Source organism: Acinetobacter sp. ANC 4218 (genome assembly GCF_002135245.1).
Lineage (GTDB): Bacteria > Pseudomonadota > Gammaproteobacteria > Pseudomonadales > Moraxellaceae > Acinetobacter.
Genome location: NZ_NEGD01000002.1, coordinates 230,687 through 288,357, shown reverse-complemented (window position 1 = coordinate 288,357; position 57,671 = coordinate 230,687). Strand labels below are relative to the sequence as shown.

Sequence of the window (57,671 nt, the reverse complement as noted above, 5' to 3'; positions counted from 1 at the left end):
TGCTTTTTTAGGCGGGGCACGAAAAGTGGCCACCTCGACCAGTTCTCGACCGGCATAGACATGAGCAAGCTCAAAACGTCGTCCGATAATACGGCAACGTCGTCCGAATACTTCTTTGACCTGAGCCGGAGTTGCGTTGGTGACCGCATCAAAATCTTTAGGATTCAGCCCTAAAATTAAGTCACGGACGCCGCCACCGACGATATAAGCTTCATAGCCTGCCTTGGTTAAGGCATCAATAACATCTAATATGTAAGAAGGTAATTGAGCGGTTGATAAACCACATTTTGACGCGCGCAAAGTTTGCAAAAGACGCTGTCTCCTACGTCTGAACGTAAAATATCTAAGATGACGCTAATCATATCTCTAACACAATCAAAGGGCAATTTGATTATCTTAATGCATCATACTTTGTTCGATATTCTAAGCGGCTATTGCCATTCCTCTACAAGCCTAAACGGTCTTTATTCTTGCTAAATAGCGCAGGTCCGATCCCCTTGACCTGTTGCAATTCTTCAATATTTTTAAATTTTCCATTTTTTTGTCGATAGGAAATAATGGCTTCAGCTTTCTTCTGTCCTACCCCTGACAGTTCTTGTAGCTGTTCCGCATTGGCCTGATTTAAATTGATCTTGTTGGTCGCTGAAGTAGCAGAGTTTAAAGCAGGCCTAGCCAAATAATAATTCCGTGTTGAGACGCGTGGTATTTTTAACCGTGCATCCTGGGCCTCCTGTTCAACCTTCCATTTTAAATACTGCTGGTCAAACTGTTGAGCATAACTACTGGATACACTCAACAAAGACAGCAGACTAAAAATATAAAAAATCCCCTTCAGGATAGATATTATTTTTTTCATTGGGAAACCTATTATTTTAATTGTTGTTTCGCTTGCTCCCACAGTTGATCCATTTCTTCTAATGATAGGGCTTCAATATTTTTATGTTGTTGCTGAGCCTGATCTTCAATGAAAGCAAAACGTGTTCTAAATTTATGAATGGTACTTAACAGTGCCATTTCACTAGAAAGTCCTAGTTTACGTCCAACATTGATCAGTGAAAATAAACAATCGCCAAATTCGTCGAATATTTCGTCGGAATTTTGCCTTTGCATGGCGTGTTGTAATTCGCCTAATTCCTCGTTCAGTTTGCCATAAGCACCTGCCACATCAGGAAAATCAAAGCCTATTTGGGCAGCATTTTTTTGAATGTCGTGTGCTTGCTGAATGGCAGGTCCATGTTTGATATCATCTAAACGTGATTTTACCTTACCCTGCTTTTCCTGCTGTTTAATTTGCTTCCACAGTACGGATACATCTTCTACACTCAATTGCGAATATTGTTCTGCCTGAAAGACATGAGGATGACGGCGAATCAGTTTTTCACTAATGGCATTGACCACATCATTAAAATCAAAAGCGCCTTGTTCACTGTACATCTGTGACTGAAATACTACTTGTAACAGCAAGTCGCCCAGTTCATCGCGCACTTCATTTGCATTTCCTGCTCTGACTGCCGCTTCGACTTCATAAGCCTCTTCTATAACATATCGGGTTAGGCTTTGCGGTGTTTGCTGCTGATCCCATGGACATTTTTCACGTAGCTCACGCATGACTGCCAATAATTTATCCATGTTTTAAGTACTCCCCGACATGTTCAGATACAAGCATTTTCCTGCTCCATTGTAGTGATATTGAACCCCATTGCACTCAAAAATAAAGTACCCCAATCATAAAAGTGAAAAGAGAACACATACGGGCACTCGATCGGTATGGGTGAGACAACACAAGATAAGATGCGAGGAATTATGCGACTTGCTGTTAATAGGCAGTGGCCTGCGCATAAAAATGGGGAGAGAATAAAGAAAATACCAGCAAAAGAGCCTGATGATCAGGCTCTTCTTTAGTGTTAAATATATTTAATGAACGGTACGAGATTTTAATCAGTCTAAAATCTATATCCCAATCAATATGTTAAATATCATTAAGCACTCTTGGTTTTTCTGCAGAGCTGGTTGGCAGTTTAAATTCAATACCGGCTTTTTTAAACAGCTTGGGATATTCTACCAAAGCCAAGGTTGAGTTTTTTGCAATACCGGTAATATCACCCACTACATTTTTAGCATCAACCAATGACATTCCAGTATTGGTCAAGCTGGCTGGATTTGTGATCAAACTGGTACTCACCTGTTTTGCCCCTACCGCCAATTCACGAGCGGTTAAACTTGCAATCACAAAGTTTGTTGCAGAATCCAACAAGTGTTTCTTTTGGTCTGCATTCAATGATGCAAGTTTTGCGACTGTTGCTGCCTCATCCTTTTGAGAAGCTTCTAAAACAGCATTAGACATCGCCACAATTTCTTTTTGAATAGCTTCTTTTTCTTTCAGATCAGAAGTTGTTTTCAGGCTTTTCTGTTTTGCTTTTAATTCATCCGAATCCTTTTTGCTTGCAAGCAATGAAGCTAAAGCAGTACGGCTCTGAAGAAACATCGCATTCGCGGCTTTGGCTTGAGTAAAGAAACCATTCAGATCCATATTTGACGAAGATACCCCGGTAGCCGATTCAGTGAGTGTCGAAGCCAGGCTACTGAGTGAACCAAAACCAGCATAAACACTTGATGCTCCCATTGATGCACTGATGGCTAAAACAATCGAAATTTTTTTCATACCCTATTACCCTTATTGTGAAGAATCGGCTTTTTGCACGATTTGATTTAAAATTTTTGGCAAAGCATCAAACATCTGAATGTTATACATTTCATGACGATGCTGATGAACAATGCCTTTGAGTTGAATTTCCTGCTGCAAACCATATGCACCGATTTTTTCAGCGTTCTGGTTGAATCTGCGCGCACCACTCGTCATGACCAATGTCGCATCACAACTGGATTGATCACTATTACATTTCACCGAGTTTTCTTTCACCTCGATCTTAAAGACAGGCTGCAAACATTCATCTTTTGGAAGATAGAAATTCACATCCATATTCTTTTTAAAACCGGCATTTTCGGTCATACGAATAACAGCATCTTTTAATAAGGTTTGCCCTTTAAAACCTGCACCAGTGGCATAAAACGGTCGCTTCGACTGGCTGGTAAAAGCGCTATAAAGCAATGGACCAAAACCGTAAAACGGAATTTCCCCCACTTGTTCGGTATGTAAGCCCGGACATAAAACCCGTGCCTGCTTGGAATCACCGATGGGTGCAGAACTGTCCAGCAAAATACTGTCACCAGAACGCACAGGCAAACGATCATTACTGCTGACCGGGAAGTCGAGTTGCGCGGTGACTTTCTTGTCTTGACGTTCCAATATGGTCGCTTCCCATGTAGGAATCAGGATATTGCGTCCTGCTGCCCGATCGGAGTGATAGACATGAACTTTCATGCCTCGACTTAAGCGCTCACCGGCATCATCAATGGTGATGCTTTGCCCGCTTGAACCCGAAACCTTTAAATCAGAGCGGGTGAATTGAATACCCTTCTGAAATTGTTGACCCAGTTTCAACAGCGCATTTTTCAGCACCACCTCTTTACGAGCTTCCAAAGAAAAGCCCATTCCTTCAGAAATCACGTCTTTAATTTCATCTGTTGCATGAGCTGAATAAATCACCCGACCGGAACGATCAATCATTTCGGCAAAGACTTCACTATGAAAGATCTGCTGTTGGGTCATTTTGCCAATCCGCTGCTGATAGGCAATCACAGGAATGACATTAACCCGAATAAAGAATTCTGGCAGCTCGCGCTGATTAATATCGGCACTTTGTGCCAAAGCCGTCTGCTCACTGATACTTTGTGCCATCGCACTATAACGGCGATTGACTGGTGTCAGGGTAAAAGATGCCTGCTCACCGATCGCATCCGAAAAAATCTGTTCAATCAGGTCTTTGGACTCACCTTGATAGGTCAATACATCCACCACCAAGGCTTTAGGCTTATTCATGGCCTGACGTGTATTGGTCGATACTTTGCTAAAGTGCTTGCTATTGCCTTGCATCAGCACCGGTACAGCAACAGCATAATCGCTGTCTGCATGTACCACACGAATCAGGTCACCTTCAGCAGAACTGAGTTCATCCTGTATGGCAATTCCCTGCTTAAATCCTTTATCGAGCACCAGATAGGATTTCCACTGGTCAATCACCTGCGTATCAATTTCAGTCACCTGGAACTTGGTTTTCAAGTCTTGAGTGAGTTGCTGTGTCAAGCTCAACAAGGTACTTTGAAATTTCTGTTTAATCGCTGCTTTGGTTGCTGCCGACTCAAGCTCACTGCTCAGCACTTGGATTGGCTGAGACAAGGTCGCACTGTCGCTATAAATCACTTCGCCCGACAAGACATTCGTGAGCTTCAAACTCAGGGTCACTGGCAGAAAAATTTCAGCCGTTGACTCTTTTTGAACGATATATTCACTGGCACGTAATACGTCCAAGGATGCGACATAGGTGCGGTGCTTGGTCTTTTGCGAAATGCTGTCGACAATTTGTTCGCCCAAGCTCTGCTTTAAACCTTGTACAAACAATTGCTCTGCTTGCTTACGAATCACATCATTATCAATGGCCTGGCTAAAGTCACAGACTATGGATGCACCATTGGCTTCATATTTATTCGGGTCGGCACGACACCCTTGCTCGAGGCCAAAAATCCCTTTTGAGGGATAAATCTGGATATCTGCATGTGCCACTGCCGAAAATAGCATTGGCATCGCCAGACACAGGGCTTTGAATTTTACTTGCATTGTGTACCGCCAATACACAGTGTGATGGTATTGCCCGCCTGTAAGCGTTCAGCATTTGACAGGGTTGGATTGACTTTGCGCAATGCTTTGGCCAACTCTGCACTCATCGGCTTTTCCCCTTTATAGGTCATGGTCATTTCAACCAATTTTCCATCTTGCGTACGAATATCGATATTCTCCGCACCGTCCATTTCATCAAGTGCAATATATAAGTCATCACCTAAACGGCTCGATACATTGCCAGAAATGCTTTTCACAAAAATGGTAATTTCTTTACCATACATAGAACGGTTTTTTGCATAACCCAAAATCTGCGGGCCAATTTGGCTAATCGCCAGCTCGCCTAGTTTGGCCGCTACATTGGTTCGGCAGGTGCCTGTCGTCGCGCCAGTTGATGATTCAGTACGGGTTTGGCCGCCCATTAAGGTCGAGTCATCCACTGAATAAATTTTAAAGCTCACCGCACCATCACAAACGAACTGGCCCGTTACAGGAGAACGGCCACGGTCATAAATATACGAACTGCCAGCCATAAACCAGTCAGCTTTTTCCTTACGTGCAGCGGCCACCAGTTTATTCAGTTCAGCATCACTCGTCAGCTGCTGAATCGTCATACTACGGCCATTCAAATACTGGCTTCTGAAACGGTCAGAATCGAGTAAGCGCAGGTCATAACGAACCGCTGACTCAGCAATTGCATTCAAGGTCTGGTTATCGCGTTCGGCCTTGGTGCTTGGCGTTTGATATTCCACATATTTCACAAAGCTTTGAATATCATTTTGCCGTTCAGACTGGCTATATTTTGCCGATTCACTGGCATTGTAACTGCTTGAAGATGATGATTTACCCGAATTATTGTGGCTCGCCGAGCGCGCAGAACCGCCTGCACCAGCACCATAATAATTACCATAGGCATAGCCTGATGCAGCAGATGAACGGCCTTTAGATGAATAAGAGTCTGAAGCACTGGCTTTAGCACTTTCACTGGCTTTGTAGCTGGCATTTTCGTCATAGCTGTAACTACGATCGGAAAAATAAGAGGTAAATTCTTTGACGGGTTTGGAATTATCTTTGGGAACACCAAAGTATTCATCCATGACAATCATGATCGGGCTGGTTCGGCTATTTTTTTTTGCTAGCCCCAGATCATTTAAAATAGAACGGAACTCTTGATCATCCATTTCAAGACTGACCTGGGTCAGCAATTCATTATTGCCTTGAGTTGAACTGCCACGGTTAATGAGGTAGCTGGAATCGACTTGCTTCACAATTTCATCCAGATACTGCTGAGCCTCTTGCATTGCTTGTGGACCGTTTATTTTTTTAATCATTGCAATGACAGCATCAGTTTTCGCATTCTGGAAAGCCTGGTTACGCGTAGCATTCGGATCTTTTTTGATAATCGGCGCGGTGCCTTCCCCATTCACTTTAATAATTTCTGCATTAACCGCCTGAATACTACCCAGACACAAAAGTGCCAATATGGTCTTTTTCATGATTTACACCCTTTTTCACTAAATTTTTCTGATTTACTAATAAAGAAATTTAGATATTTTTAACGTGATTTTTAAAATACAAAAAACATACAAATCATAACAAAAATTAAGATTAACTCCATCACTAAATTTTACTTTTTATTGATTTTTATACCATTCAATCAACAATATAATTTTATATGTAAAATTAATATTCCCTTAGACACAAATTCATTAATCTATTTTGATGGTTCATTTTGAATAAATATTTCAGCATATTTCAATCAATCTAAAACACAAAAAGAGACATTTAAAACACCATTGTTAAAATTATTTCGTACAGCAGCTCAACAGCCCCAAATCACGGACTACAATCCCCTGCACAGACATAGCCTGAACAGTAAATTCACGTTCATCCATCAACAGCCCAATCACAACATACGGGTCACTTAGGAAACATCTTGAGCAGGATAAATGGAGGACATCCCCCATAAAAAATGGGCAAATACTCATGCATACGCCTGAGAAACCACCGCCAGTGGCAAGGGCTGGATCAAAAGAATACAGACTCCTTTCCTAACAATTGGTAAAACTTTAGCTAAAAAATAGCTGTTGGCAATATCACAACCGGGATTAAAATTATCCCTAGAATCCTTCAACATGAATAAGGCGATAATAATGAAAATGAAAAATGCTCTTGTTATTTTAATCAGCAGCTTAAGTTTAATGGCCTGTTCGACTATGCCTTCCGATAAACAGACTCAAAATAACTCATTAAATTCGGAGCCGAATAGCAATGCCACCAAAGAGGTTTCGATTGATGGCGGCTATACGGGTGAAATTGTTGGCGATTACCAGAATTCTAAATTTTCCCAGTTAAAAATTGGTATGTCTAAAGGTCAGGTAGAAGATTTAGTTGGTGCTTCAACAGATCAAAGAAGCTATCAGACAGCGAAAGCCTGGATTCCAGTCGCAGGTGCTTTTTCCAAGGATCAATTTCGGATTGAAACCTACTATAAAGAGGCTGGACGCTTAATCTACGCCAATAATGGAACCAAATTATATCGAATCGAAGTGGATCAAAGCGAAGATGGCCTTCAATAATCCGTGGATCTTTTCACACACTCGCTAAACATTCATCACTATCGATCATTGAAATAAAAATGCCTGTTTTAATTTTAAAACAGGCTATACAGGTCGCTGTTTTTTATCCTATCGATTTTTATTGATCTGTGTTTATCCAGATGAATCTTGGACTTTAAAGCTGTTATGACCTTATAGGGGCATGAATAAGAACCACATATTTTAAGATGACAAAATTATTTTTATTTCAGGAAAGCTAAACCCCTTACAGGAGGCTTCTGAACGCCAGGCAACCGTAAGCATGACATGCCCCAAATGAAAGTTTTGATAAGCAAATGTTCCAATTAAAGGATGACTACACAATCCGCCATTATGTACTGGATGAACAAAAGTATTTAACTCATTTAAATTTAAGCGCACGCCCAGTCCGGCAGCTTTCAATACTGCTTCTTTGGTGGTCCAGACTTTAAACCAATATTCTGACTCATGTTGCAATTCGTTCCAGTATTTTAATTCATCAGGATGAAATGCATGATTCGCCAATGCTTCAAATCTAACCTTGCGATCTAGATCTTCAATATCCACCCCGATATCAGGCATAGTATGACTGGTGGCTAAAGCATAATTTTTTTGGCTATGACTATGATTAAAATAAAATTCAGGAAAATTAATCAAATATGGTTTTCCATATTCAGTAGTCGTCAACTGCTCATGTTGAATTGTGACCTGCAATTGCTCGGAAAGTAATTGATTACGAAAGTGATGGATTTGCTGTTTTTGCAACTGGATTTTGCTCTTGCGATCAAGTGCATGATCCACATGAACGATCTGCTCCAGTGCATTTACTTCTACCCTTATCCGTCTGCTCACCAAGATCACCTGTCAAAAATAGAAGTATATTTTAAAAGAAAAAAGCCCAAAGATCACTTTGGGCTTTTTGAATACTATTTAAAGCTGGTCTTTAACCACGTTTAAATTTCTTCTCGGCTTTCTTAAACTTCTGAACATAACGACGCTTACGTGCTGCCGTGCGCTCATCAATTTGTGACTTACGCCCTTCAAACGGGTTTTCAGACGTTCTAAATTCGATTTTTACTGGCGTGCCTTCAAGCTTATACACTTTACGGAATACGTTTTCCAAATAACGACGGTAGTCTGCAGGGGTTTTATCCACCTTGTTACCATGAATGACAATCGTTGGTGGATTTTGACCACCAATATGGGCATAACGCATTTTAATACGACGACCTTGTACCATCGGTGGATGGTGCGCATCGGTTGCATCATTCAAAATTTGCGTGATTTTTGCCGGAGATACTTTCAAGTGTGAAGAATCATAGGCACGGTGAATTGACGGATAGAGATCACCTACCCCTGTACCATGTAGTGCAGAGATTAAGTGAATCTTCGCCCAAGGAATAAAGTCAAAGCGACGATCAACATCCAGCTTGCATTGCTTACGATCATACTCAGACATGTTGTCCCATTTGTTGATCGCGATCACCATGGCACGTCCCGCTTCAAGTGCATAGCCAATCAAGTGCAAGTCTTGCTCAACAATCCCGTCACGTGCATCAACCACAATCACCACAACATGAGCATCTTTCATCGCTTGTAAAGTTTTCACGATTGAGAATTTCTCGATCATTTCATCCACTTTACCTTTACGACGTACACCAGCAGTGTCAATCAAGGTGTATTTACGGCCATCACGTTCAAATGGAATATATACTGAATCGCGGGTGGTACCTGGTTGGTCAAATGCTACAACACGGTCTTCACCCAGCAGACGATTGACCAATGTCGATTTACCCACATTGGGACGACCAATAATCGCTAAACGTAAACCAGTGTCTTTATCGTGCTGATCTGGGTTTTCATCTTCAGGAACATCAGCAAGCACATCTTCAAGCATTTGCTGTACGCCACGACCATGGCTGGCAGCAACTTGTAATGGTTCACCCATCCCCAGTTTGTAGAATTCAACTAGTGCGGCTTCAGCATGTACGCCATCTACTTTGTTGGCAACAAGGAATACTTTTTTGCCGAGGGTACGCAGGTCACGTGCAATCTGCTCATCAGATGCCAGTAATCCGGCACGTGCGTCTACCACAAAGATGATCATGTCGGCTTCATGAATGGCTGTTTTGGACTGTTCAGCCATGTAGGAGTCGATTCCACCTTCAGTTTCGCCAATACCGCCAGTATCGACAACGATGAATGATTTATTTTGATATGTCGCATCGCCATACTTGCGGTCACGGGTCAGACCGGCAAAGTCAGCAACAAGCGCATCACGGCTCTTGGTGATCTGGTTAAACAACGTTGATTTTCCGACGTTCGGACGACCAATGAGCGCAATTACGGGTTTCATAGATTAACCTTTATTCAAGATCAGCCAGTAGGTCTGGTCTGAACAATCAGAAACAATAGAAGAAATAATTAGCCAAGAATAAATAAAACACGGGGCATTGAATACTCAATCCCCCGTGTAAAAAAATACGGTTAGCTTAGTTTAACATAAGGCTGAAAAAAATTAACGGTTCTGCCAGATGCTTAAAGCACCCTTACGGGTCGCCACATAAAGTTGGTTATCAATCACACGCAGGGTACGCACTTCACCACTGGTCTTTGAACGACCAATCAGCTGGCCTGTAGCCGGATCAATGAGATGCAATACGCCATCCAGATCACCCACCACCAGATCCTGACCTAGAATTACCGGATTGCTGAGCTGGCGATTCAGTAAACTGTCATTTTGCCATAATTGTTCACCGGTGGTCAGTGAATAAGCGGTAATTTTTCCATCGGCTTGAGCCACATAAACAGTGTTATTAAAGACTTCCGGACGTTGGATACTGCTGGCATCTTCGCTCCACACCACTTGTTGGCTCGCCAGATCCATCACCGTTACCTGGCCCTGGTAGCTGGTTGTTACTAGGAATTGTCCAGCCACAACAGGATCGCCATCCAGATCATTCAGACGCTGAATATCCGAACGTCCATCACTGACAGCAACACGACGCTGCATACGCGGCACACCGCTAATAATATCCAGCGCATAAATATAGGCATTGGATGAAGCAATCAGTACAGTACGCGGATCAAGCGCAACCGGTGTCGCAACACCACGCAAGCTAAACTGTACATTCGGCAGATTATAAGTCCAGACTTGCTGACCAGTAGCCAGATCATGCGCATAGACCGTGTCATCATTGCTAACCGTAATGACACGACCGGACTGAATAAGTGATGCAGATAAAATGGCACCCGATAGCTGGGCTGTCCACTTTTGCTCACCTGTAGCCTGATCCAGAGCAAACAGTTGACCTTTTTTATTACCGACCACCACCAGGCCTTCGGCTGCTTCTATACCCGAGCTTAAGCCCAGCTTAGAGACCTTTTTCTGCCACAAGCGTTGTTTGCCCTGATAGGCAGTCACTTCACCATTTGGATCGACAGCAAAAATCACGCCGTTATCGGCATCCAAGCGTAAACGTAACGGGTCTGCTTTACTGGTCGAAGAAACACTTTGAGAAAATACAGGAACAAGAGTCTTTGCTTGCACCAATTTAGGCAATGGATTCGGTTTAACCTCTTCTACCTTGATTTTATTGGTAGAACAACCAGCAAGTGCAAATGTTAAAATTGTTAGTGCAAACGGTATTTTGTATTTTCTATCCATTACGACTCATCCACTTGTGTTTCTAAAATTGGGCGTTCAACATCAGGATCATCAACTAAAACGCCAACACTTTCGAGTTTAATTTGTAAAATTTGACGTTCTTGCTTACGTTCAAGCAACGCATCCCATGCGCTCATATACGATTTTTTAGCATTTTCGATATCATTTTTAGCCACATAGACATCACCGCGTGCTTCATCAGCAGTTGCCTTAAAGGCAGGATCGGTCACTGCAGCCAATGTTTTAATGGCATCGTCATATTTTTTTTGTGCCAGCTGGGCATAAGCCAAACGCAGCTTAACCACCTGTACCAGACCGACATCATCCAGTTTGGAATTTTCAACTTTTTTCAAGGCACTTTCTGCATGTGCATAATCAGCTTTGTCATAAGCCAGCTTGGCCATTAACAATTGAGTTTGAATGGCCTGCACAGAATCCGGAGCTTCTTTAACAATCTTGTCCGCAGTTGCAGATAAGGCATTAAATGCATTAGCGTCGCCTGAGACACTTTTTGCATCGTCCATCAACTGTTGAACCTTGGCTGTTTCCATTTGTGATTCAGCCAGGTTCTTCTTCTGCCAATATTCCCAGCCGAAAAAGGCAATCAACGCAATTAAAATTCCGCTCATCATGGCAGAACCATATTTTTTAGCGAAAGATTTTAAGCTATCAAGTTGTTCTGCATCACTCAATGCGTTCATGGGATTACCTTTTCCTTATGTTATTCGGCTTATTTTGAAGAAAATTTTTCAATGATAAATGGCACAAAGTCAGTCACTGCAATTTCAGTCTGTTCTGCTGTTGCCAGTTCCTTGACCAGAATATGCTGCGCTTCAGCTTCACGCCCACCAAAGATTAAAGCATAAACAGCACCCGCCTGATCGGCTTTTTTCATCTGACTCTTCATTGAACCTTGTGAACCGGTTTTTAAGCGGATACGGCTCTTGGCTGCTTCAAGCTGGTCACGGATCTGTTCAGCAAGCACCAAGGCTTGACCTTGAGTTGCAGGGTCTGAAACCAGGAACATTTCACAGTCACGGATTGGCGTATTGTCTTCCACCTGTTCAAGTAGCAGCAACAAACGCTCCATACCCATGGCAAAGCCCACCGCAGGCACCGACTGATCAGGCTTGCCTTTAAGCTGACCGACCAGACCGTCATAACGGCCACCGGCACATACGGTACCTTGTGAACCTAAATGCGTGGTGGTCCATTCAAAGACTGTTTTGTTGTAGTAGTCTAGACCACGCACCAGCTTCTGGTTAATGACAAAACTTACGCCAGCATCAGTCAAATATTGCTGAAGCTGAGCAAAATGAGCCAAGGTTTCTTCACCCATAAAGTCATGCAGCTTAGGCGCATTTTCCAGAATCGACTGTGTTTTCGCATCTTTAGAATCAAGAATACGGAGCGGATTCGTGGTTAAACGGCGCTGAGAATCCTCATCCAGATCGGCTTTATGCGATTCCAGGAATTCAACCAGCGCTGCACGATATGCCGCGCGTTCATCCGACTCACCTAAGGTGTTGAGTTCAAGTTGAACTTTGTCCGCCACACCCATACGTTTCCACAAACGTGCCGTCATCAGAATCAATTCAGCATCCTGATCTGGCGTTGCCACACCAAACGTTTCCACACCAAACTGGTGAAACTGGCGGTAACGGCCTTTTTGCGGTTTTTCATAACGGAACATTGGCCCGATATACCACACACGAGGGGTCGCACCGCGAAGCAAGTTATGCTCAAGCATGGCACGTACACAGCCTGCCGTTCCTTCCGGACGCAGCGTCAAAGACTCGGGTGGATTACCTTTGTCCAGAAAAGTGTACATTTCTTTTTCGACGATATCGGTTGCATCACCAATTGAACGCTTGAACAGATTGGTCTGCTCAACCATCGGCAAACGGATTTGCTGGTAACCATAAGCATCCATAAGTGATGCTAAATGTTGCTCAAGACGTCTCCACGCGGGGGTTTGCGTTGGAAGAATGTCATTAAAACCTTTGATTGCGACAATTGAACTCATGATCTACTCAGAAAAACCTGTGCGAATAATCTCTTTAGATTTAGCTTCTTCAAGCTCGGAAACACGTTGACGAACCATAGATTCGATTTCATCAACCAGTTGATTGGTATCGATTAAATGGCTTTTCTCGCCATTACGATACACCAGTGAACGCGGACTTGCACCTACCACGCCAATATCGGCTTCTTTGGCTTCACCCGGACCATTCACTTTACAGCCAATCACAGACACATCCATGGGGGTACGAATATCTTCTAAACGCTCTTCCAGTGCCTGCATCACTTTAATCACGTTAAATTCCTGACGTGAACAGCTTGGGCAGGCAATGAAGTTAATGCCGTTGGAACGAAGACCCAGTGATTTTAAAATATCAAAACCGATCTTGATTTCTTCTTCAGGCTCGGCCGCCAGCGAAATACGCATGGTATCGCCAATGCCTTCCATGAGCAGACCGCCAAGCGCAATCGCCGACTTCACTGAACCTGTACGGTAGATACCTGCTTCGGTCACGCCTAAATGCAGTGGATTATCAATTTGTTGAGATAAAAGACGATATGCATCCATAGTCAGGAATACGTTCGAAGCTTTCACTGACACTTTAAACTCATGGAAGTCTAAGCGGTCTAAAATATCGATATGACGCATGGCCGATTCAAGCAATGCCTGACCAGTTGGTTCGCCATATTTTTTCTGGATATCTTTTTCCAGTGAACCGGCATTCACCCCGATCCGCATAGAAATGTCATGATGTTTCGCCGCAGCCACCACTTCACGAATTTTTGCTTCCGAGCCAATATTGCCCGGATTAATCCGTAAACAGTCTGCACCCGCATCCGCCACCGCTAAAGCAATTTTATAGTCGAAGTGAATGTCAGCCACCAGCGGAACATTCACCTGCTTGCGAATTTCACCGAATGCGGCCGCTGCTTCCATACTGGGTACGGAAACACGCATGATATCGGCACCGGCATCTACACAACGCTGAATTTGTGCAACAGTTGCAGCAACATCACAGGTTTCGGTATTGGTCATACTCTGGATGCTGATCGGGGCATCACCACCTACATACACAGAACCGACACGAATTTTACGAGTGGGACGGCGCTTAATCGGATTTTCAATCATTGCTATCGCTCTATTCTTGACTCATTAACGTGACAAACGGAAATCTGCTTTTCCGTTGACGGTATAAGGTGACAATGCAATATTTTCATTGTTTAACTTCAACGTTACCGATGCTGCATCATCCAGACGAATCTGGAAAGGGGTTTCACCATTCAGCTTCAAGGTAGATGCCTGACGGCCTGTTGCCAACACTTTACCCGTTGAATCTACAATATGCACAGAAGTTGGCTGGCTAAACTCTAACTCAAGCTGGTCGCCCGAAACTACAGTCGAGTTATCCAGATTCAGCACCTGCACATCGGATTCGGCAGGTGCTGCTTCAGGGCTCTGGGCATCTTTGCTGGATGACCAGTTTTGTATCCCCATCACAACAGCAGCGATGACAATCAGTGCCACCAAAGCAAGCAGAATACGTTTTAACCATTTCTTGTTACGATCACGATTAGAACCCGGTAGCTTACCCATGATTTTAATTGGTGAATTGTTTAAGGCATGATTGGGCAACAATCCTGTATCATTTTGATAAATTTCATCAAAACGTTGAATGATAGAACTTGCATCCACCTTCAGGTACTTCGCATAGGTACGATAATAACCCTTAATAAAGGTAGCTTCCGGCAAAGACTTATAATCATCTTGTTCTAAAGCAGTCAAAGTCTTTATAGGGATATTTAAATCTTTGACCACTTCACTTAATTCACGCTTTTGTGCAATTCGAACTTGACGTAAGTACTCGCCTGGACGCTGAACATTTCCTAACGCAGTGGGTACTACGCTTGAACCATTCGATTGCGGTGAATTAGGATTTACTTCCATACGGCCTCAGTACTGTACTGTAATTGCAGATAACGTTGGTATTCCGGACTCTCGGGAAAAAGCGCGCGCAACTGATTGACAAGCACCTGCGTTCCCATTGGGTCGCTATTTGCCCGCGCAATTCGGATACCAATCCAAAGCGCACGCGCACCTTGATTCTTTTGACCAACACTGCGCACAAACTGTTCATACAATTGTGTTGCAGCGGCGGTCTGCTGTTTGAGATAAAAAATTTCTGACAACTCTAACATTGAAACATAAGAGTCACGATTTACTTGCAGAGCCTGTTTGAATGTTTTTTCAGCATTCACCATATCGCCTTGCTTTAAATAAATCCGTCCCGCATTTTCCAATGCTCTGTAGCGTTGTTCATAGCCCAACGTAGTTCCGGCCACATTGAGTTGTTCAAGCGCGTCATTATAACGCTCAATTTGATACAAATAAGTACCGTAGTTGTTACGCGCTTGTGCATTTTTCGGATCAGCAGAAATTGCGCGCTTAAAATAGCTCTCTGCTTTGTCCATGCTGATTTTACTGCCCTCTTGTTGCAGTAAAACCCCCATCATCATATTTGCTGTTGAATCACGTGAATCTACTTCCAGTGCCTGATCCAGAGTACGTTTTGCTGAATCCAGATCACCAGACTTAATATATTCTGCCGCCAATTGAGTGCGAACTTTTACTGCCTTCTCAGGATCTTTTTTCCCGATTGTTGCTGGTGCTTGGCACCCGGCAACAAAAATCGCGGACATACAAATTGTTGTAATAAAAGCTAATTTATATGTGGGCTTTCTCAATTGACATCCCCTTTATTATCCTTGAGTGCGCAGAATCTCATTCTGCTGCGCCACTTTCTTTTTCCACTGTTCCGCACGACGGGTACGGTCAGCAACTTGTCCAACTAACTGTCCACACGCGGCATCAATATCATCACCACGCGTCTGACGAATCGTACACACAAAACCGGCATCAGACAAAGTTTTTTGGAAAGAAATAATCCGGTTACGGCTGGAACGCCCATAGGGTGCATGCGGGAACGGATTAAATGGAATCAGGTTAATTTTACTTGGCAAGTTCTTTAACAGCTTAATCATTTGCTGTGCATGTTCAGGATGGTCATTCACGCCATCCAGCATCACATATTCAATGGTCACGTGCTTACGTGAGCTTTCATTGCCATCTTTGCCAATATAGCGCTGACAAGCCGCAATCAACTGCTCTAAAGGATATTTTTTATTGATCGGCACCAGCTCGTTACGCAGCTCATCATTGGTGGCATGCAATGAAATCGCCAAGGCGACATCAATATCTTGCGCCAACTGGTCAATTTTTGGCACCACGCCCGAAGTCGACAAGGTCACACGGCGTTTAGACATGCCATATGCAAAATCATCGAGCATGATACGCATTGAATTCAGCACGGCATCGTAGTTCAACAATGGCTCACCCATGCCCATCATCACCACATTGGTCACAGAACGCTCACGCTCTGCCACAGGCACATCTTCCATATAGGAATAATTTGCCATCCACAGCTGACCGATAATTTCAGCCTGGCTTAAATCACGCTGGAAACCCTGTTTGCCCGTAGAACAAAATGAACAGTCCAGTGCACAGCCGACCTGTGAAGAAATACACAGGGTTTTACGAGAACCGGTTTTGTCTTCTGCCGGAATCAGCACGGTTTCAACCAGAGAACCATCACCATCGCCGACACGGAACACCCACTTACGGGTACCATCTTTGGAATAGTTTTTATGCACCACTTCCGGGGCTTTAATTTCACAAATCTTTTCTAATTTTTCACGCAGTTTGCCGGAAATATTGGTCATTTCAGCAAAGTCGGTCACGAAGAATTGGTGAATCCATTTCATCACCTGCCCGGCACGAAATTTCTTCTCACCCATATCTTCGAAGAATTTTTCCATTTGCGGACGTGACATGCCAAGTAAGTTCACTTTTTCCACAGAATTTTGCTGCGTCGGAGCGGATGGAGATGGTTGCTGTGCATCAGAAATTGCTGATGTAGCGACTACTTCAGTACTCATGTGTATTACCTAAACCATGCCTAAAGATGAAAGGAGAAGCTCAATATCTGAGCAGAGGATTATTCAGAGAATAAAAAAACCAGATAAGTATAATAACACTTATCTGGCTTGAATACTGCGTATTAACGAGTACGTGGAGCAATCTCAGTTTGCGCGAAGAAATAGTTAATTTCGCGGTCAGCAGATGCTACAGAGTCAGAACCGTGAGCAGCATTTTCGTCGATGCTTACAGCAAAGTCTGCACGGATAGTACCAGGAGCAGCTTCTTTAGGGTTAGTTGCGCCAAGGATTTCACGGTGAGCAAGAACTGCGTTTTCGCCTTCAAGAACTGAAACTACAACTGGACCAGAAGTCATGAACGCAACTAAATCACCAAAGAAACCACGTTCTTTGTGCTCAGCATAGAAGCCTTCAGCTTCAGCTTGAGTCAAGTGTTTCATTTTAGTTGCAACGATTTGAAGACCAGCTTTTTCGAAACGAGCAAAGATGTCGCCGATGTGGTTTTTAGCAACTGCGTCTGGTTTAACGATAGATAAAGTACGTTCAATAGCCATTGATTGGCTCCTTAAATCAATTGTTGACATGAAAATTTGCCGCATTATACCGAATAATGGGCTTTTTTCTGCTTTTGATATGTAAAAAAATTGCTTTTTTCGATGTAGCGCTTAACGCACTTCATCAATCCAAGCCATTTGAATTCCTTCCAGCAAACCTTCAGTCGATTTGGTTGGGTCATCATTAAAGTCTGGTAATGCACATACCCAAGCGTGTAAATCGGTAAAACGAATCCATTGCGGATCTACATCTGGATGTGCTTCAGAAAGCTCAATCGCAATATCAATAGTATCTGTCCAACGCAAACCCATGGCTATTCCTAATATGTTCAAATCAGTGGCAATACTTTAGCAAATTTTGGAAAAATCGCGTGATTTTCCTGATTGATCAGCTGCATTTTTACAACATGATATTAAAAAAAGGCGCACTCTCAATAATGCCACCAGCAATCACGACACCAATCAATGCGCCTACCAGCACGTCACTCGGATAATGTAGCCCCAATACCATCCGTGATATCGCCACCAGAATGGTAAAAGGTAACATCAGAATCAATAGCATGGGCTGAATATAACCCATGACCGTACTGGCCATGACAGCATGCAGGGTATGACCAGAAGGAAAACTGAAATGGTCGAGCGGCGGTTCTTGCAATCGAATCACCTGATGTACTTGATAAGGTCGAGGACGTACCGTTTTTTGTTTTAAGATTTTATAAATTACGGTACCTACCGATCCGCTAACCAGTAGATATAACACTTGTACAATATAAAATACCCCTTCCAGCACCCATAGACTGGCGAGCATAATGAACCAGAACAAACCATTGCCAAAACGGCTGATTATTTTAAAAAAGTGGGCTACCGTATGTGAATGTGAAAAATTATTCAAATACAAGCACCCTTTTAAATCCAGATCCAACATCGTTATTTTTGCTTTTTTTAAATCCATGATGATGCTCCTTTAAGCTGTCGCTTAAAATTTAGGATGTCATTGCTGTCTCCATCGCTACCGTATACAGTGCTTGCTCAAATTGTTGCACTGGATATTGCCAACCTATATGTTGCACGGCCTTTCGAGCTTCCAGTCCCATATGTTTCAATTGCTGATTGCTCGGCAACTGATACATTGACTGCATAAAACCTGTCTTATCACCCAAAGAACTCAGCCAACCTGTCAAGCCGTGTTTAATATGCAAATGTGCACAGGCATAATTATAGGCAATCACTGGCAAACCGCTTGCCATGGCCTCCAGCACCACATTGCCAAAGGTTTCAACCTGACTGGCAAATACAAAAACATTTGCACTTGCATAAGCTTGGGCAAGTTTCTGACCTGATAAATTTCCTGTAAAAATGACATCATGTCCTTGGCATAATGTTTCGAGACGACCACGCTCCGGACCATCACCCACAATCACCAGTTTGATATCCGGGTTATTTTTCTTCATGGAGAGATAGGCTTGAACCAGAACATCTATTTCCTTTTCAGGTGACAACCGTCCCACATAAAGCATGACCTGAGTACTCGGTGTTGCCTGCCATTGCTGACGTAAAACGCTGGAGTAATGTTGGGGTGAAAAATGCGTAACATCCACGCCACGCCCCACCACAACCAAAGGACAACAAATGCCAAATTCTCTTAAAATATATTCAGTATCTTTACTGGGAATACAGGTCAGTTGTGTATTGTTATGAAACCAACGTAAATAACGCTGAATGGGCTTAATTAAAAAGGCTAAATCGAAATAGCGACTAAATTCTTGAAAAGGTGAATGGAAGGCACTTGAAACAGGTATGCCCTTTGTCTTCGCTGCCTGCAAAACGCTTAATCCCAATGGTCCTTCTGTAACAATATGCACAACATTTGGTGCAAACTGATCCAATGCCTGAGAAACTTTTAAAAATTGTGGCCAGCCAAATTGCAAGCTTGGATATTGAGGAATAGCCTGAGCTTTGACTAAACACTGCTGATTTGGCAAAAATTGATCACACAGCTGCTTTTGTTCCGGCCGAATCAGTAAAATTTTATGGCCCTGTTTCTGCAAACCCTTGCAGAGTTGCAATAGAGACAGTGCCACGCCATTAATTTCTGGAGACCAGGTTTCTGTCACAATGGCAATTTTCAGCCGTGGGCGAATTAACCCAGTGAGTATCGCGACATCATCAAAAATGCGGTCTTGCTTATTTTTTTTAAAATAAAATTGGAAATTTTCTGGAAAATTTTGTTGTCTTAGCAGGTTGCTCGCATACAAATTTGCCATACAGCACCTATATCGTTATTTTAGATTTAGCTTAGATGTTAATTCTTTCAGTTTGATGATTCTTAGATGACTGTTTATTGAAACGTTGTATAATGCTAACAGCCAATAAAAACACGCTCCTCTTCCAAAGCTAGCTATTTTAAACAGCTCTTTTCAGTTTTACGTTTACGTTCAATTACAGACCAGTCCTTCACTGGCATACAAAATAATTAAAATAATAGGTTTACGTATATTACATCGCTATATATGCCAACTGGCGTACGTATAGAAGGCTGTTCTTCCAATCGTACCGCAATGACATATTTACTATCTTTTGAATTTCCCGACTGGGAAAGAGGCACATTCCACTGATTTCTCACAGGACCCGAAATATTCATTCGGGTTTTCAAGCGGTAAGTACCATTTGATACATAACTCGAACCATCCGAGCTACGCAAATTTTGACTGCTAAATTTAATTGCATAGGACTGGTCACAAAAGACTTTAAAGGAAGTTGCAGCAAAACTATGATAATAATCTGCCAAATGCATGACCGGTTCGGATATAGCATTTAAATAGCATTGCCCCGCATAAGCGAAAGCACAATTTGCATAGAGTAAAATGACCATGATAATTTTTTTCATTGTAATACCCTCTCTAGCGACAAATAACATCCATAACTGACTGCTCTAGCGCTTTTTGGTTCTGATTTGACACCTCAAAAGTACCCTGACATGTCTCGCCACCCTTGGCTTTCGCTAAAAACCGATATTTATTCGGTTTTAATCCATATAAATACACCCTACCCTGGGCATCCACAGGGAAATACTGGCTCTCTTCACCATTGATATATACTTCGCTTGTACGAGGCATCTGTTGATTATTTTGATCCAATAAACGCAAAATGACTTGTTGGGTATGATATACAGGAAAATCTAGAATATAGCCCCGTTGATTTAAGCCAATCATTTTTTGGCTCGAATAATCAAATGCATCTTCAATTGCTAACTGATTTTGGTCAAACGAAATATCATAGGGCACATAAGGAATAATATTATGTACAAATAAATAGCCATTTTTATTGGTACTTCCTACAGGAGATAATGACCTTGCAACATCAATCTCTGGAGAATCCTGAACTTTAACTAAAGCGAATGCATTATCAACAGATTTTGTTAATGCTACTTTTCCACCCAACCAGACAATAGCCCCGCGATAAATCACCTGATTATTTTCATATTCATCAGATTGGTCCAATTGAACACGTAAATCACCTACATTTGATTTTAATAAACCCGCAGCTTGATAAGCTAAATTTCCACGACGCTGATTTGCCCCCAAAACATAATCAAACCCAGTTTGTGCTGGAGATGCTTTGACAAATTGCACCCTTGTTTCATTATCTGTTGAATGCGAGAAGTAAGCATTCTTGTTATTACCTAAGCTATAGTTTAAAGATAAATATGCACCAGAATTTTTATCACCAGCAAACTCTTTAAAGCCTGAAATACTAAATGAAAGATTTGAACGCAGCATTTTAGAAATACTTAGATTTAATATACGGCTATCTGAAATATTAAAATTATCATTTTCATAATAAATTCGTTCTAAATAATTTAAATTAAAATTATTTATTATTGGCAAATCATACATACTGAAATAAAAAATATAATCATATTTTGGAATAAGTACTTCATTGCTATAGCCCAAAGTTTTATAATTATCAGTGGAATACTGCCCACTAAAACCCAAGTAAATATTATTTACAGTACGACTAATCGAGCCACCTACCGAATAGCCAGATCCATCATTACTATCACTTCCTGCAATAAAAGCGTCTAATAATGCATATTTACTAATCGCTTGAGTCCATAATAAACCCAGATTCTTTACTTCTTCACTATATGTAGCATTAAACCCAAGGGTAGTTAAATTACTTATACCCCGCCTAAAATAGATATTAGAAAAAAATTCCCTATAATCATTACTTTGAAGATCATAGTTATATCTAATCTTACCTAAAGAAATATTATATTCATTTAACCCAGGTTTAAGCAGTTTATTATTAATATATACAGGAAAACTCTGGACTGTTTTATTACCCAAAATATCTTCTACCACTACCTGAGCATCTCCAGATTGTTGAATCAATGCACCAGGCTGTAAAGTATAATTCCCCGGAGTAATTCTTTGTTGAGAAATACTAACCCCATTAATATATAAATCCACAGTTGAGGGTAAAACAGCGCTTCCTTTTAAAGTCGGCATATTCCAATAAATATAGTCAGGCCGATCTGTAAAATTTGTTCCAAAACTTAAACCACCATAACGTACTGAATTAACGAAGGGGTTGGAAATAGTAGTGGTATCACCCACGGTTAAACTTAAAAACTTATCAGGAAAATCTAGATCAAAAGCGGACCTTAGACGAACTATTTTTTCTTGTTTTACCTCTTCTGGTGCCAGAGCCTGTTCATTCTCAGTTAAATTTCGTATAAGCGTAGAATTTTGAAATAACCAATAATCTTTAAACACCCCTAATTCTGCTAATGAATTAAATTGGTCATCCTGTGAAGTCTGCTCATAAAAAAGATCATAATTTAAAAAAGCACCCAAAGCTGCCCTATTAGGCATAATCAATTTTTCTTGATCTATTTCTTTAGCTTGAAAATACTCTGCGGGTACTGTTAGTTTTACTGACTGTACATGTGTATCTATTTCAGCAAGAGCTGGGTTCAGTGAAACCAAGCAAAACTCTTTTTTTATGGGATGGACAGGAAAATAATCTCCTTTCAACTCTAAAGCATTTAAAGATTGGCACTCTATATATATTTTTTTATCTTCTTCAAATACTAATGTTTCTATATTTTTATCTATACCATTTAACCAGACGTTACTAAAAAAAACATTGTTCTCCTCTGCATTTACCCGCTGAATAGGTAGGACTATATTTAAAAATATACATGGCAAAAACAATATGATTTTTTGCATAACCCCTCACCCTGACAAATTAAATTCCATCGGCAATTCACTTCTATCTGTTTCAATAATTAATTTATATTTATTGAAATTCCCCAACTTAATCTCACCAAAATTAAATTTTTGTTGCTGATTATTAAGTAAATATTTCATATCTGTAGTGACTGCAACTTCTTTTTTCTTGTCATCTAGAATGGTTATTTTTTTAATTTGAACATGTGTATTGGTATTATTTTTCACATTTAATGAAAGCTGTGATCCATTATATACCGGGTTAAAATTTAGCTTCACTTTTTCTTGTACCCCTACGAATAGTGGGACAGAAATATTAAACAGGAAATTAACTTTTGACTCTTTTACAGTAGGTGCAATTTCATTAAAAATGATTCGCCAAGTTTCTTCTTTTTTTGGGGCTTGCATTTGAGTAAACCCTACCCGAACAATCTGCTTACTATTGGGTTGTAATACAAAGTTTTTAGGATTAATCACTACGGAATTATCAGGCTCTAAAACATCTTCCCCTTCTGCATTTTGTCCCCATTTAACGGCAGAAACTTCAAATATTTTAGCTTGATCAGATTCACTATAATCTAATGTAACGGTAGCACTACGCTGTTTTTTAACATCCGATATATATAGTTGGATAGGCGTAATTTTTAGTCCTGCATAAATTGTCTGTGAACATGCCAACACAATAGAAATAGCGAACATCGAAAATAACTTATTCATTTTCCCCTACCTATTATTTTTTATTTTTAAATTTTGATCTTTTTATAGTGAAGTTGGCATCACTATAAAGTGATACCAACTTTTTTTATTTCTAATTAAAAATTAGAATGAAACAGCAATTCGCAATTCTTCAGTATAAGTACCTACTGGTTTAGATACACCAACTTGTGGACTTACAACAGTAACATCATAAGGCGTCCACCCTCCTGGCGTAAATGGTTGACCTGCTGTTGTCGCATTCAAAGGAATAGTGGTTGTACCATTACGTTTGGTGGTAATTGTAACAGGAATTTCATTAGCACCCATTTTAAGTTTAGAACCATTTGCAGTTGTTAAACCAATCTTAAACTGTGCATTTGCCCCAACACGGAAACTGCCCTGTGCAGTATCGCCACCCACTTTATCTTGTAAAGTCAAAGTAGGAGTAAGTACTTGTAGTTCACAATGCGGTTCAACTTTAAGTTTAATATCAATTTTACCACTACAATCTACATCACAACCTGAAGGTGGTGGTGGAGTTGGTATCCCTCTTGCCAAATCATCTTCTGCATACACGCCTGTTGCACAAACGCCAAGTACTAATGCCGCTAATGCAGCTTGGGTCATTTTATTCATGATTTTCTCCATTTCTTTTTTTAAAAGAATATGTGTGTATAGTTATTTTAACGATTACGATGTAACTCTTTTTATTATGAGTAAGGTTACGTAACCGTTGACCTATCTTATTATCTTTAATTTTAAAAAATGCAAAAATGGTATTATTCACAATACATCAATTTAATGTTTGTTTTTTATTTGCTTTACAACTTTAATTCTATATTTATAATAAGGTTACGATACAAAATAAATTGATACAATTTAGAAATGTTTCCAATTATGTCAAATAAAAAAACAATAAAATAATCTTCAAAACACATAAAAACAACTAAATCACTAATTTTATTATTATTTTTAAAATTATCTCAACTTACACTAGTTTAAAATAAAGTTACATAATTTACAAAAGTTTGTAAATTACAGCTTATTATTTAAAAAATATGTGATTTTATCGATAATTTTACTTTATTTTTCAAACATTAATACTGTTCTTTAGGCACAATAAATTTAATTCCAAATTCCATCAAAAAAAATAAATTCATTTAGAAAATAACCACTTAAACAAAAATAAAACTTATATAAATTATTTTTATAAAAAAGAGAAGGCGAAAAAATTATTTTTAGTCTTGTTTTTATTTAATACCAATGTTTTCTCAACCGTAATGTATCTGACTTTATTTAATACAACATGTAATATTTTATGGTTATAAAAATTTGACATATAACCATTTAGTAAAAAATATTATTCATATAAATATTTAAGGAATTTATAAGATAAACATTCATCCAATTAAATATTTTTCTTTTAATAATAATTAATGCAAATTCATTTTTTATTTATATTTTTTAAAAAAATATTTTATAAAATATTTTTCAATTATTTTCTACCCGATTTAATAAGCCATCTTTTACTTGATAGGCCTGCCCATAACCGAAATCAATTTGTTGTTTTTCTCCCTGAACAGCTGGAAATCCAGTAATATTTTCTAATTGGGGGGAGCGTTGAAATTGATGGGTTTTAGGGTTATACATCCAGTAGATAAAGCGCTTATCTTCAATTTTTCGTTCATTGGAAGTATCTGAAAGCACGATGTCATAATAGCCATCAAGATTAATATCCATATAGCCAATACTCTTGGGATAAGCAGTAAACCCTGACAAACTTTGAACGACTGTATTGGTCGTTTTATTCCATACATCCACTTGTTTTAAGGCTCTTCCATAAGGCTGTTGGAGATTTTCAAGACCATAAAATTTAAATATGAACAGCGGCTTTTCTACTGCTGTAAATGCAGGCCCAAATTGAATTGGAATACTTTCGTTATTCTTTGCTGTGATCAAAACTGATGACATCTGTCCTGTATTGGCATTTAAATTTCCATTCAACTGATATTGTTCAGATGCTGTTGCCTCCCCCTCTACACTTACCGATTTAAGATTAAGCTGATCTCCTTTTTGCAAACCTTTAAAAGCAATCGCTTTTTGCTCGTTCAAATCATGGAATTTGCCGTGTGGATTCCAGATTCCTGCATACAAATCAAGAAAATAGCGTCCATCATCTGAACGCAACATTCGCTGCATAGAGACCCGAACATTTGTGAAAGATTTAAGGTGATCAATCCTGGTTACAGGCACTGTTTCTGCAAAACTTAAACATGCAAAAGATAAAGTGGTAAGACATAGCAGGATTTGAGTTTTCATTACTCAGCCAAACTTAACAATAAATTATGTCTACTCTATCACACTTAAAATTACATTTGATCTATCCTCAGCCGCTGTGTTTTGTTGCGAATTATTAATAGACTGATCTTCATCAAAAAACTAAAAATACTTTAGACAATAAAAAACCCTTGTATCAACAAGGGTTTTTTAAAGATTAAACTAAAAAATTAGTTCTTCTCTTTGTCAACGATTTTGTTCGCTTGAATCCAAGGCATCATTGCACGTAACTTGTTACCTGTTACTTCGATACCATGAGCAGCGTTTTGACGACGACGAGCAGTCATAGATGGGTAGTTCAACGCACCTTCCTGGATGAACATTTTCGCATATTCACCAGATTGGATACGTTTAAGCGCATTACGCATTGCTTCACGAGACTGTTCGTTGATCACTTCAACACCAGTTACGTATTCGCCATATTCAGCATTGTTCGATACTGAATAGTTCATGTCCGCGATACCGCCTTCAAACATCAAGTCAACGATCAATTTAAGTTCGTGTAGACATTCGAAGTAAGCCATTTCAGGCGCATAACCCGCTTCAACAAGAGTTTCGAAGCCCATTTTAACCAGTTCAACAGCACCACCACAAAGAACCGCTTGCTCACCGAACAAGTCAGTTTCAGTTTCTTCACGGAATGAAGTTTCGATGATACCGGTACGGCCGCCACCTACGCCTGAAGCGTAAGAAAGTGCTACATTACGCGCGTTACCAGAAGCATCTTGGTGAATCGCGATTAAATCAGGAACACCTGAACCACGTTGGAATTCAGAACGTACAGTGTGACCTGGTGCTTTAGGCGCAATCATGATTACGTCTAAGTCAGCACGTGGCACAACTTGGTTGTAAAGAACAGAGAAACCGTGAGCAAATGCTAGAGTCGCGCCTTGTTTGATGTTTGGCTCGATCACGTCACGGTAAAGTTGAGATTGGAACTCATCTGGAGTCAAAATCATGACTAAGTCAGCTTGAGCAACAGCAGCAGGAACTTCTGAAACTTTAAGACCAGCATTTTCAGCTTTTTTCCAAGAAGTCGAACCAGCACGTAAACCTACAGTTACGTCAACGCCAGAGTCTTTAAGGTTAAGCGCATGCGCGTGACCTTGTGAACCATAACCAATGATCGCTACTTTCTTAGATTGGATGATCGATAAGTCTGCGTCTTTATCGTAAAAAATTTGCATTGCTGTCTCCGCTTAAATGCTTATGTTTCCTTTTATCCAGGTCAATGATGTTATTGGTATTCATTGACCTGGATCCTCATCTCCACGATGAGTAGAATGTGTTAAAAAATTAGACTGTTAAAACTTTTTCGCCACGTGCGATGCCCGATACACCTGAACGCACTACTTCAAGAATGGTATTTTCTGCAAGCGCATCAATGAAACCGTCAAGCTTTTCAGTTGTACCGGCAATCTGAATGGTATAAGTCGTCGGGGTTACATCCACAATTTGTGCGCGGAAAATGTCAGCGGTACGCTTGATTTCTGCACGTGCCGATCCAAGTGATTTCACTTTAATCAGCATCAGTTCGCGCTCGATATGCGCACCCTCAGACAAATCAACCACTTTCACTACTTCAACCAGTTTATTCAGCTGTTTGGTGATTTGTTCAATTTTATGATCATCACCATACGTGGTCAGCGTCAAACGTGACATGGTTGGGTCTTCGGTTGGTGCAACATTCAAAGTCTCAATGTTATAACCACGTTGAGAGAATAATCCCACCAGACGTGAAAGTGCACCCGCTTCGTTTTCTACGAGAACAGAGATGATATGTCTCATTGAGTGCGCTCCCCTTTTCCTAACCACATATCTTGCATCGACTGACCCGCAACCAGCATTGGATATACATGCTCGCTACGGTCAACCATAACGTTAATAAATACGCATTTATCGTTGATGGCCATGGCTTCTTCAAGCTTGGATTCAAGTTCATCAGCATGGTTAATCTGGATGCCCACGTGACCATAAGCTTCCATCAACTTAGCAAAGTCAGGCAATGATTCAACATAAGAGCTTGAATGACGACCTTCGTAGTTCATATCCTGCCACTGTTTCACCATACCCAAGGCACGGTTGTTGAGGCAAAGAATTTTCACATTTAGGCCATATTGCTTACATGTTGATAATTCCTGGATACACATCTGAATCGATGCTTCACCGGTAATACATACCACTTGCTGGTCTGGGAATGCCAATTTCGCAGCCATGGCATAAGGCAGGCCTACACCCATGGTTCCCAAACCACCTGAGTTAATCCATTGACGTGGACGCGTGTATTTGTAATACAACGCACCAAACATCTGATGCTGACCAACGTCAGAAGTAATAATCGCCTGGCTATTGGTAATTTTATCTAAAGCGGCAACGACTTGTTGTGGCTTCATCGTACCATCAGTTGGGGCTACAACTTTTAAGCCGTGTGCTGCACGCCACTCATCAATTTGCTTCCACCATGCTGCAATATCTTCAGGGTTCGGTTTTGAAACATTCATTTGTTTCAACTGTACCAGCATCTCTTGAAGTACCGGCTCTACCGCACCCACAATTGGAATATGCGCCATGATGGTTTTAGAAATGGTTGCCGGATCAATATCAATATGAATCACTTTGGCATTTGGACAGAATTTTGCCGGATTATTGGTCACACGGTCATCAAAACGTGCGCCTACACACAGAATCAAGTCTGCATTGTGCATGGTCATGTTAGCTTCATAAGTACCATGCATACCCAACATACCGATAAATTGAGGGTCATTGCCCGGGAATGCACCCAAGCCCATCAAAGTATTGGTTACCGGATAGCCCAATAAATGAGCCAATTCAGTCAATAATGCTGAGGCATTACCCTGTACCACACCACCGCCAGTGTAAATCACTGGACGTTTAGCACTGATCAATTCGTCAATTGCTTTACGGATCTGGCCTGAATGACCACGATGTGGTGGCTGATACGAACGCATCTTCACTTTTTCAGGATATTCGTAAGCAAATTTTTCTGCAGGATTAGTCGCATCTTTAGGAATATCGACAACCACAGGACCTGGACGGCCTGAAGAAGCAATATAGAATGCCTTTTTAATAATCGCAGGAATTTCGCTGGCATGACGCACTTGGAAACTGTGTTTTACGATTGGACGAGAAATACCGACCATATCGGTTTCCTGGAACGCATCCTCACCGATAAGATGGCTTGCAACCTGACCAGACAAAATCACCATTGGGATTGAGTCCATATAAGCCGTTGCAATTGGCGTTACGGTATTTGTCGCGCCTGGACCTGATGTGACAAGTACCACACCAGTTTTACCTGTTACACGCGAATAAGCATCAGCCATATGACCGGCAGCCTGTTCATGACGTACAAGGTAATGATTAATTTTGTCTTGTTGAAAGAGCGCATCGTAAATATGCAGTACTGCGCCGCCTGGATATCCAAAAACATGTTCAACGCCTTCGTCCGCCAATGCGCGAACAAGCATTTCACCACCAGATAAAAGTTCCAACGTGATTCACCCTAATCTTTTTTCACGCACAAATGGAGGGCATTTGTGGTGATTCATTCATTCACTGTGTGCTCTGTTATAGCACACAAATTTCATAGTTTTCATAGCAATAAGAAAAAAATCTGACCTGGTCGCTGTTTGAGCAATATGAGGTCTAAAACATGTTGGGATAAACATATTTTGTTGGCTTTGTTCAGCTTCTCGGCTAGAGAAGAAGTCCATTGCTAAAAGGCTCTTATTCGAAGGGTGATCGATCTAAGGCATATAAAACTAAAGCAGCATTTTTGTGGTTTCGAGTATTAAAGTCAAGTTTAAAAATTAGCTTTTTATAGCTTAATTTTAAATTATTCATTTTTTATTCATCAGTTTTGTCTTTAGCAGTGCACACCATAATAAAAAAAAATTAACTTTTTTATATTTTTCAAATAATTAAAAAATATTTTCATAAAAAATAAATATAAAAATTATAATAAAATGGAATGAATATTTATTTTATTAAAAAATGTTTTTATTAATTCAAATGTATTTCTTACACTTTGATTTTGTATCTGGATATATTTTTGTATTCAGAGTCACAACACCGTAGCGAATCAAGGAGTATCTTTCTAATTAAATGAAGATCAAATAGTACGATTGCCTAATCATTCATTTATCTGCATTTTGGGGCAGTTTATCTTTTTTCTCTGCAAAACGATCAAGATCATATAAAATACTGAAGCAATCAGGAGTTCTATTTATCCCACACTCTATCCAACTGATTATGACAATAAGGACTTGATTATTATGGCATCATCTTTCATCAAAATTGCATTCATGGCTGCATGCTTTAGCTTCAGTCTCAGCTCAACCACGAGTTTTGCCAAAGAATATTACAAATGGGTGGATGCCAAAGGGTCTACGCACTACACCACCACCCCACCACCAAAATCGGCAAAGAAGAAAGGTAAAGTGGAGACTTATGGCACCGCACATTCTGCTAGTCCTGCGGCTCAAGAAAATAATGCTGTGAAAGAAGCCAAGAATACTGCTCAAGAAAACAAACCCGTTAATCCAACAATTCCCGCAATTCCAGAAGGCAGCATTCCTGCAACACCTAAAGTCCAATAATATTATATTGTGCCCAGGAGTGATTACGAACCGGTAATCACTCTAGATAATCTAAAAAACTATAAAGATGAAAAGAGCGGTAACAGAACCCTATATTCACCTTAGAAAAAAGGGTCGCAAATGCTTAAGCCTTATTCGCTGTAATGAATAGATGAGTACTTCTGCTTGTTGATGCTGCGAATAATATTGCCCCTCATATTATTTTTCCCCATCCAGGTATGCTGAAGATTTTTATAAAGGATTGGATAACAGGGATTCAACGCATGCTGGCAAAGCATCTCCGCCGAAACGTGCATAGAGACCAGACTTATATCAACCTTTCAACACAAAACTGAACAAGCTGAAAAAGTAGTAGCATTGTCCAGACAACATATAAGAAAGATCCTTATGCAAGCATGTTTGGTGCGATCAGATAACAAGAAATCCACGCATCAATAGAAGCAGCTCATTTATAAAACAAAGAGAAACTTGTGAATTCAAAAACATGAGATCATTAAAGGATATGTTTAAAAGTTCCATGTCTAGTGACCAGGAAGATAAAATCCTGATCTGAAAACTGACATTGCATCGCATTTTGCGCTATGCTGTGGGCTAAATTTTTTAACCGTTCTCTTGTATTACGTATATGACTACTCACATTGACTCTGAATACCAAGCCAGTGCGATTGAGCCTCAAGTCCAGCAGGATTGGGAATCTCGCAAAGCCTTTAAAGTTGCCGACACTGTAGAAGGTCCACGTCGTTATATCCTCTCGATGTTCCCTTACCCAAGTGGCAAACTGCATATGGGTCATGTGCGTAACTATACGATTGGTGACGTAATCAGCCGTTTCCACCGTCTAAAAGGTGAAACCGTGTTGCAACCTATGGGTTGGGATGCATTCGGTCTACCTGCTGAAAACGCGGCGATTGCCCATCAGGTTGCACCTGCAAAATGGACCTTTGAAAATATCGATTACATGCGTAATCAGTTGAAAAAACTCGGTCTGTCGATTGACTGGGATCGCGAATTTGCAACATGTACACCAGAATACTACCGCTGGGAACAATGGTTATTCGTTCAGCTTTATAAAAAAGGTCTGATCTACCGTAAGTTGTCTACCGTGAACTGGGATCCTGTAGACCAAACTGTTCTAGCAAACGAACAGGTTGAAAATGGCCGCGGCTGGCGTTCAGGTGCATTGGTTGAAAAACGTGATATTCCAATGTACTACTTCCGCATCACAGACTATGCGCAAGAATTACTGGACGATTTAGAAACTTTAAAAGACGGTTGGCCACAACAAGTCTTAACCATGCAACGTAACTGGATTGGTCGCTCACAAGGGATGGAAATCACCTTCCCTTCAGCGAACCCAGACGTCTATGCAGATGGTTTAACTGTATTTACCACTCGTGCCGACACTTTAATGGGCGTGACTTATGTTGCTGTTGCAGCAGAACACCCTATGGCACTAAAAGCAGCTGAAACTAACCCTAAATTACAAGCATTCATCGAAGAATGCCGTATGGGTTCTGTGGCAGAAGCAGATCTTGCCACTGCCGAGAAGAAAGGCATGGCAACCGGTCTTTCTGTGAAGCACCCTGTAACGGGTGAAGAAGTTCCGGTTTGGATCGCGAACTACGTACTCATGTCTTACGGTTCAGGTGCGGTGATGGCGGTTCCATCACACGATGAACGCGACTTCGAATTTGCCAACAAATATAGCTTAACCATCAAGCAAGTGATTGATGCCAAAGGCGCTGATGATGCTGACTTTGATGCAACTCAATGGCAAGAATGGTACGGCTCTAAAGAAGGTAAACTGGTTAATTCAGGCGAATTTGACGGTTTAGACTTCCAGGGTGCATTTGATGCCTTCCTTGCAAAACTTGAGCCGCAAGGTCTTGCCAACGTTAAAGTTCAATTCCGTCTACGTGACTGGGGTGTGTCTCGTCAGCGTTATTGGGGTTGTCCAATTCCAATGATTAACTGTGACACCTGTGGTCAAGTGCCAGTACCAGAAGATCAACTTCCTGTTGTCCTTCCAACTGATGTAGTGCCAGACGGTTCAGGTAACCCATTGAACAAAATGCCTGAGTTCTACGAGACAAAATGTCCTTGCTGTGGTGGCGACGCACGTCGTGAAACAGATACATTAGATACATTCGTAGAATCATCTTGGTACTATGCACGTTATGCATCTCCAGACTTTACAGATGGCATGGTCAAACCTGAAGCAGGTCAAACCTGGCTGCCTGTGAATCAATACATCGGTGGTGTTGAACACGCGATTTTGCACTTGCTCTATGCGCGCTTCTTCCACAAATTGATGCGTGATGAAGGTGTGGTACAAGGCAACGAACCGTTCACCAACTTGTTAACACAAGGTATGGTACTGGCTGATACTTACTACCGTGAAGCAGAATCAGGCAAGAAAACCTGGTTTAACCCTGCGGATATCGAGCTGGAAAAAGACGAAAAAGGTCGTGTGCTTTCTGCAAAATACACTGGTGATGGTCAAGAAGTCGTGGTTGGCGGTCAGGAAAAAATGTCGAAATCGAAAAACAACGGTATCGACCCACAAGCGATTATTGACCAATACGGCGCAGATACTGCACGTGTATTCATGATGTTCGCTGCTCCACCAGATCAATCTCTTGAATGGTCTGATGCAGGTGTTGAAGGTGCAAACCGTTTCTTGAAACGTGTATGGCGTTTGGCAACCGGTTTCCTTGAGCAAGGTAACAATGCTTCAAACATCGACAAAGTGGCGCTTTCTACGGCTGCGCAAGACTTACGCCGTAAAACGCATGAAACCATCCAGAAAGTGGGTGATGACATTGAACGTCGTCATGCCTTCAACACTGCCATTGCAGCGATGATGGAATTGTTAAATGCGAACAACAAGTTCGAAACGAAAGATGACAACGATGTTGCTGTTGCTCGTGAATCCATCACCACACTTCTGACTTTATTAGCTCCATTTGCGCCACACGTAAGCCAGACTTTATTGGCTCAGTTTGGTATTGAATTAACAACTGCTGCGTTCCCTGCTGTAGATAAATCTGCATTAACACGTAATACACAAACGATTGTGGTTCAAATCAACGGGAAACTTCGCGGCAAGCTCGAAGTGTCTGTGGATGCATCTAAAGATGACATCTTGGCACAAGCCAAAGCATTGCCTGAAGTACAACAATTCTTGACCGGTCCAACCAAGAAAGAAATTGTGGTGCCGAATAAGTTAGTAAACTTGGTGGTTTAAGAATCCCTCCAAACCTCCCTTTGAAAAAGGGAGGCTTTCCCCTCTTTATCAAAGAGGGGTTAGGGGAGATTTCACAATTACCAAACAAAGCCCGTTGTCAATCAACGGGCTTTGCACATACAATCACTACATATTTTTCGATCTTCCTTTTTTGCTTTGAAGAACAATACAGAGGACAACGCATGCATTTGGGCAAACGTTTAGCAGCAATTGTTTTAACTTGTGGTCTAAGTGCAGGCTTAGTGGGCTGTGGCTTTCATTTAAAAGGCACCAACCCGACAACTGCTCCTGTGGCTTATTCTAAAATGAAATTGGCATTGCCGGATAATGCAGGACAATTGCATGAAAAACTTGCAATTTATTTGGGTGCAACAGGTATTCAGCTGAGCAATAGTCCCGATGCTTATGTGTTGCGTGTACTGGATTACACCCCACAGCGTCATGAATTGAATGGCAAACTGGTGGAAACCCTACTGCGCTTAACCGTGACTTTCCGTATTGAAGATGCACAAGGTAATCCGGTTACTGAACCGCGTGCCATCACAGCTTCACGCAGCTATCAATATGATGTGGCTACGGTAAACACGGATGATCAGGAACAGAAGTACCTCAATCAGGTGATTGTTGATGATGTGGCACAGCAAATTGTGCGTCAGATTTCATCCAACCGTTTACCCAAAGTCGTGACCAAACCAGCGGCTTCTACGACCCAACCTTAAATATAGAAAATCGTGCGATGAAACTTGACTATCCCCAAGCACTCAAACGTGTTGATGAAGCTCGCGGTGCCTGGATTATGTATGGTCAGGAACCTCTGCTCGAACAAAATTTACTTGATGCTTTCCGGCAGAGTTGGCAAAAACAGGAAATTGAACGTCAGCGTTATGATATTGGCAATGTCAGTGACTGGAAAAATGTCTTTAATGCTTTAAACAGCCTGTCCTTGTTTTCCACACAACTGGCTGTTGAAGTACATGGCAATATCAAGCCCGATGCCAATGGCATCAAGCAACTAAAAAGCTATATCCAGCATAATGAACAAAACCTGCTATTGGTGGTAATGCCGAAACAGGACAGCAGCAGCCTAAAATCCAGTTTTTTTCAGGTGGTGGATGCCAATGGCGTGACAGTGTCACTTGCGGCCAATTATCCGCAAGACCGGCAACGGATTTTAAGTATTGAGGCCGAAAAGCTGGGCATCAAACTGGCCCCTGATGCTTGGGCCTGGCTGGAACAGCACCACGAGCACAATCTGCTGGCTGCAAAAAACAGCCTCATGCGCGTCAGTGATACTTTTGCTGATGTAGAGATCATCCAGATTGATCATTTGTATTCATGTCTACAAGATCAGTCGCGCTACACCACTTATGATTTAAATGATGCCCTGCTTGCAGGCAATCTGGCTCAGGCAATTAAAATTTTCCAGTATTTAATTGCCTCGGGTGAACCGATGAGCCTGATCTTGTGGAGCATCAGCAAAGAAATGCGTTTACTGATGCAACTTTTTGAACAGCCACACAATGCCTTACAGTTGGGCATCTGGAAAAATAAAGTTAGCCAATATCAACAAGCCTTAAGACGGCTCAATCCGAACTGTTTCCTGACTTGGCCATCCCTATTGTTACGCATTGATGCTTCAATAAAAGGTTTAGGCAAAGAAAACCCCGAACATCTGGTTCTGCAAGCCATTAGCAGCATGTGTGGTCAAACCTTATTTTTATCGCCAAGCGCCTAACTAAAGAAACGTGAAAACCAGCTTTTGCCTTTTTTCTCTTCTTGTTTACGTAGATAGCTCAACATATTGTCTCGCACTGCATCGACATAGTCCTGATCATCATGCTGAATATGGTTGATCAGCCACTTGGACAGCAGACGATACAAGTCTTTTTCAATGGATTCACCTTTTTCAAATTTCAGGCGGTAATCATTCAGACGTTTTACAAATAAGTCATGGATACCACGATGTGATGGTAAGTATTGATAACTGACTTGTTCCAGCAAATTTTCTTCAAAGCTAAAATGCGACTGGGTGTAGTCAATTAAATCCTCCAAAACCTCTTTAATTTTATCGCGCTGCCCCGTGTTTTTCACCTGCTCCAAAGCATTAATATAATCCAAGATCTGACGATGCTGATTATCAATCACATCAATCCCAATATTATAGGTTTGATTCCATTCCATCACTTACCTCTTACAAATTTTAATATTAAAGTTATGATCTTTTTCGCATAATTATGGGGATTAATGCTCTTATTATTAAACCCATAATTATTTTATGGATTTAATACTACAAACTTTTTTTATTTAAATCTAGAGATAAAACAAAGATTTTTTAAATTATGTCTACCAGTTGGAAACTCAGGAGAGTGAAGGTAAAAAAGAAATCAACATCTCCAGCACGAAAAAGCTATCTAAATAAAAATCATTAAATAAATCTATTATCATTCGACTAAAATCCAATACATCTTGATACCACGGATTCAGTGAACGACATTCCACTTTCTCAACAGCGTTTTGAAAAACTCAAGCATCAGGCTGAAAACCATCTTTTAGAAAATTGATGGAATCGAAATTTAATAAAATTTCTCTGCTCTATTCATTCATGCTAAAAGTTTTGTTAAAAAGGAATCAACTCTCTGTTTAGTAAATTTTTAATAGAACTTCAAAAAGAAAATAATTCTCATTTGTTTTTAAAAAGTTCACGTTTTATCCTTATTTAGCTTTTATAATTGCTGCAATTTTCCTCATTTATCAGCTCACTATGCCAAAAATAAAACCGTCTAAAATAGTTGTCGCCATAGTCAGTATTCTTGTTATTGCAGTCACCGCCTGGTTCTTTTTAAAACCAAAAGAACAAGCGCCGCAATACATTAGCAGTGAAGTCACGCGTGGCGATATTGAAGACTCTGTACTTGCAACCGGTGTACTTGAAGCCACCAAAATGGTCAGCGTCGGGGCGCAGGTTTCAGGTCAGGTGAAAAAAATGTATGTGCAATTGGGTGACCAGGTGAAACAGGGTCAGCTGATTGCGCAAATTGATTCGATTCGTCAGGAAAATGACCTGAAAACGGCTGAAGCAAGCATTAAAAACCAGCAGGCTCAACTGGCAGTCAAACAGGCAAACTTGGCTAAAGTTCAAGCGGAATATCAACGCCAGCAAGCCATGTATGCGCAAGATGCAACTTCTCGTGCAGAACTTGAGGCTGCATTGGCCAGCTATAAAACTGCCCAAGCGGAAATTTTGGCCATTAATGCCCAGATTGAACAGTCGCGCTTAACCCTGGCAACAGCCAAAGAAGACTTGGGCTACACTCGGATTGTTGCACCTATGGATGGCACCATCGTGGCCATTGTGACTGAAGAAGGTCAAACCGTTAACGCCAATCAAAGTGCACCGACCATTGTCAAACTGGCCAAGCTCGACAACATGACGATTAAAGCTGAAATTTCTGAAGCTGATGTGATGAAAGTTGAAGAAGGTCAAACCGTATATTTCACCACCTTGGGCAATAGCGATAAAAAACATTATGCCAAACTACGCCAGGTAGAACCGGCACCGAACTCTATCAATACAGAAAGCAATAACTCATCCACTTCATCTTCAAACACGGCTGTGTATTACAACGCCCTGTTTGATGTACCCAATGAAGATGGCAAACTGCGTATTGATATGACTGCGCAAGTGTATATAGTCCTGGCTGAAGCAAAAAATGTATTGACTGTACCAGCAGCAGCCTTGCAAAGTTCAAATCGCCCTCAAGGCAAACGTGCTGATCGTAATGCAGACCAGGTAAAACAACAAAATCAGACTGATCATGATCAAGCGCAAACTGACCGCCCTAAACGCTTGCAACTGTCTGCGGAAGAAAAATCACTGATTGAACAAGGCAAGGCCTCCATGTCGATGGTCCGTGTAGTTCAGCCAGATGGTACGGCCAAACCGCAACCTGTTTTGGTCGGCTTGAACAACCGTGTCACTGCTCAAGTAATTAAAGGCTTAAAGCCAGGTGACCAAGTGGTGATTGCAGATGCTTCAGATACCTCAAATGATGCTGCCAAACGCAGTAACCGTGTAGGTGGTGGTGCCGGGCCAGTGAGAATGTAATCATGAGTCAAGATCAACAGCCTTTGCTCAAGGTCACAGATCTGACTCGTGAATTCCCCGCTGGGGAAAGCACCATTCAGATTTTAAAGGGCATTAATTTAGAGATTTATCCCGGAGAACTGGTCGCGATTGTCGGGCAGTCCGGTTCGGGTAAATCCACCCTGATGAATATTTTGGGATGTCTAGATCAGCCGACCTCCGGGAGCTATCAGGTCAAAGGGCGTGAAACACGTCAATTAGAAGCAGATGAACTGGCACAATTGCGCCGTGAATATTTCGGTTTCATTTTCCAGCGTTATCATCTGTTGGGCGATTTAAGCGCGGCAGCTAACGTTGAAGTTCCGGCCATTTATGCAGGTGTCGATGCCTCTGCCCGTCAACAGCGCTCCACCCAGCTGCTCTCGGACCTGGGATTGGCTGAAAAGACCCAAAACCGCCCCAGTCAGCTTTCCGGTGGCCAGCAGCAGCGTGTTTCCATCGCACGTGCCTTGATGAACGGCGGTGACGTGATTCTGGCCGATGAACCGACCGGTGCACTGGATAAAAACAGTGGTATTGAGGTGATGCGTATTTTGCGCGAGCTGAATGCCAAAGGTCATACCATCATCCTTGTTACCCACGATCATAACGTTGCCAAAAATGCCTCACGTATTATTGAAATTAGTGACGGCAACATTATTTCAGATAAACCGAATGTACCTGGAATTGCCACAGATGAAGTTTTAGAAAAACAGACCTTAGAACAAACTGCACAGAAAAAAACATCTTCTTGGCGCTCTGCGGCGGACCGGCTAGGCGAAGCCTTTCATATGGCACTGCTGGCGATGAATGCGCACCGCATGCGTACCTTCCTGACCATGCTCGGGATCATTATCGGGATTGCATCGGTGGTATCTGTAGTCGCACTGGGCAATGGTTCACAAAAAAAAATTCTGGAAAATATCAGTAGTCTCGGCACCAACACCATTACCGTCTATCAGGGTCGTGGATTTGGGGATAACTCCAAAACTTCCCAGGCAAAAACCCTGGTTCCTGCCGATGCTGATGCCTTGGCCGAACAGCCCTATGTCGATGGGGTCAGTCCTTCAGTCAATAGCAGCGTCACTGCCCGTTTTAAAGATACCGAAGCTTCTGCCACAGTGAATGGTGTCAGTGAAGACTTCTTTTATGTAAAAGGTATGAACTTTGCCTCAGGACAGCCTTTTGACAAAGAAGGCGTGACTGAACGTGCTCAGGACGTGGTGATTGATGACAATACCCAAAAGACGTTTTTTAGTGATGGTACCGACCCTGTCGGTCAGGTCATTCTGTTGGGCAGTGTTCCCAGTCGTATCATTGGCGTAGTTGAAGCACAAAAATCGATGATGGGTAATTCAGACAGCCTGAATGTTTACCTACCCTATTCCACAGTGATGAGCCGTATGTTAGGACAGGCAAATGTACGTAGCATCATTATCAGGGTCAAAGACGAATACCCAAGTGCGGCAGCTGAAAATGCCATTTTAAATTTATTGGTACAACGCCACGGCGCACAGGATGTGTTTACCCAAAATGCAGACAGTATCCGTGAAACTATTCAGCAAACCACACAAACCATGACCTTGTTGGTGTCTGCAATTGCAGTAATTTCCTTGATTGTCGGCGGTATTGGGGTTATGAACATCATGCTGGTCTCTGTAACTGAACGTACTAAGGAAATTGGCGTGCGTATGGCCGTCGGTGCACGGCAAAGTGACATCTTGCAGCAGTTCCTGATTGAGGCGGTACTGGTCTGTATTTTAGGCGGAATATTGGGGGTGCTTTTATCTTTAGGTATTGGACAGCTGTTTAGTCATTTTGCTGGCGGTACCTTCCAGATGGCTTATTCCACCACCTCTATTGTAGCGGCCTTTGTCTGCTCAAGCATGATCGGGATTATCTTCGGCTTTATCCCTGCCCGTAATGCAGCACAGCTCAATCCTGTCGATGCACTTTCTCGAGAATAAGGATACCTAGAATACAAATGAATTTTACCAAACTTATTGCTAGTCTTATTTTAACTGGCTCACTGGTCGGTTGTGCTGCGGTGGTTAAAACACCGTACGAACAGCCTGCCGTGAATATTCCAGGCAGCTTCCAGAATAGCAAAGCACTCAGTCAGCAGGTGCATGCCGATGTCTATGCCGATCAATGGTGGACCTTATTTGGCGATGCGCAGCTGAACCAGCTGGTCAATCAGGTTTTAACCAGCAATAGCGATCTGGTGGTTGCCGGCATTAATTTGCAGCAGGCACGTTTACAGGCCGGTTTGGCGAAAAACCAGCAAGGCCCTCGGGTCAACTCCAGTGTTTCCGCTGGACATACATTTGATCTGAATTCAGGGGATGATGCTTCACGCGGCTTGTCTTTAAGTGGCGGCGTAAGCTATGAACTGGATTTATTCGGCAAACTGGCACGTCAAACCGAAGCCAGCAGATGGGAAGCTTTAGCGACTGAACAGGATTTGCAAGCTACTGCACAAAGCCTCATTGCCACTACGACCAATTTATACTGGCAGTTAGGTTATTTAAATGAACGCTATCAAATTGCCGGACAAAACCTAGCCAGTACGCAAAAAACCTTTGAGCTGGTGCGCAGCCAATATCGTGCCGGCGCGGTTTCCGGTCTAGATTTAACTTCTGCGGAACAATCGGTGCAAAGTCAAAAAGCGACCTTAAGCCAGATTGAACAGCAGAAAGTCGAAACCCGAACAGCATTGGCAGCGTTGATGCATCAACCTGTACAGCAGCTCAATATTGCCGAACCGCAACGTTTACCGCGTATTGCCCTACCGGCTATTTCTGCAGGTTTGCCAGCAGAGCTGTTGTCACGTCGTCCGGATTTACAAACCAGTGAACTGCGTTTACGCAAGGCACTTGCCACTAAAGATGCCACCAAAGCCAGTTATTATCCTTCCATTAACCTGACCGGAAACCTGGGCTCTTCCAGCACATCTTTAACCAGTCTCTTGCAAAATCCGGTATTAACTTTGGGTGCCAATCTCAGCCTGCCGTTCCTGCAATATAACGACATGAAAAAAGATCTGGCGATCAGTAACCTGGATTATGAAAAAGCGATTGTCCAGTACCGTCAAAACCTGTATCAGGCCTTTGCCGATGTGGAAAATGCCTTATCTGCCCGTACCGAATTAAACAAACAGGTGGCACTGCAAGAACGCAATGTACAGCTTGCAGAGAAAACCGAGCATCTAACTGAAGTACGTTACCGCAATGGTGCCATTGCCCTGAAAAACCTGCTTGATGCGCAGGAAACCACGCGTAATGCCCGTTTGTCTTGGGTTCAAACCAAACAGAGCCAATACAATGCCTATGTCACCTTGATGCAGGCTTTAGGCGGCAGTCCAGTCAAACCGTTGCCTTAAGTTAAAGGTGAAATAAAAAAGATGCCATTTGGGCATCTTTTTTATTTCAGAAAAATTTCTGAGAAAATGTTCTGTTTAGCTATTTTTAACTTTTTAAAAAGTTAAAAGCTCGGGCGGTAATATTTATAGATCAGGCCTTTTTCATTATAAACATCATAACTTCTTTGCTTAAAGTCAGATACCCATTGCTTGCCGTTAAATCCTGCAATATGTCCATACACATGTTTGCCAGTTCGATCAATAATATAAATATCACCTTCTTTCGGGGCATCGAACTTAGGATTAATTTCTCGATAACCAATTTTCATCAGGGTATTTCCCCAGTCTGCCGCAGCGACGGGATGACTTTGAAATCTTGCACCCGCCGACTCCAAGGCAAGTCTGATACTTTTGGCACATTTTTGTGAACTGCTGGTTGAAGAAACGGACTGCAAGAAATCGGTGAATTTACTGATATCAATTCGCTGGCCATTCTTTGCAAGCACATTCTTTTTAGCTATGGCCTGCCCAGTCTGAAATTCTGAAGATTTTTTCGATTTTTTACCCGATTGGGAACGAATTATGATGTTTGCCTGAACAGGAGCATAAACTTCACTCATGTTTACATTATGATCATAAACCATTCTTTACCAAACACTCCTAAGCCTGACACTACCGGCTTTTCACTCATTTCGACGGCAAGATGGTAACCCCTAAAATGTGATTTTTCATATAACAAATGTAATTAAATATAAATAAATTACCGATAAGTGAGTTAACTGACTATTTTTTGTAGTTTTTTATCATCCAATACTGCTGATAAATTTATTTTATCCTCACTCCATCCACATTGCGCTGTCATTGAAATCCGGATTTTCAATTGATAAATTGCTGGGATTGAACAGAATAAATACACAATCTGGCGTTCAGCAGATCATGTATTGCTTTCTCCACACATGCTTTACTTCATTTAAATGATGAACCCATGTTTTTATTCTTGGCTATTGGCAGGCCTATCAGATTTTTTATCAAGCCCGGGAAAAATACATTCAATAAAATGTAATCCATTTTCCTTCCCCCTATAACTTTTAATTAAACACCGTCAAGATTAGGCCCTAGTATTTATACCACTTTGCAAACACCAACAAAAAACATATAAATCATTTATTTATAAAAATTATCACCATATTTTAAACTTGCTTTCTCCCTTAATGGATACAGTTTCCTCCCCGGTAAAAAAAGGCTAATATGTGCCACAAGAAATTCACAATATTATGAGAGAGACATGCGTCAATATTTAGACCTTTTACAACATATCCTGGACAACGGTGGCGATAAAGGCGACCGCACGGGCACAGGTACACGTTCAGTATTCGGTCACCAAATGCGCTTTGATCTTTCTCAAGGTTTTCCTTTATTGACCACCAAAAAAGTGCATTTTCGTTCCATCGTGATTGAACTGTTGTGGTTTCTCAAAGGCGATACCAACGTTAAATATCTGCAAGACAACAAAGTTACGATTTGGGATGAATGGGCTACTGCAGAACAAACGGCGCGTTTTGGCCGTCCTGAAGGTGAATTGGGTCCGGTTTATGGTCATCAGTGGCGTAATTTTGGCGCAACCAAAAAAGAAAATGGTTTATATGAACAGGATGGTTTTGACCAGATCACATGGCTGATCAACGAAATTAAAACCAATCCCAATTCACGCCGTTTAATTGTGTCGGGCTGGAATCCGAAAGAAGCGGGAACGGTTGCCCTGCCACCCTGCCATACCCTGTTCCAGTTTTTTGTACAGGACGGCAAGCTATCCTGCCAGTTGTATCAGCGTAGTGCCGACGTATTTCTAGGCGTTCCATTTAATATCGCCAGCTATGCCCTGCTCACACACATGATTGCGCAAGTTTGCGGTTTAGGTGTAGGCGACTTTGTCTGGACTGGTGGCGACACGCACTTATATGTGAACCATTTTGAACAGGCTCAATTACAACTTAGCCGTGAACCTTTGCCGCTTTGCCAATTGAAACTGAATCCAGAAATTAAAGATATCTTCGCGTTTAAATTTGAAGATATTGAAATTGTCGGCTATGAATCGCATCCCGGCATTAAAGCGCCAGTAGCGGTTTAATTTTTTCTCATTCATCATTCCACTTAAATTCCTAATCCCCCTAATTCCCCCTTTAAAAAAAAGGGGGAATTGAATAAAAAAATCCGGGAATATAATCAGATAAGGCGAACTTTATGACCTTCCAAAATTTAGAAGTTGTGCATGTTGTGGCCATGGATCAACAGCGCTGCATTGGCAAAAATAATGACCTGCCTTGGCACATTTCAGCTGACCTCAAACACTTTAAGGAAATCACCCAAGGCGGTGTGGTGGTCATGGGACGCAAGACCTTGGAGTCTATGGGCCGCACTTTGCCAAAACGGGTCAACTGGGTCATTACCCGTGACACCGACTGGTCATTTGAAGGCACCAAAGTAGCCTACTCTATTGAAGACGCCTTGGCTCAAGCCGTTGCCGATGTTAAAGCATCAGAAAAACCTGAATCAATCTTTGTGATTGGCGGCGGTGAAATCTTTAAACAGACCATGAACATTGCCGACCGTTTAGAGCTGACCCATGTTGAACTAGACGTTCAAGGCGATGCCTACTATCCGGAAATTCCAGCTGAATTTAAAAAGGTCGTCTCAGAACAACATATTGATGACAAAACTGGAATTGCTTTTGAGTTCGCAACGTACCGAAAATAAAGGCAATAATTATAGATAACAGTCAAATATGCATAATACTGGAACAAGAAAATTCCTTCTTGCCTTGGGCATGGTGCTACTCCACACTGCGTTCGGTCTGTTCGTTATTATGTCCTCTATTTGGCTGTGTCTGGCCTTATGGTTTCAGCAACCCTTTGGCGGCTTAGTCACACGATTACTGATCGGCATCTGGATCGCTTTTGCCTTAAGCATACTCGGCCTTTATATCACCCAATATGTTTTGAACCGTCAGACTGATGTGCTGATCTATGTTCTGTTCTTTCTTGTCGGCTTATTCTGGTATTTTGGTCTGCAAGCCAGACAGGATCGTGAATGGAATCCGGAAGTTGCCCAAATACTATCTTATGAGCAACAGGGCAATCTGGTTACACTGCACAATGTACGCAATTTTAACTGGCATGCGGATGGCAGTTATGATGAACGTTGGGAAACCCGGCAGTTTGATTTAAACCAGATTAGCGGTGTAAATATTATTACATCGTACTGGATGGGACCACGCATTGCTCATACACTGGTCAGTTTCGATTTTACCAACAGCCCGCCACTGACCTTTTCAATTGAAATTCGTAAACAGAAAAATGAAGAATTTTCCACGTATGGCGGTTTTTTCAGAAAATATGAACTCAGCCTGATTGCAGCCGATGAAAAGGATCTGATTTATACCCGCAGCAATATTCGTGGCGAACAGGTCTATTTTTTTCCAATTAATATGCCAAAAAGTGAAATACGTGCCCTGTTTGAAGAATATCTGCATAAAGCCAATGAATTAAAACATCAGCCAAAATGGTATAACAGCCTAACCAGTAACTGCACCACGCTGGTATTTGACATGGTACAGGCAATATCCAAAAGACCTTTCCCAACAGATTACCGCCTGCTGGCTTCAGGATATTTACCTAATTACCTCTATGACTTGAATGCCATTTCCCATGACTTAAGCATGAAACAGTGGTATAAGATTGCCTACATTAACCCGCGCGTCAGCCAGTTAAAGAATATCTCCAGCACACAATATTCACGCCTGATTCGTCAGGGCATCCCCGCATCGATAACAGACGAATCAGCTGAATTTTAAAATTAAAAATATAAAAAACATCCATTTAATCCTAGTGAAAAACCTGTTTTTTTGTTTATATAGACTCCAAGTTAAACCAAAAATGAGAACTCCAATATGTTAAAAAAAATATTTGCTATTGGCATACTGGGCACTGCTATTGCTTTGACAGGTTGTGAAACCACACCAAGTGCATCTGCTACCATTGAAACTGCCAATTTAGTGCAACTGCAAAACCGTAGCTGGATTGCCACCCATATTGGCAATACCGCAATCAAGACAGCACCGACTGCACACAATATTCCAAGTTTACAATTTGATGCCATAACTAAACGTGTCAGCGGTGCCGATGGCTGCAATCGTATTATGGGCAGCTATGCATCAGGTCGAGATACCCTGGTGCTCAGTCAAATGGCAGGGACTAAAATGGCCTGTCTGGAAAATAACAATCCGTCTGAACAATTTAATGCAGCCTTGGCTAAAGTAGCCCACTATCAGGTTTTCGGGAAAACGCTTAAATTGCTTGATCGCTACGGCAACGTACTGCTGCAATTTACCAGTCCGGTGCAACTACGTTAAACTGCTCAAATAAAAGCCTGAAAGCTCAGGCTTTTGTGTTTAAAATGTTTCAATACATTTTAGCTTCATAGAAAGCCTCTATATTAAAAACAATAAGCAAATACAGGATCAAACTATGCAACAGGCCTTATTCGGTGGTGGATGCTTCTGGTGTGTCGAAGCCGTTTTTTTACAGTTAAAAGGTGTGAAAAAAGTGGTCAGTGGTTATGCTGGTGGCCATACTGAACATCCGAGTTATGATGATATTTGCCGTGGCGATACCAACCATGCCGAAGTCATTCTGATTGATTATGATGAAACGCAAATAAGCTTCGTTCAGCTGTTAGATGTCTTTTTTACCACTCATGATCCAACGACCTTAAACCGTCAAGGTAATGACATCGGCACTCAATATCGTTCTGTGATTTATTATTTTAATGATGAACAGCAACAGCAGGCACAACACACAATTGATGCCCTGAAAACAGAAGGTCTCAATATTGTGACTGAGCTAAGCCCTGCACCGCAGTTCTACCCTGCCGAAGACTATCACCAGAATTTCTTTGCCCGCAATCCTGCGCAAGGCTACTGCAATTTCACCATCCCTCCGAAATTAATGAAATTGCGCAGCAAGTTTCAGGACCTGCTGAAACCGGAATAAGCGACTGTGTAGAAAATTCTAGCCATAAAAAAAGCGACCTTTAAGGTCGCTTTTTTAAAGGATCAGATTAGTTATCAGTCGCAAAGGCAATATCGCTGAGCCCGGCTTCGCTCGCACGAGACATCACTTGTGCAACCGTATCATAACGTGATTCTTTATCTGCTTTCAAAATAATGGTTGGCTGACGCTGTTCCTGACCCGCTTGGTTAAATTTCGTCTGCAATTCATCAAGCGTGAGCACCTTGCCATTCCAGGCAACCTCTCCACTGGCATTAATACTGATGGTGACGTTTTTAGGCGGCAAATCCGTAATATCTGCTGTGGTTTTAGGTAAGGTTAATGGAATTGACGGGTTAGCAACGGTTGCTGTCACCAGGAAGATGATCATCAATACCAACATAATATCGATCAGTGGAATGAGGTTCATCTCATTCATACCTACATCGTTGTCTTCGCCCAATTGAAAGCCCATTAAGCCTGACCTCCCACCAGATTGTTTGTTGCTGCTTTAGTTTCTACCTGAGCTGCACTGTCCTGTTGCAACATGGTATCAATCAACAAACTGTGTGCCTGATCTTGTAACTCGTGTGACAAACTTCGATTGGCACGGGTACACATGTTATAAGCCAGTACCGCAGGAATCGCGACAGCCAAACCCAGACCGGTCATAATCAAGGCTTCACCAACAGGTGTCGCCACTTGAGCCAAGCCTGCCTGACCACTCTTACCTACTGCAACCAGCGCGTGGAAAATACCCCAAACCGTACCAAACAAACCTACAAACGGTGCCAGTGAAGCAATGGTACCCAAAACTGCCACACCTTTTTCAGCATTGGATTTTTCAGCTGAAATTTGACGCAACAACGCCTGTTCTGCCACAGCTTTACGTTGTTCAAAATTCAAAGCTGCAAATTTTGCTTTTAACTTGCTTAACGCTTGAGAAAGTTGAGCATAAGCTTGTTGTTTCAGTTGGCGAGTCCCCATTATACGTAAAATGAAGATGGTCCATGTCGCAATCGACATTGCCAATAACACGAAATACAGGGTTTTACTCACTGCATCAGCATGTTGCCAATAAACTGAAAAGTTCATACTCGAACTCCTAATAAATGTTAGCCGCGTGGATTCACTGTCAATTCCAATGGGAGGTTAGCCTTGATTGGATAAGCCACGCCATTTTCTTTGTACGGTTTGAATTTGGAACTACGCACAGAGCGTAAAATCTTTTCATCTAAAGCAGGAACACCCGTCGAACGTACTATATGCGCTGAGGTAATTACCCCTTTTTCATTCGCTTCAATATACACCATGGCTGTACGCGTTTGCCCTTGCAGATCGCTATTGCTATAGGATGGTTTTGGCGAACGGCTCCATTGCACGCCTGAACCACCAATCACAACATTTTTTGGTGATGGCAATGCAGGAGGCGCAACCGGTGCAGGCGGTGTAACTGGCGCAGGTGGAGGTGTCACTGGTGCGGGTTTCACCACTTTGGTTTCAGAAATCGTGGTCGTTACTGTCGGTTTCGGTGGTGCTTCCACCGGTTTGATCACGGGTCTCGGTGTTTCTGCTTTTTTAACTTGTTGAACCTTTTCTACCTTTTTCGGTGGGGGTGGAAGCTGTTTTTTTACAATTTCAACCTGTTTCACTTCTTTCGGTTTTGGGGGTTCTTTTTTCGGTTCCGCTTTAGGCTTTGGTGGTAGCGGTTTTGCTGGCCCTTGAATTTTTACAAAACGCACCTTTAACGGTTCTTTTTCAATCGGTTTCAGTTCCGGAGTTTTCATGTGCCCTACCGCCCACAACACGCCCATGTGACCCACCACTACCGCAAGCAAGGCAGTGATCATTTTCTTTTTCATTGGATTGGGAGTTTGCATCTTTAGAGCGGAGGATTGACTCATTAAAATCAGTTACCTAATTTAAGCGATTGTAGATCTATAAAGATTTCAGCAATCAGGCTCATCGGTTAGTACAATTAAAGCACTCCAATAATAAATGAGAAGTGTTTTCATTTGCAACTATTAAAATGCCCGTTTTGATAAGTTTTTTGAATCGAAAACGAAAAAGGCATGCCTAAAACATGCCTTTTAAACCAGTATTTTTAGCAATATTTATTGAAAAACAACTGTTTTATTGCCATCCACAATAATACGGTCTTCCAGATGCCATTTCACTGCACGGGCCAAAACATTGCGTTCCACATCTTGTCCAAGTTCACGGAGCTGATCAACGGTGAAATCATGGTTCACGCGTTCCACATCCTGTTCAATGATCGGGCCCTGATCGAGGTCAGCAGTCACATAATGCGCTGTTGCACCAATCAGTTTCACCCCTTTATCATAGGCCTGTTTATACGGGTTCGCACCGACAAAGGCTGGCAAGAAGGAATGGTGGATGTTGATAATTTTCATTTCCCAGTTTTTAACAAATTCTTCATCCAGAATTTGCATATAACGCGCAAGAATCAGTAAATCGTTGCCCTGCATGATTTCATCGATTTTGGCATAGGCTTCACGTTTATTTTCTTTATTCACCGGCACCACTTCAAACGGAATACCAAAGTTTTCTACCGCTTCACGCAAGGTGTCATGGTTGGAGACCACTTTGGTAATTTCACATGGTAAACCGCCACGCGCATGACGCCATAACAGCTCAAGCAAGGCATGATCGACTTTAGAAACCAGAATCCCGACTTTTTTCACATCACTGACCAGTGCCAGACGCCAGTGCATGTCATAGCGTTCTGCCACATTGCTGGCAAAAGTCTGGGTTAAACTTTCTTTACGGCTTTGCAAATTTTCCAGTTCAAATTCAACACGCATGAAATAACGTCCGCCCTGAGCTTCAGTCGCGTATTGATCAAGTGCGGTAATATTTGCTCCCTGATGATACAAAAAGCTCGAAACAGCTTGCACGATACCTGGTTTATCTTCACAAGTAATCAGTAAACGTGCCGTGTTAGCAGTGGACATATTCATGTTGGTTAATATCACTAATCAGTTAAATTGAAAAACAAGCAGAGTATTCTAACGCTTTTTTTAGGCTTTCTAAATAGGCTAGCCTGCATCATGTTTTTTACTGGACGATAAACTTTCAAAAAGCTCTGAAGGGCCGAGCGTTTCAAGTAAATGTTCATAAGTTTGACGGCTTTCACCACGCAGATAAGCCCCTTCCAGAAATACCATTTGACGTAATGCCTGCCACACCCATTTTTCTTCCAGATGGTTCGAATCGGTAATATGACCTGACATATACAGGAAGTTGGTCCAGTTGGTCAAAACAATCCACAAGTTAATAATCAGGGCTTCAATTTCTGAGTCTGTCATTTCCATTAAGCCCGCATTCACGAAAGCTTTATAGATTTTTTGCCCCTGCTGCATCACCTGTCCGGCAAAGCGTGGATACATTTTTCTAAAATCTTCATTATTTTCAACCAAATGATAGACATCACGATGCAAAAAGCGATAGGCCCAAAGCTGGCTGCTCAGCACCTGAAAATAACGAATTTTATCGTTGGCATCAAGCGGACGATCATCAGGCAATGCCAGCATCTCCAGAGTTTCGCCTTGATACTGCTCCATTAACTCTTTGATGATTTCGTTTTTATTGCGAAAATGGTAATACAAATTACCCGGGCTCATATTCAGTTCAGCTGCAATATGATTGGTTGTTACCGAACGCTCACCGCGTTCATTAAATAACTGTAAGCTGAGCTGTAAAATACGTTCTTTGGTTTTCACCGTTTTGGAGTGAGACATCCTAAAGTAACCATTCATTCAATAGGTTAGCGAACTAACACATAAAGTAACTTGACTATTTAGAGTTTTTACTCTAAAAATTAAATTAATCGCTTTTTATTCAATGGTAGCAGGTCATGAACAGTCAGACAAAAACAACTTCAATGACACCACATTCGTTTAATATTCAGCACTTACATGACGTACTAGAACAGCAAAAGCACGCTTACCTGCGTCATTCCTTTCCATCGGCAAAAGAGCGGATTGACCGTTTAGCACGCCTCAAGCGTATCTTAGTTAAATATCAAGATCAATTTGCTGAAGCAATTAATCAAGACTATGGTAACCGTTCTATTGGTGAAACCAAAATCGGTGAACTACTCACCTGCCTTGAACAGATCAGATATTATAGCAAGCATTTGACCGGCTGGATGAAACCTTCGAAGCGTCATGTTGGAATTATCCATCAGCCAGCAAAAGCATGGGTGCAATATCAACCCTTGGGTGTGATCGGGATTATTGCCCCATGGAACTACCCATTATTGTTGTCGGTTGGTCCGCTCATTTGTGCAATTGCCGCTGGTAACCATGCCATGATCAAGATTTCTAGTGCCTCCAGTCATTTTGGTCGTGCCTTGGAAAAAGCCTTGGGTGAAGCATTTCCGACCGAACTGGTTGCGGTGATTAATGGTGGCGGACCAGTTTCCGATGCTTTTAGCCATTTAGCCTTTGATAAAATTGTTTTTACCGGTTCAACCGAAATTGGTAAAACCGTAATGGCAGCAGCTGCAGAAAACCTGGTGCCGGTAATTTTAGAACTGGGCGGCAAATCACCGGTACTGGTTCATCCTTCTATTGATTTGCAAGATGTGGCACAGCGCCTGGCTGCAGGTAAACTGTGGAATTCAGGTCAAACCTGTGTGGCACCGGACTATATGTTCCTGCCTAAAGGTAAAACCGCCGAATTTGTTGAGCATTTTAAAGCCTGTGTGGAAGAGATGTATCCAAGTATTGAATACAATCAGGATTACACCTCGATTATTAATGACAAACAATACAACCGCCTGCAGGGCTATCTGGAAGATGCCCGTACCCATGGCGCTAAAATTATTGAATTAAATCCGGCACATGAAGATTTAAGCAAGGTTCGAAAAATTGCGCCAACCGTCGTGACCGGTGTCACAACGGAAATGCGGATTATGAAAGAAGAAATTTTTGGTCCGATCCTTCCTATTCTGGAATATGATCAAATTGACGATGTGATTGACTTTATTAATAGCCGTCCTCGTCCACTTGCATTATACTATTTCGACTTTGATCAGGCGCGTGCCGACTATGTCGCACAGCATACTCATTCAGGGCATTTCGGACAGAATATGGTATTAACCCATGTAGCACAGGATGACTTACCTTTTGGTGGGGTCGGTGCTTCAGGTATGGGTAAATATCATGGTCCAGAAGGTTTCTTCAGTTTGTCGCATGAACGGTCAGTAATGTCTAATCCAAAGCTGTATAGCTTAAAATTCATTCTCCCACCGTTTAACAAGCCGATTCACAAACTGATTTCCAAGACCCTTCTTCGATAACTGATCAAGGCATGATCTATCACACATGATCATGCCGCGTTTTTCTTAAATTCGCTTGTCTTTTAAGCGTATTTTTGGTATAAAACGCCCCTTGAATGATTTCATCCGTTTACTTTTAATGACTAGCCGCACAATCGGTGCTGTCTAGCAATGGAGTTCACCATGTCTAAGGTTTGCCAAGTTACCGGCAAGCGTCCAGTCGTTGGAAACAATGTCTCGCACGCCAATAACAAAACCAAACGCCGGTTCGAGCCGAACCTGCATCACCACCGTTTCTGGTTAGAAAGCGAAAAACGTTTCGTACGTATTCGTTTAACCACTAAGGGTATGCGTATTATCGACAAATTGGGCATTGAAAAGGTTGTTGCTGATCTTCGTGCTCAAGGTCAAAAGATCTAAGGAGTCAGTACAATGCGTGATAAAATTCGCCTAGTTTCTTCAGCTGGTACAGGTTATTTCTATACTACGACTAAGAACAAACGTACTATGCCGGAAAAAATGGAAATCAAAAAATTTGATCCAAAAATCCGTCAACACGTAATCTTCAAAGAAGCTAAAATTAAATAATTTTGACTTCTTGAAAAAAGCGGCCCTTCCGGGTCGTTTTTTTTTGCATTTTTTTTACCCGACTTGTTACACTTCTAGGCATTCTTTTTTGGCATTTTTTGTGCTTATTCTTTTTTACCCTTAACTTTGGCTCAAGCTTAAGGAGTCTTTAGTGCCTCATGATATAGATCTGATTATATTACTTGCCGTTGGCTTTGGACTGGCACTCATTTTTGGCTATATTGCTGCACGTATTCGTCTTCCTCCCCTAATTGGCTATTTAGTTGCGGGTATTGTGATTAGCCCGAATACGCCAGGCATTGTGGGCGATATTCATCTTGCCAACCAGCTGGCTGAACTGGGGGTCATGTTCCTGATGTTCGGGGTTGGTATGCATTTTTCCTTAACCGACCTGATGCAGGTACGCCGTATTGCCTTACCAGGTGCAGTTCTGCAAATTGCTGTAGCAACCTTGCTTGGTATAGGCGTAACGATGATCTGGGGCTGGAGTTTTGGCTCTGCACTGGTGTTTGGTCTAAGCCTGTCCTGTGCCAGTACCGTGGTCCTCCTGAAAGCCTTGGGAGACCAAGGTCTCATCAACTCTGTAAATGGCAAGATTGCCGTGGGCTGGTTATTGGTTGAAGATCTGGTCATGGTGCTGGTACTTGTACTGCTCCCTGCCACTGCAGTTTTACTGGGTGGAACAGCAATTTCCGGCTCAGACCCAAATGCCAATATCTGGATGACTTTAGCTGTCACCCTATTGAAAGTAGCCGGCTTTATTGCCTTTATGCTGATTGTAGGTAAACGTCTGGTACCCTGGATTATGCAGATCGTTGCTCGTCTGGGATCGCGTGAACTGTTTACCTTGACCGTAGTAGCTGCTGCGGTTTCTATAGCCTTTGGTGCTTATAAGGTTTTTGGTGTATCGATGGCACTGGGTGCATTCTTCGCCGGGATGGTGGTCAAAGAGTCCGATTTCAGCCATCGTGCCGAAGAAGAAACTTTACCCTTACGTGAAATTTTCTCAATTTTATTCTTTGTGTCAGTAGGCATGCTGTTTGATCCCATGATTTTAGTGCAGCAGCCCTGGCATGTTCTTGCCGTGGTGGCCATTATTATGATTGGCAAGACTATCGCGGCAATGGCACTGGTGCTGTTCTTCCGTTATCCAATTAACACCGCTTTAACAGTGGGTGCCAGCCTTGCACAAATTGGCGAGTTTTCTTTTATTTTGGCGACCTTAGGCGTTTCACTAAATCTATTGTCTTTAGAAGGACAAAACCTGATTTTAGCCGGTGCACTTATCTCCATTACCTTAAATTCATTTGTGTTCTCTGCCATTGAACCGGTACAAAACTGGATTCGTGAACGCTCACATTTGGCCCGCTTGCTTGAACGTAGTGGTGACCCGCTGTCGATGTTGCCAGATGAAGTCTCACAAGAATACTTGCGTGATCAGGTGGTGATTGTTGGTCATGGTGAGGTGGGACGCCGCATTACCAAAGCCTTAATGCAGCAAGAAATTAAAGTGGTAATTGCCGAAGAAAACCGTGAGATCGTTGAAAGCCTACGTGACAAAGGCATTGCAGCGGTATCCGGACACGCGACCGAAGCCGGGGTACTCATTCAGGCGCATATCCAGCATGCACGCCTGCTGGTACTGTCTCCAATGGATATTCTGGATATCCATAAAATTGTCGACATTGCCAAAACCTTGAATCCACAAATTCAGGTGTTGGTATGTGCCGAAAGCAAGGAAGAAGCTGAGGTGATCCGTCGTGAAAATATCGGTCAGGTTTATTTTGCCAAAGAAGAAATGGCTATCAACATGACCAACCATATTTTAAACCAGATCCAGATTGCGCATCATCAAGCACCGACACACTAATCTTCAATTCATAAAAAAGCGCACCAAAGTGCGCTTTTTAGGTTTAAACAAGCTTAACTCAGATACTTCGGCTGTTCATCCATGATTTCAGCCTGCCACTCATTGACCTGCTTTTCCATCATGGCAAACAAAGCCGCCTGCATCATGTGCTGGGCAATTACCTGCGTTTGATCACCAAGTAACGCTTTGACCTGATCATTAAACTGAATCTTGACCAGCGGTTCTTTTTCAGAGCCTGCATTTCGCAATGCCAACTCACCACCTTCAAGTTGAACAAGTTCTAAAATCGCTTCTTGACTACCAAATAATTCTTTCAAATGTTCTATAGACATATATCCTCCATGTTCAACATGGTGGCAAAGGGCTGTTGCACTTTGCATTACTTAGACTATTTATATAAGGTCGATGACAGAAACTTCAAGAGTACCGGTGCTAAAGTTTAAAATTCAACCATCTCATTACGAAACCCGTCAATTAACTGGGTCAGGTCACGATGCCATTCACGCAGAATTTTGGTATCCGGCAACCAGGCTTGAGGGGTTTGGGTCACTTTAATAATCAGGTTGGAAGATGTTTCATCTTCAGGTTCTGGAGCACTCGGTTCTGGTGCATATTGACACATACGGTAGGCACGTTTTAGCTCGGCAATAAAACCCTGTTTCGCCAACTGCTGCATCACAGTCACTTCAGGCGAAATCTGCCCTTTTTCTGCCATATGTTCTTCAATCGATTTCAAGGTCGGAGCAAAGTCATTTAACCGGTAGTAACGAACCAGTTCCTGCAAAAATGCCAATACTGCACCATGCAAATGAAATACCGCCGCTTCACGATGTGCCTGAGCTTGCTGAATATGGTCGGTTTGTTCCGCTTGTTGACATGCAAGACGTGCAAAATACAGTTTCTGATTGGTACGATCGGCATGAAAGCGAGCAACACGAGACATGGTGATTTCCTAAGATTTGGCGTGATTACACCGTTAAGATTAAACGGTCTTTCAGAAAAATTACAATAAAAATTGTGGAAGATTCATTTCAATGAGTGAGATATAGAGTGTCACTTCAATGATCATGGATGATTTCAGCCAGAATAATTTACATCCTTCCAGATCAAAAGATGGGGATTCAATAGACCAATTCAACCTGATCAAAGCCTGGTTATTTCATCCATAAAAAAAGGAGCATCGCTCCTTTCATTCTTTATTCTGCTGCTGGCTTGTCTTCAGCCTGTTTCACACGAATCCCCGCTCCATGCAAACGCAGGGTATTTAAGCCTTTAATCGCTTTCACCGCTTCACGGCCATGTGGCATTTCCACAAAAGCAAAACCCTTTGATTTACCTGTTGCAGCATCTAAAACCAAGGTGCATGAATCTACCGTGCCATATTGCTTGAACAGTTCAAGCAATTCAGCTTCTGTCACTGTACGTTCTAAATTACGAACTAAAATTTTCATCTGATGACCTTTAAATAGGCTAAAAAAACCAAAAAGCACTCGCCTACTTACTTTTTGCACTTCAATATTGAGATAGTTTAATCGAGATCGATACCAAAATCTAAATTAATCGATTGCCGTTCAATTAAGGCACTTTTTACGGTTTGCTGACGCGGCTTGTAATGGGTCTCGGTCGTGCACAGGTTGCGGGTCAGGTCATTCAGGAAATAGCTTTCAATTTTTCGTCCCTGTTCATCGACCTGATCCCGCGCCCAAAGATTCAGGTTTTGCTTGGTTAAAATCAGTTCATCTTTGGCCCGGGTTAAAGCCACATAGAGCACCCGGCGTTCTTCTTCGACTTCGTCAAAATTGCCTTGTGCGCGTGCGTGCGGATACTGTCCGGCAGAAACATTGGCCACATAACAAATTTTCTGTTCTGTGCCTTTGGCCGAATGAATGGTAATCAGGGTCACCACATCATCTTCAGACTGGCGTTCAATTTCACTGATGGAAACCGGATCGAGTACATATTCTTCCAGAAATTCACTCAGCTGATCATGTTTGGTGGCCAGCTGCTTGACCAAATCAAAATCGCCCATCCGTTTCGACCAATCTTTTTTGGCATAGTTTTCTTCCAACTGTTCGACCAGTGCTTCTATCCCTAAGGCAACACAAGCCTGCACCTGATCTTTTAATACCGACATCTGCTTCATGATCAGCAGCGTTTTCTCGGGAATACGGCCAAATTTTTCCAGTTTGTCAAAAATCAGTTCTGGATTGTCCTGCTGCAATAATTGCTGCGCCAGTTTACTGGCCCCGACATCTCCCACGCCATTCCATAAGGTCAGAAAACGCATCCAGGCAATATCATCCAGCGGATTGGCAATCACCCGCAATAAACTAAGCAGGTCTTTGACATGTGCAGTTTCCAGCAGTTTCATACCACCAATAAAACGGTACGGCACATTGGCCTGAATAAACGCCGCCTCAATGTGACGTGCGGCAAAACTGGAACGTACCAACACCATATGGTCATGCCAAGGCGTGCCTTCCAGAAAATGCCGCTCTTTGATATCAATGGCAATCCATTTGGCTTCATCAAATTCATTCGGGAAAATATGCAGTTTGGGTTTAATGCCCTCGCCACGATGTGCATCTAGACGTTTGTCATATTTGATTGGACTCTGATCCAGCAACCAGTTAGACAAGTCCAAAATTTGCTGGGTAGAACGGTAATTCTGTTCCAGTTTAAAAATCTGTGCATCCGGTACGCGTTCTTTAAAATGGTGAATATTTTCAAAGTCTGCGCCACGAAAACCGTAAATCGACTGGGCATCATCCCCCACACAGAACAGACTGACTTTATCTTTTAAAGGTTCGAGTAGAGCCCATTGCAATGGATTGGTATCCTGCATTTCATCCACCAGCATATGCTGACAGATAGAAGCCACATAATCACTGAGACCTTCCGATTGAGCCAGTGCCGATGCCACCACTGCCAAAATATCATCATAATCCAGAAAGCTACGTGCACGTTTTCGTGCTTCATACTCTTTCATGATGTCCGCGATTTGATCTTTATATTCTAAAAATTCAGGATGCTGTTTCTCTAAAGAAATGCTGAGTTTTTGCCGGGTATTGCGTGCAAAGGAATACAGATCACACAGCTGCTGCGGCTTAGGCAAGGCATTGGGATTTTTTTTATCATCCTTACCGCGAATTAAGCGAAACATCATCAACTGATCATCACGGTCAATAATCGAAAACTGTTCCAGACCAAAAGCTTTGGGAATACGGCGCAGCAAATACATACAAAAAGTATGAAAGGTGGATGCGCGTAAACCTTTGGCCTGCTCGCCCAGAGCCAATTCTACCCGTGCCACAATTTCACTGGCAGCACGGCGGGTAAAAGTCAAAATTTGAATTTGATTGGCCGGCACACCTTGATCAATCAGATAGGCGGCACGTGCCACAATGGTTTTAGTTTTGCCACAGCCTGCCCCTGCAAGTACCAGACTATGCTTTGCCTCGGTGGTGGCAGCCTGTTTTTGTTGCGGGTTTAATTCATCAATCAGGGTGGCTAAACTCATGGTGTCTCATCGTGTTCGGTAGATGAATAGTTTAACAGAGGTTTTAGTAAAACCTGAGTAATGCGCCTTGATTCATTTTTTTATTCCTTAAGCATTTTTTCAAAAACTGAATACTGTGTTTACTCAATCAAATGCCCATCGTTATTCCCTCTCCTTTTTAAGGAGAGGGTTAGGGAGAG

Annotated in this window: 54 protein-coding genes and 2 pseudogenes (1 of these 56 cut by a window edge); 18 read left to right on the top strand and 38 right to left on the bottom strand. The window is 42.0% G+C overall.

What is annotated here, in order from left to right; all coding sequences use genetic code 11:
* The 6 genes from pcnB to B9T38_RS03000 all read right to left on the bottom strand — a co-directional run.
* A protein-coding gene (pcnB, locus tag B9T38_RS03025) for a polynucleotide adenylyltransferase PcnB (protein WP_086195379.1) crosses the window boundary here: on the bottom strand, nucleotides 1-309 show its beginning. The gene continues 1,152 nt to the left of window position 1, outside the view; only the first 309 of its 1,461 coding nucleotides appear in the window; its start codon is at nucleotides 307-309; its stop codon lies off the left edge, out of view.
* Between the two features lie 136 nt (nucleotides 310-445).
* A complete protein-coding gene (locus tag B9T38_RS03020; protein ID WP_086195378.1) occupies nucleotides 446-856 on the bottom strand; it encodes a ComEA family DNA-binding protein in 411 nt (136 codons plus the stop codon).
* 11 nt (nucleotides 857-867) lie between these two features.
* A complete protein-coding gene (gene mazG, locus B9T38_RS03015) occupies nucleotides 868-1,629 on the bottom strand; it encodes a nucleoside triphosphate pyrophosphohydrolase (RefSeq protein WP_086195377.1) in 762 nt (253 codons plus the stop codon).
* A gap of 340 nt (nucleotides 1,630-1,969) precedes the next feature.
* Entirely contained in the window at nucleotides 1,970-2,662 is a 693-nt protein-coding gene (locus tag B9T38_RS03010) for a hypothetical protein (RefSeq protein ID WP_086195376.1), read from the bottom strand.
* Nucleotides 2,663-2,674: 12 nt separating this feature from the next.
* Nucleotides 2,675-4,735 (bottom strand): hypothetical protein, encoded by a 2,061-nt coding sequence (locus B9T38_RS03005; protein WP_251992202.1) that lies wholly within the window; start codon nucleotides 4,733-4,735, stop codon nucleotides 2,675-2,677.
* Nucleotides 4,726-6,231: a hypothetical protein gene (locus B9T38_RS03000; RefSeq protein ID WP_086195375.1), complete on the bottom strand. Its 1,506-nt coding sequence runs from the start codon at nucleotides 6,229-6,231 to the stop codon at nucleotides 4,726-4,728. The genes B9T38_RS03005 and B9T38_RS03000 overlap by 10 nt, the downstream gene beginning before the upstream one ends.
* Nucleotides 6,232-6,888: 657 nt before the next feature.
* Here B9T38_RS03000 and B9T38_RS02995 point away from each other — a divergent pair.
* Nucleotides 6,889-7,314: a hypothetical protein gene (locus tag B9T38_RS02995; protein ID WP_086195374.1), complete on the top strand. Its 426-nt coding sequence runs from the start codon at nucleotides 6,889-6,891 to the stop codon at nucleotides 7,312-7,314.
* Between the two features lie 201 nt (nucleotides 7,315-7,515).
* Here B9T38_RS02995 and B9T38_RS02990 read toward each other — a convergent pair whose 3' ends face one another.
* The 21 genes from B9T38_RS02990 to B9T38_RS02890 all read right to left on the bottom strand — a co-directional run bounded on the left by B9T38_RS02990 (nucleotide 7,516) and on the right by B9T38_RS02890 (nucleotide 29,326).
* Nucleotides 7,516-8,163: a 4'-phosphopantetheinyl transferase family protein gene (locus B9T38_RS02990; protein ID WP_171263150.1), complete on the bottom strand. Its 648-nt coding sequence runs from the start codon at nucleotides 8,161-8,163 to the stop codon at nucleotides 7,516-7,518.
* A gap of 91 nt (nucleotides 8,164-8,254) precedes the next feature.
* Nucleotides 8,255-9,667 carry a ribosome biogenesis GTPase Der gene (gene der, locus B9T38_RS02985; RefSeq protein WP_086195373.1) on the bottom strand — a complete coding sequence of 471 codons (1,413 nt, stop codon included), beginning with the start codon at nucleotides 9,665-9,667 and terminating at the stop codon, nucleotides 8,255-8,257.
* Nucleotides 9,668-9,829: 162 nt separating this feature from the next.
* On the bottom strand, nucleotides 9,830-10,978 hold the full coding sequence (gene bamB, locus B9T38_RS02980; RefSeq protein ID WP_086195372.1) for an outer membrane protein assembly factor BamB: 1,149 nt from the start codon (nucleotides 10,976-10,978) through the stop codon (nucleotides 9,830-9,832).
* Nucleotides 10,978-11,679 (bottom strand): YfgM family protein, encoded by a 702-nt coding sequence (locus B9T38_RS02975; protein WP_086195371.1) that lies wholly within the window; start codon nucleotides 11,677-11,679, stop codon nucleotides 10,978-10,980. The genes bamB and B9T38_RS02975 overlap by 1 nt, the downstream gene beginning before the upstream one ends.
* A gap of 29 nt (nucleotides 11,680-11,708) precedes the next feature.
* Nucleotides 11,709-13,004 (bottom strand): histidine--tRNA ligase, encoded by a 1,296-nt coding sequence (gene hisS / locus B9T38_RS02970; RefSeq protein WP_086195370.1) that lies wholly within the window; start codon nucleotides 13,002-13,004, stop codon nucleotides 11,709-11,711.
* A 3-nt stretch (nucleotides 13,005-13,007) separates the two neighbouring features.
* A complete protein-coding gene (gene ispG, locus B9T38_RS02965; RefSeq protein WP_086195369.1) occupies nucleotides 13,008-14,129 on the bottom strand; it encodes a flavodoxin-dependent (E)-4-hydroxy-3-methylbut-2-enyl-diphosphate synthase in 1,122 nt (373 codons plus the stop codon).
* Between the two features lie 24 nt (nucleotides 14,130-14,153).
* Nucleotides 14,154-14,945: a helix-turn-helix domain-containing protein gene (locus B9T38_RS02960; RefSeq protein ID WP_086195368.1), complete on the bottom strand. Its 792-nt coding sequence runs from the start codon at nucleotides 14,943-14,945 to the stop codon at nucleotides 14,154-14,156.
* Entirely contained in the window at nucleotides 14,936-15,697 is a 762-nt protein-coding gene (gene pilW / locus B9T38_RS02955; protein WP_166169250.1) for a type IV pilus biogenesis/stability protein PilW, read from the bottom strand. Before pilW ends, B9T38_RS02960 begins: the two co-directional genes overlap by 10 nt.
* Nucleotides 15,698-15,757: 60 nt before the next feature.
* Entirely contained in the window at nucleotides 15,758-16,993 is a 1,236-nt protein-coding gene (rlmN, locus tag B9T38_RS02950; RefSeq protein WP_086195366.1) for a dual-specificity RNA methyltransferase RlmN, read from the bottom strand.
* Between the two features lie 122 nt (nucleotides 16,994-17,115).
* Nucleotides 17,116-17,547, bottom strand: coding sequence for a nucleoside-diphosphate kinase (gene ndk / locus B9T38_RS02945; RefSeq protein ID WP_086195365.1), 432 nt, complete (start codon nucleotides 17,545-17,547; stop codon nucleotides 17,116-17,118).
* A 111-nt stretch (nucleotides 17,548-17,658) separates the two neighbouring features.
* The gene (gene iscX / locus B9T38_RS02940) at nucleotides 17,659-17,859 is read right to left on the bottom strand and encodes a Fe-S cluster assembly protein IscX (RefSeq protein WP_086195364.1); all 201 of its coding nucleotides are present in this window, start codon (nucleotides 17,857-17,859) and stop codon (nucleotides 17,659-17,661) included.
* 88 nt (nucleotides 17,860-17,947) lie between these two features.
* Nucleotides 17,948-18,499, bottom strand: coding sequence for a phosphatase PAP2 family protein (locus tag B9T38_RS02935; RefSeq protein ID WP_086195363.1), 552 nt, complete (start codon nucleotides 18,497-18,499; stop codon nucleotides 17,948-17,950).
* A 31-nt stretch (nucleotides 18,500-18,530) separates the two neighbouring features.
* Nucleotides 18,531-19,811: a glycosyltransferase family 4 protein gene (locus tag B9T38_RS02930; RefSeq protein WP_086195362.1), complete on the bottom strand. Its 1,281-nt coding sequence runs from the start codon at nucleotides 19,809-19,811 to the stop codon at nucleotides 18,531-18,533.
* Nucleotides 19,812-20,020: 209 nt separating this feature from the next.
* The gene (locus B9T38_RS02925) at nucleotides 20,021-20,434 is read right to left on the bottom strand and encodes a hypothetical protein (RefSeq protein WP_171263149.1); all 414 of its coding nucleotides are present in this window, start codon (nucleotides 20,432-20,434) and stop codon (nucleotides 20,021-20,023) included.
* A 13-nt stretch (nucleotides 20,435-20,447) separates the two neighbouring features.
* Nucleotides 20,448-22,781 (bottom strand): fimbria/pilus outer membrane usher protein, encoded by a 2,334-nt coding sequence (locus tag B9T38_RS02920; RefSeq protein ID WP_086195361.1) that lies wholly within the window; start codon nucleotides 22,779-22,781, stop codon nucleotides 20,448-20,450.
* 6 nt (nucleotides 22,782-22,787) lie between these two features.
* Nucleotides 22,788-23,498: a fimbrial biogenesis chaperone gene (locus tag B9T38_RS02915; RefSeq protein ID WP_086195360.1), complete on the bottom strand. Its 711-nt coding sequence runs from the start codon at nucleotides 23,496-23,498 to the stop codon at nucleotides 22,788-22,790.
* Between the two features lie 102 nt (nucleotides 23,499-23,600).
* Nucleotides 23,601-24,113 (bottom strand): hypothetical protein, encoded by a 513-nt coding sequence (locus B9T38_RS02910; protein ID WP_086195359.1) that lies wholly within the window; start codon nucleotides 24,111-24,113, stop codon nucleotides 23,601-23,603.
* Between the two features lie 855 nt (nucleotides 24,114-24,968).
* Nucleotides 24,969-25,796, bottom strand: coding sequence for an XAC2610-related protein (locus B9T38_RS02905; protein WP_086195358.1), 828 nt, complete (start codon nucleotides 25,794-25,796; stop codon nucleotides 24,969-24,971).
* 188 nt (nucleotides 25,797-25,984) lie between these two features.
* Entirely contained in the window at nucleotides 25,985-27,001 is a 1,017-nt protein-coding gene (gene ilvC, locus B9T38_RS02900) for a ketol-acid reductoisomerase (RefSeq protein WP_086195357.1), read from the bottom strand.
* Nucleotides 27,002-27,110: 109 nt separating this feature from the next.
* Nucleotides 27,111-27,602: an acetolactate synthase small subunit gene (ilvN, locus tag B9T38_RS02895; RefSeq protein WP_086195356.1), complete on the bottom strand. Its 492-nt coding sequence runs from the start codon at nucleotides 27,600-27,602 to the stop codon at nucleotides 27,111-27,113.
* On the bottom strand, nucleotides 27,599-29,326 hold the full coding sequence (locus B9T38_RS02890) for an acetolactate synthase 3 large subunit (RefSeq protein WP_086195355.1): 1,728 nt from the start codon (nucleotides 29,324-29,326) through the stop codon (nucleotides 27,599-27,601). The genes ilvN and B9T38_RS02890 overlap by 4 nt, the downstream gene beginning before the upstream one ends.
* Before the next feature lie 783 nt (nucleotides 29,327-30,109).
* On the opposite strand from B9T38_RS02890, the gene B9T38_RS02885 reads away from it, so the two are divergent.
* From B9T38_RS02885 to holA, 4 genes are all read left to right on the top strand, one after another.
* Entirely contained in the window at nucleotides 30,110-30,433 is a 324-nt protein-coding gene (locus B9T38_RS02885; protein ID WP_086195354.1) for a DUF4124 domain-containing protein, read from the top strand.
* A gap of 625 nt (nucleotides 30,434-31,058) precedes the next feature.
* The gene (leuS, locus tag B9T38_RS02880; RefSeq protein ID WP_086195353.1) at nucleotides 31,059-33,680 is read left to right on the top strand and encodes a leucine--tRNA ligase; all 2,622 of its coding nucleotides are present in this window, start codon (nucleotides 31,059-31,061) and stop codon (nucleotides 33,678-33,680) included.
* A gap of 182 nt (nucleotides 33,681-33,862) precedes the next feature.
* Entirely contained in the window at nucleotides 33,863-34,399 is a 537-nt protein-coding gene (locus B9T38_RS02875) for an LPS-assembly lipoprotein LptE (RefSeq protein WP_086195352.1), read from the top strand.
* A 17-nt stretch (nucleotides 34,400-34,416) separates the two neighbouring features.
* Entirely contained in the window at nucleotides 34,417-35,415 is a 999-nt protein-coding gene (holA, locus tag B9T38_RS02870; RefSeq protein ID WP_086195351.1) for a DNA polymerase III subunit delta, read from the top strand.
* Here holA and B9T38_RS02865 read toward each other — a convergent pair.
* Nucleotides 35,412-35,861 carry a bacteriohemerythrin gene (locus B9T38_RS02865; protein ID WP_086195350.1) on the bottom strand — a complete coding sequence of 150 codons (450 nt, stop codon included), beginning with the start codon at nucleotides 35,859-35,861 and terminating at the stop codon, nucleotides 35,412-35,414. The two genes, holA and B9T38_RS02865, sit on opposite strands and share 4 nt — an antisense overlap.
* 580 nt (nucleotides 35,862-36,441) lie before the next feature.
* Here B9T38_RS02865 and B9T38_RS02860 point away from each other — a divergent pair.
* The 4 genes and pseudogenes from B9T38_RS02860 to B9T38_RS02850 all read left to right on the top strand — a co-directional run.
* A pseudogene (locus B9T38_RS02860) lies at nucleotides 36,442-37,423 on the top strand (efflux RND transporter periplasmic adaptor subunit); the annotation flags it as partial.
* A 62-nt stretch (nucleotides 37,424-37,485) separates the two neighbouring features.
* Nucleotides 37,486-37,785, top strand: a pseudogene (locus B9T38_RS17175) (permuted SH3 domain-containing protein); the annotation flags it as partial.
* A gap of 2 nt (nucleotides 37,786-37,787) precedes the next feature.
* Complete coding sequence (locus B9T38_RS02855) at nucleotides 37,788-39,770, top strand: MacB family efflux pump subunit (protein ID WP_086195348.1); 1,983 nt, start codon at nucleotides 37,788-37,790, stop codon at nucleotides 39,768-39,770.
* A gap of 17 nt (nucleotides 39,771-39,787) precedes the next feature.
* Nucleotides 39,788-41,185 carry an efflux transporter outer membrane subunit gene (locus B9T38_RS02850; RefSeq protein ID WP_171263148.1) on the top strand — a complete coding sequence of 466 codons (1,398 nt, stop codon included), beginning with the start codon at nucleotides 39,788-39,790 and terminating at the stop codon, nucleotides 41,183-41,185.
* A gap of 101 nt (nucleotides 41,186-41,286) precedes the next feature.
* Here the strand turns inward: B9T38_RS02850 and B9T38_RS02845 are convergent, their stop codons facing one another.
* Nucleotides 41,287-41,808 (bottom strand): CHAP domain-containing protein, encoded by a 522-nt coding sequence (locus tag B9T38_RS02845; RefSeq protein WP_086195346.1) that lies wholly within the window; start codon nucleotides 41,806-41,808, stop codon nucleotides 41,287-41,289.
* A 641-nt stretch (nucleotides 41,809-42,449) separates the two neighbouring features.
* Here B9T38_RS02845 and thyA point away from each other — a divergent pair.
* The 5 genes from thyA (at nucleotide 42,450) to msrA (ending at nucleotide 46,212) form a co-directional block, all read left to right on the top strand.
* Nucleotides 42,450-43,292 carry a thymidylate synthase gene (gene thyA / locus B9T38_RS02840; protein WP_086195345.1) on the top strand — a complete coding sequence of 281 codons (843 nt, stop codon included), beginning with the start codon at nucleotides 42,450-42,452 and terminating at the stop codon, nucleotides 43,290-43,292.
* Between the two features lie 113 nt (nucleotides 43,293-43,405).
* Nucleotides 43,406-43,918 carry a dihydrofolate reductase gene (locus B9T38_RS02835; RefSeq protein ID WP_086195344.1) on the top strand — a complete coding sequence of 171 codons (513 nt, stop codon included), beginning with the start codon at nucleotides 43,406-43,408 and terminating at the stop codon, nucleotides 43,916-43,918.
* A 28-nt stretch (nucleotides 43,919-43,946) separates the two neighbouring features.
* Nucleotides 43,947-45,014, top strand: a complete 1,068-nt coding sequence (locus B9T38_RS02830; protein WP_086195343.1) for an Lnb N-terminal periplasmic domain-containing protein — start codon at nucleotides 43,947-43,949, stop codon at nucleotides 45,012-45,014.
* A gap of 96 nt (nucleotides 45,015-45,110) precedes the next feature.
* On the top strand, nucleotides 45,111-45,572 hold the full coding sequence (locus tag B9T38_RS02825; protein WP_086195342.1) for an META domain-containing protein: 462 nt from the start codon (nucleotides 45,111-45,113) through the stop codon (nucleotides 45,570-45,572).
* Nucleotides 45,573-45,687: 115 nt separating this feature from the next.
* Complete coding sequence (gene msrA, locus B9T38_RS02820) at nucleotides 45,688-46,212, top strand: peptide-methionine (S)-S-oxide reductase MsrA (protein WP_086195341.1); 525 nt, start codon at nucleotides 45,688-45,690, stop codon at nucleotides 46,210-46,212.
* Nucleotides 46,213-46,279: 67 nt separating this feature from the next.
* Here msrA and B9T38_RS02815 read toward each other — a convergent pair whose 3' ends face one another.
* The 5 genes from B9T38_RS02815 to B9T38_RS02795 form a co-directional block, all read right to left on the bottom strand.
* On the bottom strand, nucleotides 46,280-46,684 hold the full coding sequence (locus tag B9T38_RS02815) for an ExbD/TolR family protein (protein WP_086195340.1): 405 nt from the start codon (nucleotides 46,682-46,684) through the stop codon (nucleotides 46,280-46,282).
* The gene (locus B9T38_RS02810) at nucleotides 46,684-47,304 is read right to left on the bottom strand and encodes a MotA/TolQ/ExbB proton channel family protein (protein WP_086195339.1); all 621 of its coding nucleotides are present in this window, start codon (nucleotides 47,302-47,304) and stop codon (nucleotides 46,684-46,686) included. Before B9T38_RS02810 ends, B9T38_RS02815 begins: the two co-directional genes overlap by 1 nt.
* Before the next feature lie 20 nt (nucleotides 47,305-47,324).
* The gene (locus tag B9T38_RS02805) at nucleotides 47,325-48,113 is read right to left on the bottom strand and encodes an energy transducer TonB (protein ID WP_086195338.1); all 789 of its coding nucleotides are present in this window, start codon (nucleotides 48,111-48,113) and stop codon (nucleotides 47,325-47,327) included.
* A gap of 210 nt (nucleotides 48,114-48,323) precedes the next feature.
* Nucleotides 48,324-49,190, bottom strand: coding sequence for a formyltetrahydrofolate deformylase (gene purU / locus B9T38_RS02800; RefSeq protein ID WP_086195337.1), 867 nt, complete (start codon nucleotides 49,188-49,190; stop codon nucleotides 48,324-48,326).
* A gap of 78 nt (nucleotides 49,191-49,268) precedes the next feature.
* The gene (locus B9T38_RS02795; RefSeq protein WP_086195336.1) at nucleotides 49,269-49,970 is read right to left on the bottom strand and encodes a TetR/AcrR family transcriptional regulator; all 702 of its coding nucleotides are present in this window, start codon (nucleotides 49,968-49,970) and stop codon (nucleotides 49,269-49,271) included.
* Nucleotides 49,971-50,086: 116 nt separating this feature from the next.
* Between B9T38_RS02795 and B9T38_RS02790 the strand changes: the two genes are divergently transcribed.
* The 4 genes from B9T38_RS02790 to B9T38_RS02775 all read left to right on the top strand — a co-directional run bounded on the left by B9T38_RS02790 (nucleotide 50,087) and on the right by B9T38_RS02775 (nucleotide 53,972).
* Nucleotides 50,087-51,535, top strand: coding sequence for a coniferyl aldehyde dehydrogenase (locus tag B9T38_RS02790; protein WP_086195335.1), 1,449 nt, complete (start codon nucleotides 50,087-50,089; stop codon nucleotides 51,533-51,535).
* 162 nt (nucleotides 51,536-51,697) lie between these two features.
* Nucleotides 51,698-51,934 carry a 50S ribosomal protein L28 gene (gene rpmB / locus B9T38_RS02785; protein WP_086195334.1) on the top strand — a complete coding sequence of 79 codons (237 nt, stop codon included), beginning with the start codon at nucleotides 51,698-51,700 and terminating at the stop codon, nucleotides 51,932-51,934.
* Nucleotides 51,935-51,946: 12 nt separating this feature from the next.
* Complete coding sequence (gene rpmG, locus B9T38_RS02780; RefSeq protein WP_001205031.1) at nucleotides 51,947-52,102, top strand: 50S ribosomal protein L33; 156 nt, start codon at nucleotides 51,947-51,949, stop codon at nucleotides 52,100-52,102.
* Nucleotides 52,103-52,253: 151 nt separating this feature from the next.
* Nucleotides 52,254-53,972 carry a cation:proton antiporter gene (locus B9T38_RS02775; protein ID WP_086195333.1) on the top strand — a complete coding sequence of 573 codons (1,719 nt, stop codon included), beginning with the start codon at nucleotides 52,254-52,256 and terminating at the stop codon, nucleotides 53,970-53,972.
* A gap of 53 nt (nucleotides 53,973-54,025) precedes the next feature.
* Here the strand turns inward: B9T38_RS02775 and B9T38_RS02770 are convergent, their stop codons facing one another.
* The 4 genes from B9T38_RS02770 to B9T38_RS02755 all read right to left on the bottom strand — a co-directional run bounded on the left by B9T38_RS02770 (nucleotide 54,026) and on the right by B9T38_RS02755 (nucleotide 57,492).
* A complete protein-coding gene (locus B9T38_RS02770; protein ID WP_086195332.1) occupies nucleotides 54,026-54,304 on the bottom strand; it encodes a hypothetical protein in 279 nt (92 codons plus the stop codon).
* Nucleotides 54,305-54,411: 107 nt separating this feature from the next.
* Nucleotides 54,412-54,915, bottom strand: coding sequence for a DUF6586 family protein (locus tag B9T38_RS02765; protein ID WP_086195331.1), 504 nt, complete (start codon nucleotides 54,913-54,915; stop codon nucleotides 54,412-54,414).
* A gap of 253 nt (nucleotides 54,916-55,168) precedes the next feature.
* Entirely contained in the window at nucleotides 55,169-55,423 is a 255-nt protein-coding gene (locus B9T38_RS02760; RefSeq protein WP_086195425.1) for an RNA recognition motif domain-containing protein, read from the bottom strand.
* A 77-nt stretch (nucleotides 55,424-55,500) separates the two neighbouring features.
* The gene (locus B9T38_RS02755) at nucleotides 55,501-57,492 is read right to left on the bottom strand and encodes an ATP-dependent helicase (RefSeq protein WP_086195330.1); all 1,992 of its coding nucleotides are present in this window, start codon (nucleotides 57,490-57,492) and stop codon (nucleotides 55,501-55,503) included.
* Nucleotides 57,493-57,671: the final 179 nt, after the last annotated feature.

Bases quoted from the DNA above. Each gene is read 5' to 3' on its own strand.
- msrA (WP_086195341.1), top strand. From the start codon at position 45,688: ATGCAACAGGCCTTATTCGGTGGTGGATGCTTCTGGTGTGTCGAAGCC.
- B9T38_RS03005 (WP_251992202.1), bottom strand. From the start codon at position 4,735: ATGCAAGTAAAATTCAAAGCCCTGTGTCTGGCGATGCCAATGCTATTT.
- rpmG (WP_001205031.1), top strand. From the start codon at position 51,947: ATGCGTGATAAAATTCGCCTAGTTTCTTCAGCTGGTACAGGTTATTTC.
- B9T38_RS02855 (WP_086195348.1), top strand. From the start codon at position 37,788: ATGAGTCAAGATCAACAGCCTTTGCTCAAGGTCACAGATCTGACTCGT.
- leuS (WP_086195353.1), top strand. From the start codon at position 31,059: ATGACTACTCACATTGACTCTGAATACCAAGCCAGTGCGATTGAGCCT.
- B9T38_RS03000 (WP_086195375.1), bottom strand. From the start codon at position 6,231: ATGAAAAAGACCATATTGGCACTTTTGTGTCTGGGTAGTATTCAGGCG.
- B9T38_RS02810 (WP_086195339.1), bottom strand. From the start codon at position 47,304: ATGAACTTTTCAGTTTATTGGCAACATGCTGATGCAGTGAGTAAAACC.
- iscX (WP_086195364.1), bottom strand. From the start codon at position 17,859: ATGGGTTTGCGTTGGACAGATACTATTGATATTGCGATTGAGCTTTCT.
- pilW (WP_166169250.1), bottom strand. From the start codon at position 15,697: ATGTCCGCGATTTTTGTTGCCGGGTGCCAAGCACCAGCAACAATCGGG.
- B9T38_RS02845 (WP_086195346.1), bottom strand. From the start codon at position 41,808: ATGGTTTATGATCATAATGTAAACATGAGTGAAGTTTATGCTCCTGTT.
- mazG (WP_086195377.1), bottom strand. From the start codon at position 1,629: ATGGATAAATTATTGGCAGTCATGCGTGAGCTACGTGAAAAATGTCCA.
- B9T38_RS02825 (WP_086195342.1), top strand. From the start codon at position 45,111: ATGTTAAAAAAAATATTTGCTATTGGCATACTGGGCACTGCTATTGCT.
- B9T38_RS02815 (WP_086195340.1), bottom strand. From the start codon at position 46,684: ATGGGCTTTCAATTGGGCGAAGACAACGATGTAGGTATGAATGAGATG.
- B9T38_RS02995 (WP_086195374.1), top strand. From the start codon at position 6,889: ATGAAAATGAAAAATGCTCTTGTTATTTTAATCAGCAGCTTAAGTTTA.
- bamB (WP_086195372.1), bottom strand. From the start codon at position 10,978: ATGGATAGAAAATACAAAATACCGTTTGCACTAACAATTTTAACATTT.
- thyA (WP_086195345.1), top strand. From the start codon at position 42,450: ATGCGTCAATATTTAGACCTTTTACAACATATCCTGGACAACGGTGGC.
- purU (WP_086195337.1), bottom strand. From the start codon at position 49,190: ATGAATATGTCCACTGCTAACACGGCACGTTTACTGATTACTTGTGAA.
- B9T38_RS02790 (WP_086195335.1), top strand. From the start codon at position 50,087: ATGAACAGTCAGACAAAAACAACTTCAATGACACCACATTCGTTTAAT.
- B9T38_RS02920 (WP_086195361.1), bottom strand. From the start codon at position 22,781: ATGCAAAAAATCATATTGTTTTTGCCATGTATATTTTTAAATATAGTC.
- B9T38_RS02805 (WP_086195338.1), bottom strand. From the start codon at position 48,113: ATGAGTCAATCCTCCGCTCTAAAGATGCAAACTCCCAATCCAATGAAA.
- ispG (WP_086195369.1), bottom strand. From the start codon at position 14,129: ATGATTGAAAATCCGATTAAGCGCCGTCCCACTCGTAAAATTCGTGTC.
- B9T38_RS02875 (WP_086195352.1), top strand. From the start codon at position 33,863: ATGCATTTGGGCAAACGTTTAGCAGCAATTGTTTTAACTTGTGGTCTA.
- ndk (WP_086195365.1), bottom strand. From the start codon at position 17,547: ATGGCTATTGAACGTACTTTATCTATCGTTAAACCAGACGCAGTTGCT.
- B9T38_RS02795 (WP_086195336.1), bottom strand. From the start codon at position 49,970: ATGTCTCACTCCAAAACGGTGAAAACCAAAGAACGTATTTTACAGCTC.
- B9T38_RS02915 (WP_086195360.1), bottom strand. From the start codon at position 23,498: ATGAATAAGTTATTTTCGATGTTCGCTATTTCTATTGTGTTGGCATGT.
- rlmN (WP_086195366.1), bottom strand. From the start codon at position 16,993: ATGAGTACTGAAGTAGTCGCTACATCAGCAATTTCTGATGCACAGCAA.
- B9T38_RS02755 (WP_086195330.1), bottom strand. From the start codon at position 57,492: ATGAGTTTAGCCACCCTGATTGATGAATTAAACCCGCAACAAAAACAG.
- B9T38_RS02905 (WP_086195358.1), bottom strand. From the start codon at position 25,796: ATGAAAACTCAAATCCTGCTATGTCTTACCACTTTATCTTTTGCATGT.
- hisS (WP_086195370.1), bottom strand. From the start codon at position 13,004: ATGAGTTCAATTGTCGCAATCAAAGGTTTTAATGACATTCTTCCAACG.
- B9T38_RS02935 (WP_086195363.1), bottom strand. From the start codon at position 18,499: ATGGATTTAAAAAAAGCAAAAATAACGATGTTGGATCTGGATTTAAAA.
- B9T38_RS02765 (WP_086195331.1), bottom strand. From the start codon at position 54,915: ATGTCTCGTGTTGCTCGCTTTCATGCCGATCGTACCAATCAGAAACTG.
- B9T38_RS02830 (WP_086195343.1), top strand. From the start codon at position 43,947: ATGCATAATACTGGAACAAGAAAATTCCTTCTTGCCTTGGGCATGGTG.
- B9T38_RS02925 (WP_171263149.1), bottom strand. From the start codon at position 20,434: ATGAAAAAAATTATCATGGTCATTTTACTCTATGCAAATTGTGCTTTC.
- B9T38_RS02910 (WP_086195359.1), bottom strand. From the start codon at position 24,113: ATGAATAAAATGACCCAAGCTGCATTAGCGGCATTAGTACTTGGCGTT.
- B9T38_RS02850 (WP_171263148.1), top strand. From the start codon at position 39,788: ATGAATTTTACCAAACTTATTGCTAGTCTTATTTTAACTGGCTCACTG.
- ilvN (WP_086195356.1), bottom strand. From the start codon at position 27,602: ATGAGACATATCATCTCTGTTCTCGTAGAAAACGAAGCGGGTGCACTT.
- B9T38_RS02930 (WP_086195362.1), bottom strand. From the start codon at position 19,811: ATGGCAAATTTGTATGCGAGCAACCTGCTAAGACAACAAAATTTTCCA.
- ilvC (WP_086195357.1), bottom strand. From the start codon at position 27,001: ATGCAAATTTTTTACGATAAAGACGCAGACTTATCGATCATCCAATCT.
- B9T38_RS02835 (WP_086195344.1), top strand. From the start codon at position 43,406: ATGACCTTCCAAAATTTAGAAGTTGTGCATGTTGTGGCCATGGATCAA.
- B9T38_RS03020 (WP_086195378.1), bottom strand. From the start codon at position 856: ATGAAAAAAATAATATCTATCCTGAAGGGGATTTTTTATATTTTTAGT.
- B9T38_RS02770 (WP_086195332.1), bottom strand. From the start codon at position 54,304: ATGTCTATAGAACATTTGAAAGAATTATTTGGTAGTCAAGAAGCGATT.
- der (WP_086195373.1), bottom strand. From the start codon at position 9,667: ATGAAACCCGTAATTGCGCTCATTGGTCGTCCGAACGTCGGAAAATCA.
- B9T38_RS02885 (WP_086195354.1), top strand. From the start codon at position 30,110: ATGGCATCATCTTTCATCAAAATTGCATTCATGGCTGCATGCTTTAGC.
- rpmB (WP_086195334.1), top strand. From the start codon at position 51,698: ATGTCTAAGGTTTGCCAAGTTACCGGCAAGCGTCCAGTCGTTGGAAAC.
- B9T38_RS02865 (WP_086195350.1), bottom strand. From the start codon at position 35,861: ATGGAATGGAATCAAACCTATAATATTGGGATTGATGTGATTGATAAT.
- B9T38_RS02960 (WP_086195368.1), bottom strand. From the start codon at position 14,945: ATGGAAGTAAATCCTAATTCACCGCAATCGAATGGTTCAAGCGTAGTA.
- B9T38_RS03010 (WP_086195376.1), bottom strand. From the start codon at position 2,662: ATGAAAAAAATTTCGATTGTTTTAGCCATCAGTGCATCAATGGGAGCA.
- B9T38_RS02975 (WP_086195371.1), bottom strand. From the start codon at position 11,679: ATGAACGCATTGAGTGATGCAGAACAACTTGATAGCTTAAAATCTTTC.
- holA (WP_086195351.1), top strand. From the start codon at position 34,417: ATGAAACTTGACTATCCCCAAGCACTCAAACGTGTTGATGAAGCTCGC.
- B9T38_RS02760 (WP_086195425.1), bottom strand. From the start codon at position 55,423: ATGAAAATTTTAGTTCGTAATTTAGAACGTACAGTGACAGAAGCTGAA.